Origin of the sequence: Terribacillus sp. AE2B 122, from assembly GCF_902497585.1 — a bacterium.
Classification (GTDB): Bacteria; Bacillota; Bacilli; order Bacillales; family Amphibacillaceae; genus Terribacillus; species Terribacillus saccharophilus_A.
Genome location: NZ_LR700942.1, coordinates 132,181 through 189,851 on the forward strand (window position 1 = coordinate 132,181; position 57,671 = coordinate 189,851).

General features: G+C 40.2%; 55 protein-coding genes, 2 tRNA genes and 1 riboswitch (2 of these 58 only partly in view). Of the genes, 47 read left to right on the forward strand and 10 right to left on the reverse strand.

Features of this window, described 5'->3' with window-relative positions; all coding sequences use genetic code 11:
* Window positions 1-40 carry the 5' portion of a DinB family protein gene (locus AE2B122_RS00660; protein WP_175072817.1) on the reverse strand. Its footprint begins 413 nt before the window's first position, so 40 of the gene's 453 nt are visible here — the first part of the coding sequence; its start codon is at window positions 38-40; its stop codon lies beyond the left edge, outside the window.
* Window positions 41-151: 111 nt separating this feature from the next.
* Complete coding sequence (locus AE2B122_RS00665) at window positions 152-895, reverse strand: thermonuclease family protein (protein ID WP_175072818.1); 744 nt, start codon at window positions 893-895, stop codon at window positions 152-154.
* A 202-nt stretch (window positions 896-1,097) separates the two neighbouring features.
* Here AE2B122_RS00665 and AE2B122_RS00670 point away from each other — a divergent pair, with 202 nt between their 5' ends.
* Complete coding sequence (locus tag AE2B122_RS00670) at window positions 1,098-1,850, forward strand: SDR family oxidoreductase (protein WP_175072819.1); 753 nt, start codon at window positions 1,098-1,100, stop codon at window positions 1,848-1,850.
* A gap of 25 nt (window positions 1,851-1,875) precedes the next feature.
* Here the strand turns inward: AE2B122_RS00670 and AE2B122_RS00675 are convergent, their stop codons facing one another.
* The 5 genes from AE2B122_RS00675 to AE2B122_RS00695 form a co-directional block, all read right to left on the reverse strand.
* Window positions 1,876-2,736 (reverse strand): STAS domain-containing protein, encoded by an 861-nt coding sequence (locus AE2B122_RS00675; RefSeq protein ID WP_095220207.1) that lies wholly within the window; start codon window positions 2,734-2,736, stop codon window positions 1,876-1,878.
* A 246-nt stretch (window positions 2,737-2,982) separates the two neighbouring features.
* Entirely contained in the window at window positions 2,983-3,591 is a 609-nt protein-coding gene (locus AE2B122_RS00680) for an ABC-2 transporter permease (protein ID WP_175072820.1), read from the reverse strand.
* Window positions 3,584-4,450: an ABC transporter ATP-binding protein gene (locus AE2B122_RS00685; RefSeq protein ID WP_175072821.1), complete on the reverse strand. Its 867-nt coding sequence runs from the start codon at window positions 4,448-4,450 to the stop codon at window positions 3,584-3,586. Before AE2B122_RS00685 ends, AE2B122_RS00680 begins: the two co-directional genes overlap by 8 nt.
* 5 nt (window positions 4,451-4,455) lie before the next feature.
* Window positions 4,456-4,827, reverse strand: a complete 372-nt coding sequence (locus tag AE2B122_RS00690; protein WP_175072822.1) for a GntR family transcriptional regulator — start codon at window positions 4,825-4,827, stop codon at window positions 4,456-4,458.
* 15 nt (window positions 4,828-4,842) lie between these two features.
* Window positions 4,843-5,145 carry a YfzA family protein gene (locus tag AE2B122_RS00695; protein WP_175073269.1) on the reverse strand — a complete coding sequence of 101 codons (303 nt, stop codon included), beginning with the start codon at window positions 5,143-5,145 and terminating at the stop codon, window positions 4,843-4,845.
* Between the two features lie 379 nt (window positions 5,146-5,524).
* Between AE2B122_RS00695 and AE2B122_RS00700 the strand changes: the two genes are divergently transcribed.
* From AE2B122_RS00700 to AE2B122_RS00710, 3 genes are all read left to right on the forward strand, one after another.
* The gene (locus AE2B122_RS00700) at window positions 5,525-6,418 is read left to right on the forward strand and encodes a PhzF family phenazine biosynthesis isomerase (RefSeq protein WP_175073270.1); all 894 of its coding nucleotides are present in this window, start codon (window positions 5,525-5,527) and stop codon (window positions 6,416-6,418) included.
* A 918-nt stretch (window positions 6,419-7,336) separates the two neighbouring features.
* Window positions 7,337-7,561: a response regulator transcription factor gene (locus tag AE2B122_RS00705; protein WP_038562019.1), complete on the forward strand. Its 225-nt coding sequence runs from the start codon at window positions 7,337-7,339 to the stop codon at window positions 7,559-7,561.
* A 212-nt stretch (window positions 7,562-7,773) separates the two neighbouring features.
* A complete protein-coding gene (locus AE2B122_RS00710) occupies window positions 7,774-9,174 on the forward strand; it encodes a Xaa-Pro peptidase family protein (RefSeq protein WP_175072823.1) in 1,401 nt (466 codons plus the stop codon).
* A 118-nt stretch (window positions 9,175-9,292) separates the two neighbouring features.
* Here AE2B122_RS00710 and AE2B122_RS00715 read toward each other — a convergent pair whose 3' ends face one another.
* The gene (locus tag AE2B122_RS00715; protein ID WP_175072824.1) at window positions 9,293-9,760 is read right to left on the reverse strand and encodes a GNAT family N-acetyltransferase; all 468 of its coding nucleotides are present in this window, start codon (window positions 9,758-9,760) and stop codon (window positions 9,293-9,295) included.
* 210 nt (window positions 9,761-9,970) lie between these two features.
* Between AE2B122_RS00715 and AE2B122_RS00720 the strand changes: the two genes are divergently transcribed.
* The 12 genes from AE2B122_RS00720 to AE2B122_RS00775 all read left to right on the forward strand — a co-directional run bounded on the left by AE2B122_RS00720 (window position 9,971) and on the right by AE2B122_RS00775 (window position 18,025).
* Window positions 9,971-10,321 (forward strand): hypothetical protein, encoded by a 351-nt coding sequence (locus AE2B122_RS00720; protein WP_175072825.1) that lies wholly within the window; start codon window positions 9,971-9,973, stop codon window positions 10,319-10,321.
* A 174-nt stretch (window positions 10,322-10,495) separates the two neighbouring features.
* A complete protein-coding gene (locus AE2B122_RS00725) occupies window positions 10,496-10,837 on the forward strand; it encodes a hypothetical protein (RefSeq protein WP_175072826.1) in 342 nt (113 codons plus the stop codon).
* A gap of 100 nt (window positions 10,838-10,937) precedes the next feature.
* Window positions 10,938-11,384, forward strand: a complete 447-nt coding sequence (locus AE2B122_RS00730; RefSeq protein WP_175072827.1) for a hypothetical protein — start codon at window positions 10,938-10,940, stop codon at window positions 11,382-11,384.
* A gap of 152 nt (window positions 11,385-11,536) precedes the next feature.
* The gene (locus tag AE2B122_RS00735) at window positions 11,537-13,018 is read left to right on the forward strand and encodes a potassium/proton antiporter (RefSeq protein ID WP_175072828.1); all 1,482 of its coding nucleotides are present in this window, start codon (window positions 11,537-11,539) and stop codon (window positions 13,016-13,018) included.
* Between the two features lie 15 nt (window positions 13,019-13,033).
* Window positions 13,034-13,516: a MarR family winged helix-turn-helix transcriptional regulator gene (locus AE2B122_RS00740; RefSeq protein WP_254593386.1), complete on the forward strand. Its 483-nt coding sequence runs from the start codon at window positions 13,034-13,036 to the stop codon at window positions 13,514-13,516.
* 2 nt (window positions 13,517-13,518) lie between these two features.
* Window positions 13,519-14,334: a glutamate racemase gene (gene racE / locus AE2B122_RS00745; RefSeq protein ID WP_175072829.1), complete on the forward strand. Its 816-nt coding sequence runs from the start codon at window positions 13,519-13,521 to the stop codon at window positions 14,332-14,334.
* Window positions 14,335-14,406: 72 nt separating this feature from the next.
* A complete protein-coding gene (locus AE2B122_RS00750; protein WP_175072830.1) occupies window positions 14,407-15,543 on the forward strand; it encodes a GerMN domain-containing protein in 1,137 nt (378 codons plus the stop codon).
* 446 nt (window positions 15,544-15,989) lie between these two features.
* On the forward strand, window positions 15,990-16,589 hold the full coding sequence (locus AE2B122_RS00755; protein ID WP_175072831.1) for an XTP/dITP diphosphatase: 600 nt from the start codon (window positions 15,990-15,992) through the stop codon (window positions 16,587-16,589).
* Between the two features lie 9 nt (window positions 16,590-16,598).
* Window positions 16,599-17,111: a metallophosphoesterase family protein gene (locus tag AE2B122_RS00760; protein ID WP_175072832.1), complete on the forward strand. Its 513-nt coding sequence runs from the start codon at window positions 16,599-16,601 to the stop codon at window positions 17,109-17,111.
* 88 nt (window positions 17,112-17,199) lie between these two features.
* Complete coding sequence (locus AE2B122_RS00765; RefSeq protein WP_095220273.1) at window positions 17,200-17,754, forward strand: DUF420 domain-containing protein; 555 nt, start codon at window positions 17,200-17,202, stop codon at window positions 17,752-17,754.
* A gap of 122 nt (window positions 17,755-17,876) precedes the next feature.
* Window positions 17,877-17,950: transfer RNA gene (locus AE2B122_RS00770), tRNA-Gly, on the forward strand.
* A gap of 1 nt (window position 17,951) precedes the next feature.
* Window positions 17,952-18,025: transfer RNA gene (locus AE2B122_RS00775), tRNA-Arg, on the forward strand.
* A 404-nt stretch (window positions 18,026-18,429) separates the two neighbouring features.
* Here the strand turns inward: AE2B122_RS00775 and AE2B122_RS00780 are convergent.
* A complete protein-coding gene (locus AE2B122_RS00780; protein ID WP_095220274.1) occupies window positions 18,430-19,443 on the reverse strand; it encodes a LacI family DNA-binding transcriptional regulator in 1,014 nt (337 codons plus the stop codon).
* Window positions 19,444-20,693: 1,250 nt separating this feature from the next.
* Between AE2B122_RS00780 and AE2B122_RS00785 the strand changes: the two genes are divergently transcribed.
* The 29 genes from AE2B122_RS00785 to yihA all read left to right on the forward strand — a co-directional run bounded on the left by AE2B122_RS00785 (window position 20,694) and on the right by yihA (window position 55,316).
* Complete coding sequence (locus AE2B122_RS00785) at window positions 20,694-21,887, forward strand: MFS transporter (protein ID WP_175072833.1); 1,194 nt, start codon at window positions 20,694-20,696, stop codon at window positions 21,885-21,887.
* A 64-nt stretch (window positions 21,888-21,951) separates the two neighbouring features.
* Window positions 21,952-22,704 carry a type I 3-dehydroquinate dehydratase gene (gene aroD, locus AE2B122_RS00790; protein ID WP_175072834.1) on the forward strand — a complete coding sequence of 251 codons (753 nt, stop codon included), beginning with the start codon at window positions 21,952-21,954 and terminating at the stop codon, window positions 22,702-22,704.
* Window positions 22,705-22,802: 98 nt separating this feature from the next.
* Window positions 22,803-23,699: a quinate/shikimate dehydrogenase gene (locus tag AE2B122_RS00795; RefSeq protein WP_095272509.1), complete on the forward strand. Its 897-nt coding sequence runs from the start codon at window positions 22,803-22,805 to the stop codon at window positions 23,697-23,699.
* A gap of 272 nt (window positions 23,700-23,971) precedes the next feature.
* Window positions 23,972-25,180 carry an MFS transporter gene (locus AE2B122_RS00800; RefSeq protein WP_175072835.1) on the forward strand — a complete coding sequence of 403 codons (1,209 nt, stop codon included), beginning with the start codon at window positions 23,972-23,974 and terminating at the stop codon, window positions 25,178-25,180.
* A 246-nt stretch (window positions 25,181-25,426) separates the two neighbouring features.
* A complete protein-coding gene (locus AE2B122_RS00805) occupies window positions 25,427-26,704 on the forward strand; it encodes an ABC transporter substrate-binding protein (RefSeq protein WP_175072836.1) in 1,278 nt (425 codons plus the stop codon).
* A 75-nt stretch (window positions 26,705-26,779) separates the two neighbouring features.
* The gene (locus tag AE2B122_RS00810) at window positions 26,780-27,673 is read left to right on the forward strand and encodes a carbohydrate ABC transporter permease (protein ID WP_175072837.1); all 894 of its coding nucleotides are present in this window, start codon (window positions 26,780-26,782) and stop codon (window positions 27,671-27,673) included.
* Between the two features lies 1 nt (window position 27,674).
* Window positions 27,675-28,514 (forward strand): carbohydrate ABC transporter permease, encoded by an 840-nt coding sequence (locus tag AE2B122_RS00815; RefSeq protein WP_095220281.1) that lies wholly within the window; start codon window positions 27,675-27,677, stop codon window positions 28,512-28,514.
* Between the two features lie 15 nt (window positions 28,515-28,529).
* Entirely contained in the window at window positions 28,530-29,168 is a 639-nt protein-coding gene (locus AE2B122_RS00820; protein WP_175072838.1) for a YesL family protein, read from the forward strand.
* 25 nt (window positions 29,169-29,193) lie between these two features.
* Window positions 29,194-30,474 (forward strand): Gfo/Idh/MocA family protein, encoded by a 1,281-nt coding sequence (locus AE2B122_RS00825; RefSeq protein WP_175072839.1) that lies wholly within the window; start codon window positions 29,194-29,196, stop codon window positions 30,472-30,474.
* A 24-nt stretch (window positions 30,475-30,498) separates the two neighbouring features.
* The gene (fabG, locus tag AE2B122_RS00830; RefSeq protein WP_175072840.1) at window positions 30,499-31,278 is read left to right on the forward strand and encodes a 3-oxoacyl-ACP reductase FabG; all 780 of its coding nucleotides are present in this window, start codon (window positions 30,499-30,501) and stop codon (window positions 31,276-31,278) included.
* A gap of 84 nt (window positions 31,279-31,362) precedes the next feature.
* Window positions 31,363-32,193 (forward strand): amidohydrolase, encoded by an 831-nt coding sequence (locus AE2B122_RS00835; RefSeq protein ID WP_175072841.1) that lies wholly within the window; start codon window positions 31,363-31,365, stop codon window positions 32,191-32,193.
* Between the two features lie 78 nt (window positions 32,194-32,271).
* Window positions 32,272-34,050: a sensor histidine kinase gene (locus AE2B122_RS00840; protein ID WP_175072842.1), complete on the forward strand. Its 1,779-nt coding sequence runs from the start codon at window positions 32,272-32,274 to the stop codon at window positions 34,048-34,050.
* Window positions 34,025-34,777, forward strand: coding sequence for a response regulator (locus AE2B122_RS00845; RefSeq protein ID WP_175072843.1), 753 nt, complete (start codon window positions 34,025-34,027; stop codon window positions 34,775-34,777). Before AE2B122_RS00840 ends, AE2B122_RS00845 begins: the two co-directional genes overlap by 26 nt.
* Window positions 34,778-34,806: 29 nt before the next feature.
* Entirely contained in the window at window positions 34,807-35,406 is a 600-nt protein-coding gene (locus AE2B122_RS00850) for an SGNH/GDSL hydrolase family protein (RefSeq protein ID WP_175072844.1), read from the forward strand.
* A 135-nt stretch (window positions 35,407-35,541) separates the two neighbouring features.
* Window positions 35,542-35,982 carry a cell wall hydrolase gene (locus AE2B122_RS00855; RefSeq protein ID WP_095220290.1) on the forward strand — a complete coding sequence of 147 codons (441 nt, stop codon included), beginning with the start codon at window positions 35,542-35,544 and terminating at the stop codon, window positions 35,980-35,982.
* Between the two features lie 151 nt (window positions 35,983-36,133).
* Window positions 36,134-36,967: a nuclease-related domain-containing protein gene (locus tag AE2B122_RS00860; RefSeq protein ID WP_254593387.1), complete on the forward strand. Its 834-nt coding sequence runs from the start codon at window positions 36,134-36,136 to the stop codon at window positions 36,965-36,967.
* A 170-nt stretch (window positions 36,968-37,137) separates the two neighbouring features.
* Window positions 37,138-40,341, forward strand: a complete 3,204-nt coding sequence (hsdR, locus tag AE2B122_RS00865) for a type I restriction-modification system endonuclease (RefSeq protein WP_175072845.1) — start codon at window positions 37,138-37,140, stop codon at window positions 40,339-40,341.
* 73 nt (window positions 40,342-40,414) lie between these two features.
* Window positions 40,415-41,842, forward strand: a complete 1,428-nt coding sequence (locus AE2B122_RS00870) for an N-6 DNA methylase (RefSeq protein ID WP_175072846.1) — start codon at window positions 40,415-40,417, stop codon at window positions 41,840-41,842.
* Window positions 41,842-43,248: a restriction endonuclease subunit S gene (locus AE2B122_RS00875; protein ID WP_175072847.1), complete on the forward strand. Its 1,407-nt coding sequence runs from the start codon at window positions 41,842-41,844 to the stop codon at window positions 43,246-43,248. The genes AE2B122_RS00870 and AE2B122_RS00875 overlap by 1 nt, the downstream gene beginning before the upstream one ends.
* Before the next feature lie 98 nt (window positions 43,249-43,346).
* Complete coding sequence (locus AE2B122_RS00880; protein WP_175072848.1) at window positions 43,347-45,464, forward strand: hypothetical protein; 2,118 nt, start codon at window positions 43,347-43,349, stop codon at window positions 45,462-45,464.
* 106 nt (window positions 45,465-45,570) lie between these two features.
* A riboswitch (SAM riboswitch) is annotated at window positions 45,571-45,657 on the forward strand.
* An 83-nt stretch (window positions 45,658-45,740) separates the two neighbouring features.
* Window positions 45,741-46,478, forward strand: coding sequence for a cyclase family protein (locus tag AE2B122_RS00885; RefSeq protein WP_175072849.1), 738 nt, complete (start codon window positions 45,741-45,743; stop codon window positions 46,476-46,478).
* Between the two features lie 73 nt (window positions 46,479-46,551).
* Window positions 46,552-46,902 (forward strand): hypothetical protein, encoded by a 351-nt coding sequence (locus tag AE2B122_RS00890; protein ID WP_175072850.1) that lies wholly within the window; start codon window positions 46,552-46,554, stop codon window positions 46,900-46,902.
* A gap of 5 nt (window positions 46,903-46,907) precedes the next feature.
* A complete protein-coding gene (locus tag AE2B122_RS00895) occupies window positions 46,908-47,555 on the forward strand; it encodes a hypothetical protein (protein WP_175072851.1) in 648 nt (215 codons plus the stop codon).
* A gap of 110 nt (window positions 47,556-47,665) precedes the next feature.
* Window positions 47,666-48,016, forward strand: coding sequence for a hypothetical protein (locus AE2B122_RS00900; RefSeq protein WP_175072852.1), 351 nt, complete (start codon window positions 47,666-47,668; stop codon window positions 48,014-48,016).
* A 140-nt stretch (window positions 48,017-48,156) separates the two neighbouring features.
* Window positions 48,157-49,140, forward strand: a complete 984-nt coding sequence (locus tag AE2B122_RS00905; RefSeq protein ID WP_175072853.1) for a tetratricopeptide repeat protein — start codon at window positions 48,157-48,159, stop codon at window positions 49,138-49,140.
* Between the two features lie 144 nt (window positions 49,141-49,284).
* Window positions 49,285-50,574, forward strand: a complete 1,290-nt coding sequence (gene tig, locus AE2B122_RS00910; RefSeq protein ID WP_175072854.1) for a trigger factor — start codon at window positions 49,285-49,287, stop codon at window positions 50,572-50,574.
* A 403-nt stretch (window positions 50,575-50,977) separates the two neighbouring features.
* Window positions 50,978-52,255 carry an ATP-dependent protease ATP-binding subunit ClpX gene (gene clpX, locus AE2B122_RS00915; RefSeq protein WP_095220296.1) on the forward strand — a complete coding sequence of 426 codons (1,278 nt, stop codon included), beginning with the start codon at window positions 50,978-50,980 and terminating at the stop codon, window positions 52,253-52,255.
* Window positions 52,256-52,414: 159 nt separating this feature from the next.
* Window positions 52,415-54,748 carry an endopeptidase La gene (gene lon, locus AE2B122_RS00920; protein WP_175072855.1) on the forward strand — a complete coding sequence of 778 codons (2,334 nt, stop codon included), beginning with the start codon at window positions 52,415-52,417 and terminating at the stop codon, window positions 54,746-54,748.
* A complete protein-coding gene (gene yihA / locus AE2B122_RS00925) occupies window positions 54,735-55,316 on the forward strand; it encodes a ribosome biogenesis GTP-binding protein YihA/YsxC (RefSeq protein WP_095220298.1) in 582 nt (193 codons plus the stop codon). Before lon ends, yihA begins: the two co-directional genes overlap by 14 nt.
* A 31-nt stretch (window positions 55,317-55,347) precedes the next feature.
* On the opposite strand, the gene AE2B122_RS00930 is transcribed toward yihA, so the two are convergent.
* A complete protein-coding gene (locus AE2B122_RS00930) occupies window positions 55,348-55,830 on the reverse strand; it encodes a LiaI-LiaF-like domain-containing protein (protein ID WP_175072856.1) in 483 nt (160 codons plus the stop codon).
* A 232-nt stretch (window positions 55,831-56,062) separates the two neighbouring features.
* Here AE2B122_RS00930 and hemA point away from each other — a divergent pair, with 232 nt between their 5' ends.
* On the forward strand, window positions 56,063-57,418 hold the full coding sequence (gene hemA / locus AE2B122_RS00935) for a glutamyl-tRNA reductase (RefSeq protein WP_175072857.1): 1,356 nt from the start codon (window positions 56,063-56,065) through the stop codon (window positions 57,416-57,418).
* Window positions 57,419-57,434: 16 nt separating this feature from the next.
* Window positions 57,435-57,671 carry the 5' portion of an inner membrane protein YpjD gene (locus tag AE2B122_RS00940; RefSeq protein ID WP_175072858.1) on the forward strand. 588 nt of this gene lie beyond the right edge of the window, so the window shows 237 of its 825 coding nt (coding positions 1-237); it begins with the start codon at window positions 57,435-57,437; its stop codon lies beyond the right edge, outside the window.

The window sequence follows — 57,671 nt, forward strand, 5'->3', positions numbered from 1 at the left end:
GCTGCAGCCAGTTTTCTTTCCAATATGCTGTTTTACTCATGTAGCATTCTCCTTTTGGTAAGCTTCTTCTACACTATAAACAATAAGGCTAGGTATTGTCATTTGTGAAAGACTGAGTGAATTAGTTAAGGTGCTGCTGGATCATCGTGTATTATTCACAAGCATAATCATCCTTATCCCGGTCAAACTTGCGCTGATAGGCAGTATGAGTGCTTGGCACACCATCTGGGTATGTTTTTCTCAGTTCAGTGCAATTGGCAAATTGCGTTGATTCATTTGAAGTGCTGTCAACTGGTGTATCGGAATTATCCTGGCTGGTAGCACAGCCGTTGAATCCACGATCTGTGACATATCCATTTTGCTGCCAAACTGCTTCATCATCGTTTTTAGCAGTTGCTTCCGCTTCCTCGAAAGTATCAAGATATCTTGTGTTTGGCGGGTACACATAAGCTACACGTGCTAATCCTTCTTCCAGCAATGTTTGCTGGACGCTCGCTCCGTCGGCATATACATAAGCAAGCAGTCGGCCGTACTTGTCCGTTCTACCACCTACATCAAATTCCAACTCCAATTTCTCCGCATCCGTTACCAGTTCTTCATTGCGTTTGCTGGCATCCTTTCCATAGGGCTGAACACACTTGTTCGGCGCCTTCGTCTCAGGAGTATCAACAAGCAAATACCGGACCGTTTCTTCCTGGCCGTTGTAGTTCACTTTGATTGTGTCTCCATCAACTATTCGGACTAATGAAACCTCGACTTTATCTCTAGTTCCGGATGTTGTAGTAGCTTTTCTATTCGAATCTGACTGTTGATTAGTCGTGCTGACTGTTCCGCATGCACTGATCAGAAACAAGGCAATAATTAACCAAGTCGTAGAATGTATTATTTTTCTCATGCTGTTATAAGGCTCCTTCTAGCTGTCTCTATTTCCATAATAAAAGGGATGGACACAGCTTACAAGAGCAGAAAGCAGTACATCGTGGGAGACGCACAGCTTGTAACCAGATAAAGAGAAAATACTAATCGTAAAAGTTATGGGATACAAAAGGAAGGGAATGATAAAAATGGGTGTTTTGACTATGTAGGAGGTTATGATAGTGGAGCTGAAAGGGAACACGATTTTAATAACAGGTGGCGCATCTGGAATTGGCTTTGCATTTGCAGAGAAATTTTTGCAGTCGGGCAGTCAAGTCATTATTTGCGGAAGAAGAGAAAGCAAATTAAGAGAGGCGAAAGACAAGCATCCGGAACTTATTACCCGTGTATGTGATGTATCAGTGGAGGCCGAACGGCTCGCCTTGCTTGAATGGGTCAAAGAGGAGCATCCAGAGGTAAATGTGCTTGTTAATAATGCGGGAATACAGCAGCGTTTTGCCGTATTAGAAGCAGATCCTGTCAATGATTGGGCGTATTATAATAAAGAGATATCCGCAAATATCGAAGCACCGTTTCATCTGTCGATGCTGTTTGCGCCTTACTTTGCTTCCAGCGGGAAGAAAGCGGCAATTATAAATGTCACATCAGGACTTGCATTCACACCAATGGCCATAGCACCAATCTATTCGGCAACAAAAGCAGCATTGCATTCCTTCACTATGAGTCTGCGTTTGCAGCTTGCTGAAACCGAAGTGAAAGTGATTGAAGTTGCTCCGCCTGCAGTCAACACAGATTTGGGGGGTGTGGGCATTCACACATTTGGTGAACCAGTGGATGAGTTTGCTGATGGTATATTCAAAGGGCTGGCAGAAGGTAAGGAAGAAATAGGATATGGTTCATCAGCGAAGGCTTTACGAATGTCGCGTGATGAGATTGATGAAGCAGTAAAGAATATATACAGCAGAGTGAAGTAAAGAGGAAAAGAGCTGATCATAGTGATCAGCTCTTTTTGCTAGAGTCCAATTTACCGTATCCTAGTTGATGCAACGCAATCTTTAAATTCGATATGGTAGTAATTGTATTAAATTCTAAGCCGAGTGATACCATCGTCTGTGCAATTTCAGGACGGATACCAGTAATAATCGTCTCGATACCACTTATACGAAGAGATTGAACGATTTGAACAATCTGATTGGCTACCATCGTATCAATCATCAATACACCGGAAACATCCAAGACAAGATGATCTAACGCCAGAGCATTGCCTTGTGTCAATGCAGTCTCCATGATCAGTTTAGCCCGATGGGTATCTATCTCGCCAACAATAGGTATTACCGCCAATCCTTCATAAATCGGGACAACTGGCACGGACAGTTCCTCCAGCGCACTATAAGCTATACTAACCATCTCTTTATTATGCTTTTCAAACTGTCTTCCGATTTCAAAGCTGACTACTTCAAGCATTGGATCGATGATTTTTGATACATCCAGCATCGTAATAGCAGCAAAATGCCGCTCCTCAAGCTCTACCGTGAAGATGTCCCAAATAACACTGCGAAAGCTGGAAACGTATTGCAGTGTAGCAGTCAAGGAAATATTCATCTCCGTCGCAGCCTTTCCAGCCCATGAACCCCAAGCTAAGAAATTCTTTTCCACTTCTGCCTTGTTATCCTCAGCAAAAAGGATTGCCCCGATATTAGATACCAGTCTTGCATTGAATTTGGATAACTGATCTTTCGGGAGAGATAAGATACGAAGCTCTTTATTTAATGTCGAATCGAGGTTTAGAAGTACAGATTCGGCTATAATGTCTTGGTTCTTCTGTATCTTCTCCCCTATGTATCTCAATTCGTCTTTCATATCGATGTCCCCTTTTGTTGTGTATGCTACTTTAAGAATAATCTAAGAGAGAGCGTAATGGAAGTTTAAAGTGGTATATAAAATACTTCATTTTTAAAGGAAGATAAGATTTTTAAATAAATATTATTTAAAATTGACCATATTGTCCAACTTCGTACATCAATATTATTACTAATATGAGCGTATTTGAGTCACGTCTCAAATACGCTCGGATATTGTAATGAATAGACTCTAGATTAATACATACTAAAAAGCTTTCCGTCGATAAATGTAACTAGTAATACTCCAAGAAGCTCCGTAAATAGCTAAGCAAAGAAGTATGGCACTTGTATAGAAAATTGGCACGGACAGATTAAGAAGGAAATCTGTAAAGGATGTCAGCTTTTCACCTAAATAAGATACTATAGGAGGAACTATGCCTGCTAAAACCAAGAAACTGATCATTGCTACCGGGAAGGTATAACCTGGTTTTATGATATAAGACATGGGTAGGTAAAAAGATAACAGGAATAAGGCTAAACTGCTGCTTATTGCAATGTCTGTTATTGAGAAAGGTTTATTGAATACATACAATAAGATACTTGTAACCCCAGTTGCTAAGATTAAAAAGACAATTGCTCCTATATATCGGGATGAAATAATTTCGATGCGTGTATAAGGAAGCGAATTCAATAGTATGTTAGTTTCTGTTTTTTCATCGTAAGCAAGCGTATTAATTGGAAGGATAACGCTGGCAAGTAGGAAGATAAAAGCTGGATGCTGCCTGTCCAATAGGACAAAGAATAATACTAATAGTATAAACACTAACAGCTGCCATTTTTGCAGAATAAAGTCGCGCTTGATTAAATTAAACATGCTGCATACCGCCTTTCAAATGAAACATAATATCTTCAAGTGTGGCCGGCTCAATAACAACGCTGTCTCCAAAAGTATTTTCTACATCATTAACTTCTTTTGTTAATTCTTCAAATCCAGTAGATAAGCGGTTTATATGCATGAAAGCCTTTTCCGTATCTCGATCCAGAAGCTCGGTTCTTCCTTTAACGAGAGCATAATTTTCCGTTATGTCATGAATGGAGTTATTAAAAACTAATTCCCCACGGTTTATGAAGGCTATGTAATCTGCGATGCGATTCAAATCTGTTGTGATGTGGGTGGAGAAGAAAATGGTGCGGTTACCGTCTAACATTAATTCCTGTAAGACCCCAAGCAGTTCCCGTCTGAAGATGGGGTCCAAGCCAGCTGTCGGTTCATCCATAATGATCAGTTCAGCATGATGAGACAAAGCAATCGCCAGGGAAGCCTTCATTTGCATACCTTTTGAGAATTTCTTGATTGATTTATTAAGCGGAAGCTCAAATTGTTCTACATATTGAGAGAATAGTGCATCATCCCAATGTTTGTATGCTGGTGCGACAATACGTTTAATATCTTTTAAATTCAAATTCTCAAAGAAGACATTGCCATCGTAAACAAATCCAATTCGTTCCTTGATCGCTTTCTCATGTGTTTTGTAGTCCATGCCAAAAACACTTACTTCACCAGTATCAGGTCTTAACAGATTCATGATCATCTTTATCATTGTTGACTTACCGGCACCATTTGCACCGATAAAACCATGCACAAAGCCTCGTTTTACTTGTAAATTGATATTTTTAACAGAGAAATCTTTAAATCTCTTTGTCACGTTATTAAATTCGACTACGTTCTCCATTACTTTCACTCCTCGTATAAAATCTTAATTAATTGCTGCAAATCACCAAGGGATAAGCCGATTTCCCTGCTGTTAGTAATGACATCGCTTAGCTGTTCTTCAATCACTTTTAGTTTTTTCTCTTTTATAAACTCTACATCTTGTTCAGCAACAAATGAGCCTTTGCCGACAATGGAGTAAATAAATCCTGCCTTTTCCAGTTCTTCATAAGCACGTTTAGTCGTGATAACGCTGATTTGTAAATCCTGTGCGAGTTTGCGCATGGATGGAATAGCGGCTCCCTCCGGCAGCTCACCCGATAAAATGGACGATTTAATTTGATTTGTAATCTGCTCATAAATCGGCTCCTTTGAATTGTTGGAAATAATAATTTGCATGTGATCCCTCTTATTCTATTTTTTGGAGAAAAGTAACGCGATAATATCTGCCACTGCCACAATAAGTAGTGCAATGATATGGACAACCATGACCATATTGAAGAATGGGTACGAGTATGGCGTAATCCATTCTGTAAAAAGTGATAAATCTAATATAATTCTGAACGTTCTGGGGATGAAGCTGTCACTATCGTTTATATTCGGTTCCAAGGAAGTCCCATCCACCAATATAAAGATTACTTGTACAAATAGGAAAACACCAAGGTAGGTTATCCAGCGCCGTATCGGAGTTAAAGTTGGGGCTTTTTTCCGTGCTATTCAACTTAAGTAACCCTCCTTTTAGTGTATTGATACTGCTATATTGTATATGTTTTATGTATACAATATATACAAAGTTGAAGAAGTGTGCAACCATTTTTGTTAAATTAAGGAGATTAATGGTAGATTATACACTCAATTGGCTTGAGAAGAAGGGCTCAGAATATTTTAGATTATGTGATCCGGGCTTTTATACAATAGAGTTGGAAGCTCTAATGATTCTTTTATTAAGTCAATAGTTGGGATGAAGTTTAAAATATATTCAGATAAATATATTTGTGGTAAAAAGTAAGAGTGAGATGAATTCATAACCTTATCTGAGAATAAGAGAAGCAAATCCTAGTGAGTTATAAATAATCTTAGGGAGGGTGAATAGGCCATTAAATCTGTGACGGTTTATCATTATGATGCATTTAGTAAAGAACCTTATATGGGGAATCCAGCTGGAGTAGTGTTGAATGGAGATGAATTGACAGGTGCTGAAATGCAAGAGGTTGCTTCCAAAGTCGGCTTTAATGAGACTGCTTTTTTGACTGAATCAAATGCAGCTGACTTTAGAATACGATTTTTCACACCGGGTCATGAGATGAATTTATGTGGGCATGGAACAATGGCAACTGTTTATGCTATGAAAAATAAAGGAATATTGGGAGATAAAGCAGTTATAGCAATTGAAACAAATGCTGGTATTCTGCCGATTAAATTAAACCCCTCGAATGAAGGTGGGGTTTCTATAACCATGAAACAGGCTGCTCCGAAATTCAAAGAATTTATGGGCTCAAAGGATGCTTTGGCGAACTCAATAGGGTTAAGAGAAACAGATTTTCATAAGGATTTACCAATCCTTTATGGAAGTACCGGCACTTGGACGTTGCTAATACCGATAAAGGAACTTGGTGCTTTTCAAAAAATGAAACCGCACAATAGACTCTTTCCTGAAATCTTGAAAGAGATACCAAAATCATCCTTACATCCTTTTTGTCTGGAAACCTTTGATCCCAATGCTGATATGCACGCTAGACACTTCTCATCACCCTATTCAGGGACCATTGAGGATGCAGTAACAGGCACTGCTTCAGGGGTCATGGGAGCTTATTATGCAAAATACATTAAGTCTGATGATCCTCTAAACCTTATAGTGGAGCAAGGTCATGAAATTGGCAAAGATGGCCGGGTAGCAGTACAAGTCACAAAGGGTAGTGATTCGCTGGATATTGAGATCACTGGAAACGCGATTTACATTAAAGTAATTCAGGTCTTGTTAGGAATTTAAAGGTTTATTAACTAAAGGGAATCTTATATTCTCTCAAACAAACATATATCTAAGACGGCTGCACATAAATAGAATTGAAGCTCCTACTTTACATTACTTGAAGCTGCTGCATCATCGAGCACATGATTCGTTTTGGAAACTGTATTCTTTTTACAGTGCCGTCCATAATCATTTCAGCACTTGTATGGGGAATGAAAAGAAGCCAGAGTCAATTTGATTTGCTTCTTGATTATTCACTGGATGTCCTAAATGATCACGAAAACTTTAGATGCGTTATCCCATAGCGGAAGTTGAATATATGCTAATGTTAGCTGCAATTCAGCAACTTATTAGAAATTTTGACTTTTAACAAAAAAACAGATCTACCAATGTAGATCTGCATCTCTAGAAAAAGTGAGAAAGTTAGAAAATAAAGTTCAGTTCAACCATGCTACCCGTTAGATCACTTTAGAAATGGAAACAGTTTTTTTAGAATCTACTACTTTTCCAATCGTTATAAAAGTCTATTAGTGTTGAATGTATTGCATGTAAAGCCATTAAAATTAAATACAGCATCATAAAGGTAGCAATTTCTCCAGTAAAATAGGCGATAATCGCAATAATTACTAACCAGAAGTACAACATAATCTTATTCTCATTCATTTTTTAGAAACCCTCCATCATCTCCTTTTATTCTAGCTTAAGGTAGGATTTTTTCATACAAATTCTTAAAACTCCTGGACAATTATAAGGTATACAGGAAAGAATAAAATTCCTAATGGCTGTAATAATTAAAACCACCACTTGGTAACACCTCCGCTAACAATCGTTAACAATTCGCGAATACTGTTCACCCTCCGTCTCTGGTTTACATAAGCTAGATGGACTAAATAAATACCTGACGCAGCAACCCTGAAGATAGCAAGGAGGGGTTAACATTTGAAGGATAATGACTACAGGCCAAAACAATTACTCACCAAGCGAGAAAAAGAAGTCTTTGAACTATTGGTTCAGGATAAGACAACCAAGGAAATCGCCCAAGAACTGTTTATATCAGAAAAAACAGTGCGGAACCACATATCGAATACGATGCAGAAACTGGGAGTAAAGGGACGGTCTCAGGCTGTAGTGGAGCTCCTTCGTATGGGGGAACTGAAGCTCTGACAGGCATGGCTCGCCTGTCGACTGACATAGCTGTTTATAAGCGAATAGAGAGTACTGGCTTGCTGTGACGGCTAACTAAAACCGACTGTGATGGTCGGTTTTTTGTTTCTACATAAATAGTAAGCATAAAACATTTGCTGATCACTAACCCTTAATTGTGTTAATCGCTTACAATGTAACTATTAGATGCTTTAGCGAAGGAGATTGTCATAATGAACTATATAGAGAGAATCAGCTATATTGAAGTGCCTGCACCTGCCGAAACATCGGCGGAAGCACCAGTGGATTTAATTGATGAAACGATGCAGCTTCACAAAGAGAAAATGATTGCTCAAATGAAAAACGCAGATTTAGATGTTCTTCTTGTTTATGGTGACCGTGAACATGGTACCAACTTTGGTTATCTCACAGGTTTTGAGCCAAGATTTGAGGAAGCTCTTTTGGTTTTACATAGTAATGGGAGTGCTTACCTGTTATTAGGTAATGAATCTCTCCGAATGAAACAATACAGTCGTATAGAAGCAGAAGCTATCCTGGTCCCGTACTTTTCTCTGCCTAATCAGCCGATGCAGACTGAAAAAACATTTGCAGAACTTATTGCATCTGCGGGTGTCAGAGAAGGTATGCGTGTTGGTATAGCGGGATGGAAAATGTTTACGAGTCCTTATGAAGACAATCAACAGCTGTTTGATACGCCGTATTTTATCGTTAATGCCGTGAAAGAGCTTGTGAAAGATACTGGTAGTGTTTTAAATGCCACTTCATTATTTATTCATCCTGGTACGGGTGCTCGTACTTTAATGAATGCAAACGAAATCGCTCATTATGAATTTGGAGCATCACTTGCATCGTCCCGAATTTTACGAGTGCTGGATCAATTAGAACCTGGAAAAACAGAGATGGAGCTTGCGGATGGACTAGCTGCCTATGGACAGCCGAATAATGTTCAGACAATTTGTGCCACGGGTGATCGTTTTACGAATGCAGTAGTAGCACCAAGAGCAAAGAAAGTAGAGTTAGGTGATAAATTTTCGGTCACAGTAGGTTACAGGGGAGGTCTTACTAACCGATCGGCATATGTTGTATCATCTGCTGAAGAGCTGCCAGCAGATGTATCTGATTATATTGATATAGTTGCTAAGCCTTATTACGCCGCAAGTGTTGCTTGGTATGAAAATGTGAGGCTTGGTATGACTGGCGGAGAGATGTATGAGTTAATTGAATCTGTTTTGCCTAAATCAAAATATGGGTGGAAACTTAATCCTGGTCATTTGACGGCGGGTGAAGAATGGATGTCTTCCCCAATCTATCCCAATTCAGAAATCCGACTTGCTAGCGGCATGATGCTCCAAGTGGACATTATTCCTAGTATTCCAGGGTACGGTGGAGCGAATGCTGAAGATGGTATTGCGCTAGCGGACGAAGAACTGCGAACAGAATTGGCTACTCACTATCCGGAATTATGGGAAAGAATCCAAATGCGCAGAGAGTATATGATCCAAACTCTTGGTATTCAACTTCATCCGGAAGTGCTTCCGATGTCTACAATCAACGGTTATTACCGCCCTTATTTATTGAATAAGAAGTACGCGTTAACAGTAAATCAACAGTAGTTAATTTGGTCGGATAAATGCATAATCTGCATTTATCCGACGATTGGCCACTCTATATTTACCGCAGTAATTGTGTTTAAAAAAACCGTTCTTAATTTAATAAGAACGGTTTAAAGTTTTATATAGTCTTTCCCATTGAAATAGATGCTGTATTATACCCGAGCTTTTTATATAACTTATATGCCCCGGAATTATTTCCAAAAACACTTAATCCTAACGAAGTAATTCCTTGATTTTTCATATCTGACTCTAACTGCTGAAGAACAGAAGTTGCATATCCTTTCTTTCTGAAGTCCTCATAAACAAGGATATGAAATACAAAAACTTTTTTACTGTCAGGTTGTATGTTATACCAAATGACCCCGATATTTTTCTCCTTTTTGATGGAATAGATATTGTACACTGATTGACCGTCAGATTCCTGTTTGTCAGGCAATATATTGTCCATAAATTGCCTTGATTCTTCCAAAGCTAAATACGATGGTAAAAGAAAGTTATCGGATAGATCCTTCGCATACTCAGATATAAAATCTTCTATGTATCTATCAAATTCGTCCTCAGTCATTTTCCTTAATTCTGTCCGCATAATTTCGCTCCTTCTAAACTAATAGCTCTTTGCTTGATTTTACCATTTATCTGGTTCATTTATAATCTAATTACAATAGCTGTCGAGGTTAGGTACATATCACATTTTAAATGCATGGAATAAAGTGAATAAATTTATGTTATTCTGTAAAAACAGGAAAAGATTATGCTGGAAATTAAGCTTATTTTCGTTTTAAGGAGTGAAGATCTAATGGATAGGATAACGATTGACAGTAGTATAGCGACAAATATCTTTGTAGGCGTAATTATTGTACTTGTAGCCGCTGTAGTAATTGCCTTAATAGCCATCCGAAAGAAAAAGCGGGACGAAGATCAAAATCATACGCAGTCAAAAGATAACTTACAATCAAAGAATAAATCAGATAGCGATGGGAATTCGACCATACATACGCCTGTAATGGGCGCAGCTTCAGAAAGTGATAGCAATAATAAGCGATATCATGATACCGATTTAAGTTCCCAGTCTTACGATTCCGGTCCGAGCAGCCCTTCCTACGATAGTGGAGGTTCAGATGGTGGAGGGGGCGGCGGTGGAGAATAACTGCATACTGTCCTCCAATCTGTAGAAACCGGCTTAAGAGCGGGTTTCTTTTATCGTTGCAGGTATTTTCTATATTTGTCGAATTTGCACAATGCGCTTGATACGTATGGTAAAAATGTAATTGAAGACCAAATCGGTTGGTGGTAGAGTTGCTGGTAATTGAGGAGGAATAACTTGAATAAAAACAAGAAAATATTTCTCGTAAATGCTGTCATAAGTGGTTTTATTGCTTTTTTCATTGCTGATTTTTGTGCTTCGGGTACGATAGCTGAAAATCCTACCGACCAAAAGTACGTAGCCCCAGAGTTTTTTGTGATCTTACTGATGTGGGCTATAGGTTTCTTATTTGGATTGATAACCTCACTTAAATTCCCATCCGAGCAATTTCGCGTTTTCGCTATTGTAATAATGTGGGTGTCGATACCGCTTGGCTTTCAAATTGGAATGGTGTGGGCTATATGGGCTAATGAATCCAGCGTGGCATACGCGATTCAAGAAGTTTTGGTTGAACAATAATATTTAAAACACATAGAAAAAAGCTCTAAGCTGATTTTTTATCGTAAAAGCAGGTATCCCTCCAATTCTGTCGAAACTGTACAGAAAAGGAGGGTTTTCCGTGGAAATTGTGAAAAGTCCGTCGGTCGCTCCAGTCATTGCGTCGCTGCCGAGTTTGCAGCAGCAGATTTACCGGGATGTTCGAGAAGCTTTTGTGCGTGTTACCGAAGCAGGGGTATATTATATGGCTGATGAAGATGATGAGATTGTGATGATGCCGTTCGCTGAGAAGCATCACTTAACGCTCGCGGAAGTAGCATCACACTATTGTGCAGCAGAATGCAGCATCGCGGAATTTCAGGCAGCTTACTTGGGAAGCTCTCCCCCTGCGGATTTTGAGAAGTGGGCAATGAAGAAGGGGAATACGGTTGTCAGCCGATATGATGATGTGCAGAAGTGCATAATGGTCAGCATTAATGGGTGTAAAGCCGTGCCTTATCATGAATTACCGGTTTCCTCCTTTTCGGAGTTGTTTCGATCGTATACATTCAGTTCATTGTTCAAATAATTAGTAGTAAAAACCGACTCCGATTGAGTCGGTTTTTTTATATGTTCAGCTTCGGCGAGGGCGAATTACATGCAGTACAGCGTTTTTAACGGTATCATTAAGGATAGGATAGAAAAGTCAGATATCGATCGACACCTTGTAGGGGGATGTACATGCAAGATTATATGGTAACGAATCAATTCATTTTTCTCTTCGCGCTGCTGCTTATTGTGAGTGTAGTGGTGACGAAGTTTTCGACGAGGCTGGGTGTTCCGGCTCTTGTCTTGTTCATCGCGGTCGGAATGATTGTCGGAAGCGATGGTTTTGGTCTTGTTTATTTTGATAATGCTCATTTGGCGGAGGCAATCGGTATCTTCGCGCTGATTGTCATTTTGTTTGAAGGCGGTCTTCATGCGAATTGGCATTCGATGAAGCCGGCACTTGCCCCGGCAATTACAATGGCAACGATTGGGGTGCTGCTGACAGCGGCAATCGTCGCTGTTGCTGCTCACTATATATTTGATTTAACGTGGCTGGAATCTGTTTTAATCGGATCGATTGTCGGTTCGACGGATGCTGCCGCTGTGTTCTCTGTTTTGAAGGGACAGAATGTCAAAGAGAGGCTTTCTGCGACATTAGAGGCTGAATCTGGTACGAATGATCCGATGGCCATGTTCCTGACGATTACTTGTATCGAATTAATTAGCGGCCACGGCCCCGGCGTTCTTTCCATGATCGGCAGCTTTATATGGGAAATGGGAGCAGGAGCAGCGATGGGGCTGCTGATCGGATTCGTAGCTGTAACAGCGATCAATCGGATCAATCTGGATACGAGCGGTCTTTATCCGTTGTTCGCGCTCTCGTTCGCTTTGGTAAGCTACGGATTGACATCCGTCATCCATGCTTCCGGATTATTGGCTGTATATGTCAGTGCGCTTTATATCGGAAATGCGGAAATTACGTACCGCCGCTCGATCATCCGTTTCAATGAGGGCTTCGGCTGGCTTATGCAGATATGTATGTTCGTCTTGCTCGGCTTGTTCGTTTTTCCGGGGGAATTGTTTACACCAAATCTTATGATTAAAGGATTCTTGCTGTCGATCGTATTGATCTTCCTGGCACGTCCATTAGCAACCTTCCTATCGATGCTCCCTTTCAAGTATACAGCCAAAGAGAAAGTGTTCATTTCCTGGGCAGGTTTGAAAGGTGCCGTACCGATCGTGCTTGCACTTTTCCCGCTCATTGCTGGTATCGATAATGCCCAGCTAATCTTTAATGCTGTTTTCTTCGTCGTCCTCTTATCGACTGTTCTGCAAGGCTCGACGGTCACGGCACTTGCGGCGAAACTTAAATTGGTGGAACCGCCGACAACGAATGAAATTGAGACGCTCGAATTGATCAGTATAGGACGGAACAATCTCGAGATGGTAGAATATAAACCAACGGAACTGAATGAAATATCCGGCAAACGGCTGGAGGATCTCAGCTTCCCTGAGACGACTTTAATCAATGCCATACTCCGAAGCGGCGAGATTATTTCGCCGAACGGACAGACAGTTATCAAAGCAGGCGACACATTGTATATCATGGTTGCTTTACAATATAAGAAACAACTCGCAAAATATCTGCGCAGGAATAAACTAACGAAAGAATAGCAGGAGGAATGAATAGTGCACGACATACTGACAGCTGAAAGGATTGCAGCGATTGAGAAGGAACTGCGACATATTGCCGCAATCATCAAGCAAAAAGGACGGGAAATCCTCCTGCAGTATCCGATTACGGCACCGCAGTTCGTCGCGCTGCAATGGCTGGCGGACAAAGGAGATATGACAACTGGCGACCTTTCCCAAACAATCAGGCTTGCCATCAGTACGACGACCGATATCGTTGACAGGCTGGAGAAGAATGAGCTTGTGAAACGTGTACGTGACGAGAAGGATCGGCGTATTGTACGGGTGCATATCCTGAAAAAGGGAGAGCAGATCATCTCGGAAGTGATCAAAAAGCGTCAAGCATATCTACAAGAGCTGCTGGAAACTTTTTCACTGGAAGAGGCAGACCAGCTGCAGTTGCTCTTACATAAATTACACGGTAAAATGAATGATTACGAACAGCTAGAGGCTAAAACAGAGAAGAAAAAGAGGAGATAAACGTGGATTATCCGATTGGTGTCATTGATTCAGGAGTAGGCGGCTTGACCGTTGCAAGGGAGTTGATGCGTCAGCTGCCAAAGGAAAACCTCATCTATGTCGGGGATACACTGCGCTGTCCATACGGTCCAAGGCCGGAAGAAGAAGTGGTGGAATTTACATGGGACATGGTGAACTTCCTCCTGGAAAAGAACATCAAGATGCTCGTCATCGCCTGTAATACAGCTACAGCTTTTACATTGGAGGAGCTGAAGCAGAAGCTTGATATACCGGTTGTCGGTGTTATCGAACCAGGCGCCCGTGCTGCAATTAAAACGACAAAGACAAATCATATCGGTGTACTCGGTACAGAAGGCACGATCCGCAGCCATGCGTACCGTAAAGCGCTGAAAAATATCAATAGTGAACTCGAAATTGAAGGACTTGCGTGTCCAACATTCGTTCCAATGGTAGAAAAAGGTGTTGTCTCAGGACCATTGGCTCTCCAGGTCGTACAAGATGCACTGACACCATTGAAGGATTGGAAAGAGATGGACACACTCATTCTGGGGTGCACGCATTACCCGATCATCAAACCGGTTATTGAAGAAGTAATTGGTGAATCGGTGGAAGTAATCAGTTCTGGTGACGAGACAGCTCGTGAGGTAAGTGCAATTCTCGGTTTCAAACGAAAGCTCTATGAAGGGAATCGTCCTGTTAATCATCAATTCTATGCATCTGGAGATACGCATCTCTTTATGAAGATCGCGAATATGTGGCTGCAGCGGCCAGTTAATGAAGTTGGAAGGATCCAGCTCGGCAGCAAACAATCTATTTGAATAAAGATGGTCTAAAACCTTTGATGGCTCGTATACATGATAGTACAAACCATCAAGGGGGAAGAAGTGCGTATGAATAAAAAGATTGCAGGTCTTTTCACTAGTGTAATAGGCCTTTCCATTTTATTGGCCGGATGCTCCTTAAAAGGAGAACAGGCTGTCGACGAAGTGGACGTGCCGCAGGATACAACTTATGTGGACGAGCTGGAGAAAAACGCGCTTGATCCTGGCGCAGCAGAAGCACCAGCAGAAGGAGAAACACCGGCTGAAGGAGACGCTCCGGCAGAGGGTGAGGAAGAACAGCCTGAAGAGGGTGCTAAAGAAGGCGAATCCGCTACCGCAAAACGTCAGTTGTTCCTGATGGATGCCAATGGAATGGTCGTACCGATGACATTTGAACTGCCGCAGACGAATGAAGTAGCAAAAGAAACATTGGAATACCTCGTAAAGGACGGTCCAGTAACGGACATGCTTCCTAACGGCTTCCAAGCAGTATTGCCGGCAGGAACAACGATCAATGGTATTGATGCGCAGGAAGATGGCACTTTGATTGTTGATTTCTCGAAGGAATTCAATGAATACGAAGCAGCCAGTGAGAAGAAGATTCTTGAATCCATTACGTACACATTGACACAGTTTGAGAATGTGAAAAATGTGGCCATCCGCGTAGAAGGACAAGAATTGGCGAAAATGCCGGTTGATGGCACGCCTATCGGGAAAAGCTACTCCCGTGCTGACGGTATCAACTTGATGGATAATGGCATCACTACTGTGAACAGTCAGTCTGTCACGCTATACTTCCCAGCAGAAGCAGTAGACGGCACACCTTATGAAGTGCCAGTAACAGAGCGTATGAACAGCAATGCAGAAAACGACTACGAAGAGATCGTTAATGCACTGATTGACGGACCAGCTATGGACAGCAATTTGTCCAATGTCTTCAATACAGGCTCGGCACTCGCTTCTGAGCCAACATTGAAAGAGGGCGTGCTCAACTTGGAATTCAACACGGAGGTATTGAGCAACGTGGATGAAGCCGCAATCACAGATCAGCTTATGGAAACACTTGTTATGAGCTTGACAGAGCTTGAAGAAGTCGAAGCTGTATCCGTTAAAGTAGAAGGCGTGGAAGAAGTGTTCAATGAGCACGGCGAAGCATACGCTGAGCCTGTCTCAAGAGAACAGTACGTTCCAGCTGAAAAGTTGTAAAAGCAGAAAGCCCGGTCATTTGACCGGGCTTTTAGTTTTTATAAGGTCTAATCGTTTACCAAAAAAGTGTTATATTTAATCTTGTATAAGAAGATTGAAAATTGAGTATTAAAGAGCGGGTGTGAAAAATGAAAAGCCTTGATCGTATTTTAGTAACACTTGCAATTGTAATATTGATTATCAATTATCCTATAAATAGGTGGCTCTTCTCAGAACCACCTGACACGACTGGAACTTTTATCACGCTTATATTTATCTGTGTCGTTTTGTTTAGGCTGATTGATAGAGACAAGAAATGACATTCAGTTCAACTTTTTAATCACTGAATTTTTGCAAAGAGTAATTGCAGAGCGCTATACTGGAAAGTAGCTTTTCTTCTTACATAATTTTTAATTTGGTTTCAAAAAGGGTACAGATATGCAGAAACGTTCATTGGAGGGTTAAACATGGATAAAATCATTATCGCAACAAAAAATGCCGGAAAACTGAAGGAATTTAAAGCCTTTTTCGAAGAATACGATATTACAGCTTACGGACTCGATGAATTATCACAGCAATTCGATGATATTGAGGAAACAGGTACAACATTCGAGGAAAACGCAGCACTGAAGGCAGAAACAATGGCAGGTCACCTGCAAGTCCCTGTGCTGGCAGATGATTCAGGATTAGAGATTGATGCACTTGAAGGCCGCCCAGGCGTTTATTCGGCTCGTTATGCTGGAGAAGAAAAAAGTGATCAAGCAAATATGGATAAAGTGCTGGAAGAACTGAAAGCTGTACCAAAAGAGGAGCGTACTGCTCGATTCGTATGTGTATTAGCCGTTTCGCAGCCTGGCAAAGAAACGTTCTATGCGAGAGGCCATGTGGAAGGGAAAATCACAGATGTGCCAAGCGGTGAACATGGATTTGGCTACGATCCTGTCTTTCAGCCAGAAGGCTATGATAAAACGATGGCGGAGCTCAAACCTGAAGAGAAAAATCAAATCAGCCACCGGAAACAAGCGATGGTACATTTGGAAAAATGGTTGAATGACCAAGCGAAGTGAGGTTAGAGGATGAAGATACTGATAACGAGTGACAGTCACGGTTTGACAACTGAAGTAAACATGCTGAAGCAGCGACATGAAGACGAAGTTGCGGCATATATTCACTGTGGTGATTCGGAGCTGACTTTTGATGCACCAGAGATGGAAGGCTATTATCGGGTCGCTGGAAACTGTGATTATGACGGAGCATATCCAGAAGTGGAGGAGCTGACAGCATCTGAACTGCCGATCCTTATCACACATGGTCATCTATATGGAGTGAAATCGAGTCTCCGTCCTTTGGAAAAGCTGGCAGCGGAAAAAGATGCGAAGATTGTTTGCTACGGTCATTCCCATGTAGCGAGAGCGGACGTAATCGACGGCAGGCTGTATATCAACCCAGGCAGTATCCGATTGCCAAAACAGTCGCCATATCCGACCTATTGCATTCTGTCCTACGAAGATAAAATTGCAACGGTTCGTTACTATACGTTGGGTGGCGAAGAAGTACCGGAACTGGAGAAATCCGTCACATTCAAGTAAGCTCGGACAAAAAATTGTAACGTTTCTATTGCCGAATTACCTCACACATACGTTATACTAGTGTTTGAATGAATTGAGGTGATTTTGTATGAATGAAGCCGATTTCGGTTACAAACCAAATCATAAAAAACGCAATTATCGTCCGCTTGTTATTTGGCTGACCATCATCATTGATGGATTAGTTGTCGTATTGAGCGGCTTACCGCCAGTCGAAGGCTTCGATTTATTCGACGTACACATCCTGCCAATGCTGAACGCTATCTTTAACAGCTTTACGTTCGTCTTCCTGCTGTTGGCATTGATCTTCATCATGAAGAAGAATATCATCTGGCATAAGCGCTTCATCTATTCTGCTTTTGTCACAACTACATTGTTCTTGATTTCTTATGTAGCTTATCACTATTTGGCAGGAGATTCATCATTCGGAGGCGAAGGCATCATCCGTCCGATCTATTTCTTTATCCTTATCACGCACATCGTGCTGGCAGCAGTCATCGTACCGCTAGCTCTTGCATCGATAACACGTGCTTGGAATATGGACGTGCCAAGACACCGAAAGATCGCCCGCTGGACAATGCCATTATGGCTTTATGTCAGCCTTACAGGCGTCATCGTTTACTTGATGATCCGTCCGTATTATTAAGGAGTATTGCTCCGGGTAACCGGAGCAATTACTTAATTTCAAAAAAACTGTTGACTATATGTTATATATCATGTAGAATAAATCTTGTCCTTAAGAGAGGACAGCATACATAAAAGAAACACGCGGGTGTAGTTTAGTGGTAAAACCTCAGCCTTCCAAGCTGATGTCGAGGGTTCGATTCCCTTCACCCGCTCCATGTCCCAATAGCTCAGCTGGATAGAGCAACAGCCTTCTAAGCTGTGGGTCGGGGGTTCGAATCCCTCTTGGGACGCTAATGAGAAAAGCGCTAAAAACCTGGAAGACAAAGGTTTTTAGCGCTTTTTCTGTTGTTGAGAGATCCTTGGGGCAGATTAGTTAAACAATCGTGAGTATACAAAACTTATTCGTTTCCTACGTGTATCCTTAATAAAGTGATGATTTTCTGTTTTTAGTACAGGTAACAGAATATAAAAGCGCTAGAATTCCTAATATTAAAGGATTCCAGCGCTTTATTTACGTATTAGTGTTACCAGTATTTTTTTCATTGTTTTGAAGCTAGTACTTTTATTAACATTACTTTATGGCTTAAATGAAAATTGTAGTTCTAACTGGAATCTGTCATTACCCAAAAATAATAAAGGTGCAGGGGGAAGATATGTCCTAAACATACAGCCAGTCATCTTGCAATTAAACCCTTTACGCAGATTCTCGAACAATCAACTCTGGCTCTAGAATTAGTCGCTGCTGCTCATGGCTATCATCGGACAATTGCTGGAGTAAAAGCTTTGCGGCTTCTACCCCTGTTTGTCGAGGAAATGATGAGACAGTTGTTAAGGGTGGGTGATAGACATCTGATTCAGGAATATTATCAAATCCTACAATATCTATGTCCTGACCGGGATTAAAACCTTCCATTCTTAACCCTTGCATCACTCCGAAGGCAACTAAGTCATTAAAACAAAAAATAGCCGTTGGAGGATCAGGATTACGAAGGACTTGTAATACTGCCTCTAACCCACCTTCTCGGGTAGGAGGACTGTCTACTACTAAGTTATTGTCGATGATCAATCCCGCGTTATCATGGGCATACTGATATCCGTCCATACGTTCAATCCATGTCGAGGATGTTCGAACGCCTCCTAAGAACGCGATCCTTTTATGTCCCTTATCTATTAAGTGCTTAGTAGCCATCAGGGACCCTTTCCTATAATTTATGCCAACATAGTCACTTTTCACTTCCGGTAATTCTCTGACAGCAAGAACCATTGGTGTGTTCATCTGGTTTAATCGATTAACTGTTTCTGCATTACTCCCAGAGACCGGGTCGAGAATCAAACCACCGACTCTATGTTCCAACATGGTAGAAAGGAGATGGTCTTGCTTGGCAAGAGAATCAAAAGACGTTCCTAACAACACCGTATATCCGACCTCTTCTAGTGTTTCGTGTACACCTACCAAAAATTCAGAAATGAATTTATTAGAAATATCGGTGATAATCACGCCCACTGTATTAGAACTTTGTGACCTGAGATTTGCAGCAACTCTGTCGTATACATACCCTAATTCTTTCATTGAATTCATCACTGTTTTCCGCGTTTTATCAGATATTCTAGGATTGTTACGAACGACAAGGGAAGCGGTGGCGGTCGATACTCCAGCATGCTTTGCGACCTCTTGTAATGTGACTCGCTTTTTTTTAGGATGTTTCATTGTTGAATCACCATCTTGAATAGAATTTTAATTTCTTAAAAGAAAACTAATTATCGCAAATCATGCATTTCATATTACTTTTCTTTTGATAAGACGCAGGATTTCTCCAATATTGTTTCTCTCTTTATAGTACCTTTTTTTTATATAACCTACAATAACAGGTCATTCCATTGCATCATACATTTGATATCTGTCAAGTGAATTGTGAATAAAATCACATGTGTTATAAAGTGAATTCATGTGTTTGACACAATTTTAGTGTAGCAGTATAATAGCTGAGGCACACTTATTTTAGTTTATTTACTGCGCAGATTAATAAAAAAATAAGTGGAATAGATGGAGTAGAAAAATGTTTTAATATACTTCTCAATATGATGAGGTATACGTAATTACTGCATATTTTAATTTCAATGCCTATATGCATCTTTTCCAAGTAACGACTTTTAAAAGTGTTATAAAAGAAAAGAATTAATTGCACCATATTCCAACATTGAAGATTTTTTTATATGTTACTGTGACAGTAAGAGTTGTCACTTTGCTCCAATATAATGCGAAGGCCCAGTGCGTGAGGTACTCTGCACCATTAGTAGAACGATATACCAAATAAAAGATGTGGTAGATCAAGCTGTAGTCGTCACTAAAACTACAATATAATGCGAAGGCTAGATGTGTGAGACACCTTGAACTATTAGTAGAACGATATACCAAATAAAAGATGTGTTATAGATACAGCTGTAGTCGTCACTGAAACTCCAATATAATGCGAAGGCTAGATGTGTGAGGTACTCTGCACTATTAGTAGAACGATATACCAAATAAAAGATGTGTTGTAGATACAGTAGTAGTTGTCACTATGCTCCGAATACATTGAGAAGACCAAATGTGTGAGGTACCTTGAACTATTAGTAGAACGATATACCAAAATAAAAGATGTGTTATAGATACAGCAAAAGTTGTCACTATGCTCCGAATATATTGGGAAAATCAAATGTGGGTTATCTTACACTATTAGTAGAACGATATACTAATTTAATACATGTAACTGCATGAGTGTACGGAGAACTGATTAAATTAATAACTCAAGGTTAAAGCCATATTAAATATAAGAAGTGGTTACTGATGGAACATAACCAAGGAAATGAGTAATCAGTGCTTATTGAGAGGTGGCGGTTGATGAACAGGATTGAAGGACAAACACTTGTACTAATTTAATGTTTAATACTTTTATAGAGGGAATGGAGAATTTTTTTATGAAAAGTCCATATATAACTGCAGCAGGTGGAATGTATCTTAACTTTTTCATATTAGGAATGGTTAATATAATATTTGCATCAAATATGAGCAGTTTAACAGAACAATTGAATACCACTACTTCAGGAATCAGTCTTCTTTTATCTGCTTTCGGAATTGGGAAGCTTCTTACTTATGCTTTAGATGGATATCTATCAGACAAATTAGGTAGAAAACCATTAGTTGCTTTTTCAAGTATTTTAATGGCCATATTCTTAATCGGATTTCCTATGGCGCCTAATTATCAAATAGCCTTTGTTTTGGCCGTGTTGATGGGAATTGCAAACTCAGCGATGGATTCAGGGACATATCCAGCCCTTACTGAGTCTTTTCCAAAGTCTGCAGGAACAGCCAATGTTCTAGCAAAAGCATCTAATTCTGTTGGGGCAATCCTGCTTCCAATACTTATTACTTTTTTAGCTACTAATAATATGAGCTATAAATTTTCATTTTATATTCCAGCAATCGTAACAGTTATTGCGTTGGTCTTGATCCTTATTGCACGATTTCCGAACCATAAAAATGCAGAATCTGATAACGGAAGTACGAAACAATCTGAGGAAAACGTATTTTTATCTCAGCCGAAATTTTGGGTGGAAGGACTTGCCCTTATCGTTATTGGCTTTACCTCTTTAGGATTAATCATGATCGCGCCATTGTGGCTGCCTACTTTAGGTCAAGAAGTATTAGGTATGACTGATACGGAATCCGTAACAATGCTTAGCTATTATAGTACAGGAGCTTTTGTTTCTGTTATTTTGCTAGCTGTTGCACTGAAAAAGGTTCGCCCTGTGACAATTATGATTGTATACCCGATTATTACAGTTATTTCTTTGATTGTTCTTTTATCAGTAAACTCATTAAGTGTAGCAATCATCAGTGCTTTCTTTGTCGGTTTATCTATTTCTGGAGTACTGCAGTTAGCCATTACGGTAATCACGCAATTATTCTGGCAGAAAAAGGGCACGATGACGGGGATTATTTCAACATCGGGCAGTATAGCAGTTATTTCTTTACCGGCTTTAACCGGTGTGATGGCTGATACGACTAGCATTACTGCAATTATCTGGCTTGAAGTGGCCATTGCTGTGGTAGAAATTTTGGCGGCATTGGTAGTGATGTATCGATTTAATCTTTTGACAAGAAAAGGTTGAGTCATTAAAAAGCAAAAGTTTTTAATTTAATATGATTGAAAGATTTTAGTAGGAGGATCACAAAGTGAATACAGTTACAATTAAAAACACCACAATTGGAGAAGGTACTCCAAAAATTATTGTTCCATTAGTAGCGACTAAAGAGGAACAAATACTTAAAGAAGTTGAAACGGTAAAATTCTCGAAGCCGGATATTGTTGAATGGCGAGTAGATTGCTATGAGCATGTCGAAAGCTTAGAAGCTGTTTCAAATATGATTACAAAACTTAGAAACGTTTTGCCAGATACACTTCTTCTTTTCACTTTTAGAAGTTTTAAAGAAGGTGGTAATAAAGAAATTTCAGATCGTTATTATTTTGAATTGCTGCATACAGCTATTCAAACGAAGCAGATAGATCTTGTTGATGTTGAATTGTTTTTTGCAGAATCCGAAGTCAAAGCAACAGTAAAGCTAGCGAAGGAAAATGGTGTTTATGTCATCATGTGTAATCATGATTTCCATAAGACTCCACCTAAAGAAGAAATAATTTATCGTCTTCGCAAAATGCAAGAGTTTGGTGCTGACATACCGAAAATTGCTGTTATGCCCCAAAGTGCAGAGGATGTTCTAGTATTATTAGAGGCTACAAATACAATGAAAACAATCTATGCGGATCGACCGTTTATTACCATGTCTATGTCTGGTACAGGCCTAGTTAGCCGCTTAGCAGGTTCAGTATTTGGTTCAGCTTGTACATTTGGTGCCGGCATAGAAGCATCTGCACCAGGTCAAATTCCTGTTGACCAATTAAGAAATGTATTAGAAGTAATTAGTTAATGTCAGTTGGTATGGCTATTCTTACTCATTTTAATGCGAAGTAAGGTTATTTATTAGAATGATATTTATATAGAAAATTCAATAAGGGAGATTTTAACATGGAAAACTTTGAAAATAACTTAGAGAAAATTGATGGAAAAACAAAATTAGTTGGATTACTTGCTACACCAATCGGACACAGTTTGTCACCAAGAATGCATAATTTAGGATATACATTAAAGGGTTTAAATTACGCATACCTAGCATTTGAAGTGGGCAATGAAACACTGGAAAAAGCTGTAGAAGGAATGAAAGCTCTCGATGTGGCAGGTTTTAACGTATCGATGCCAAATAAAATGGAAGTCATTCAATATTTAGATGAATTAGATGAGAGTGCTAAATATATTGGAGCTGTCAATACAGTCGTCAATAGAGATGGCAAATTAATTGGTTATAACACGGATGGAAAAGGCTATGTTAACAACCTTAAAGAACATGGAATTGATTTACAAGGGAAAAAGGTAACCCTTGTAGGATCAGGTGGAGCAGCAACACCAATCGCAATCGAATTGGCTCTTGCTGGAATTTCTGAAATTAGTATTTTTGCTCGCAATGACCAATATTTCCACCAAGCTGAATTGAATGTTGAGAAAATCAACAATGACATGAAGGATTATGATGTAAAAGCAAACATTTTTCCATTAGAGGATAAAGAGGCATTTAGTCGTGAAGTAGCAGAAAGTGCAATACTAGCAAATGGGACAAGTCTAGGGATGAAACCTTTAGATCATTTAAGTATACTGGATGATAAATTAGATGTTTTGCGTAAAGGTTTAGTTGTAACAGACGTTGTTTATAATCCAGCAAAATCTAAGTTGTTAACCCAGGCAGAAGAAGCTGGTGCAACAATCATCAATGGTTTGGGTATGATGTTAGGACAAGGTGCATTAGGATTTAAGCTATTTACTGGAGAAGAAATGCCAAAAGAAGAAATTAAAAAAATTATGTTTGAATAAATGTTACTATTAAGTACTAGTAAATAAAATTATAGTGGAGATAATACCATTAAATAAGATTGCTTTTTCGTTTTATAATGTGAATTGTATAGTTCACATCTAAGTAATGAATGAAGGATCGGGCTAAGAAAAACAGGAGATCACTCCATGTTTTTCTTAGTTTTTTTTGAGGATTCTTATCTTGATGATATTGGATACCTTTTTTTTACTGTATTTTTCTATGGGGAGAACAATAGCAGTAGCAGGATGTTTTACATTGCGGGGGGAAACTAATGAAATATCAATACTTTATATCGGCATTTGGGATGTATATTAATTACTTTCTATTAGGTATGGTAAATATTATCCTGGCTTCAAATATGTCTTCATTAACAAATCAATTGGATACGGATGCTACAGGTGTCAGTTATTTGATTGCAGCAATAGGTATAGGAAGATTGATAAGCTACAGCATAGCAGGGGCATTGTCAGATAAGTTCGGCAGGAAACCTTTAATTATTGTTTCCGCAATTGCGATGGTCGTCTTTTTGATAGGAATCCCCTTTTCACCTAGTTATGAGATAGCAATTGTGTTAGCGATATTTGCGGGTATTTCAAATTCAGCTATGGATGCTGGTACATATCCAGCTCTCACTGAGATGTTTCCGAAATCTGCTAGCTCAGCAAGTGTCATGATAAAAGGGTTTGTATCGCTAGGTGCTACAATTCTGCCATTTATCATCTTATTTCTATCCGAAAATAATTTATTTTATGGATTTTCCTTTTTTGTACCAGCAGCTATTTACATTGTAAATATGATTTTTTTATTTTTTGCTATTCCTAAGACTCAAGCTGGACAACCAGGGCTGGAAGACAATTCTCAAGTAAGCCAATTCTTAACTGAACCCGAATTTTGGAAAGAAGGGATTGCTCTTATTATTATAGGTTTTACATCAACCGCATTATTAACGGTTTCACAAATTTGGTTACCAAGCTATGGACAAGAAGTTGCTGGGATGTCTGCATCGAATTCGGTTGAGTTGCTGAGCTATTATAGTATCGGCTCGCTTATTTCCGTTCTCTTATTATCTATTCTGTTGAAAAAGATTCTTAAGCCTGTAACGGTGATTTTACTTTATCCAATCATTACTTTGATCGCTGTCACTGTTATTCTTTGCTTCCATACCCCGCTTGTTTTAAGTATAACGTGCTTTTTCCTGGGATTTTCGACAGCAGGAATCTTACAGCTGGCTATTTCAATGATGACGCAGCTTTTCTGGAAGAAGAAGGGAGCTGTTACAGGGTTTGTTTCCACTGCCTCTAGTATAGCAAGTGTTGTTTTACCTATAGCAACTGGACTAATAGCTAAAAAAGGTGATATGGAACATATATTTATTTTTGATAGTGTAGTGGCAACCATTGGAATTGTCTCTGCAGCTTTTCTATACTATCGTTATCAAAAGCTGACTAAACCGCAGCTGAGAAACCAACATGTTAGATAAGTAAAAATGCTTCGAGGCTTTGAATTAGCTCGAAGTTTTTTTGATTTAAATAATTGTAATGATAAATGGCAATGTCAAGATTGCAAAAGAAGTCTCTACTACATACCGAAGAAGATTACTGAAAAATAGAGACTGTTTTACACGTTTTTTTAAACATTTACCCCTGTTTTCTATATATCCCTAATTCCCATCCTTTTGGTAAAATGATAAATGTAATCGCTTACATTAGAGCTGGGGGGATTGAACATGAAAAGAAAATCGCTTCTGTTAGTTTTTGGAATGATTCTGGTTTTATTGCTTGCTGCTTGTAGCAGTGAGGGAAGCAGTTCTGGTTCAGATGATGGTAAGGTGAAGCTGCGAATTGCTTGGTGGGGCGATCAGCCGCGAAATGATTATACGACGAAAGTTATTGAGATGTATGAGGAACAAAATCCTAATGTACAGATAGATGCAGAGTATGCGAGCTGGGATGATTATTGGCAGAAGCTTTCTCCTCAAGCGGCAGCAAATGAATTGCCGGATATCGTACAAATGGACGTTTCCTATCTGGCTCAATATGCGCAAGGAAATAAATTAGCTGATTTGACTCCATTTTTAGGGGAACAAATCGACACGAGCAATATGACAGAAGATTACGTAAATGGCGGAAAAATAGATGACGGTATCTATGGAATGAACACGGGAGTAAATGCGGTTGGATTCCATTACAATCCGGAGTTATTGGAAGAACTAGGTCTTGGAAGTGAAATTCCGGAAGACTGGACATGGGACGATTATAAGACCATGTCTGATAAAACTGTTGCGCAAGGCGCTTTTTTCGATACACATCTAAGACCTGATGTATTTTTCGATTATTACCTTCGCAGCCAAGGCTCTCGTCTTTATGCGGAGGATGGCAGTGGCTTGGGTTATGATGATGATAAATTATTCGTGGATTACTGGAGTATGATCGCAGAGCAAGTGGAAAAAGGAGCAACTCCAACGCCAGATGCTCTTGCTCAAATAACGGGGATTGAAGATGATCCGGTTGTAAAAGGAGAGGCAATAGGGATTTTTCAATGGTCCAATCAGTTCGTAGGATTGAAGCAAGTAGCTGAGAAGCCGCTTGAGATTGCGCCAATGCCGGGCCCTGGAACGTCTGATGGACTTTATTTGAAGCCAGGTATGTTCTTCTCTGTGTCACAAAACTCCGAACAAAAAGAAGCTGCTGCTGACTTCTTGGATTTCTTTATGAACGATGTAGAAGCGAATAAATTGATTCTCGGCGACCGTGGTGTGCCAGGGTCTTCTGAAGTAAAAGAAGCATTGAAAGATGAAGTTTCTGAAGCACAGAAGCAAGTCTTTGAATATGTGGAATGGGCTGAATTAAACAGTTCTCCAATGGGAGCTCCAGATCCAGCTGGTGCCGGAGAGGTCATTGAATTATTAGAAACATTAGCGGAACAAATCAGTTATGGTCAGCTTGCTCCTGAAGAAGCTGCCGAAAGTTTCAGAACGCAAGCAGAAGGCATGCTTGGACAATAGGAGAAAAGGTGATCAAGACGGCAGCTGAGCAGCTGTCGTTTTGATTACATCTGCAAAAGGAGAGGAGTAACGTCATTGAGCTCACGTCTTAGAAGCAATTTGTGGGGATATCTTTTCATTGGACCATTCATAATCGGCTTTTTAGCCTTTACGATCACACCAATGCTAGCTTCCCTGTATTTCTCATTTACAGAGTACGGTTTATTTGATGCCCCAAAATGGATCGGCTTTGAGAACTATATAAAAATGTTCACAGAAGACCCTCGCTATATTAATTCATTAAAAGTTACCATTATCTACGTATTCGCTGGCGTCCCATTGCGGCTCGCTTTCGCCTTGCTGGTGGCCATGCTGCTGAATGTTGGATCACGAGCTGTCGGCTGGTACCGGACGCTTTATTATTTGCCTTCCCTTATCGGCGGAAGTGTTGCCGTTGCTATTATGTGGCGGAATATCTTTGGTGATGATGGAATCGTGAATATAGCGCTTAAGAGTATGGGGATTGATTCGGTTCGTTGGTTTGGTGAACCAACAGCGGCACTATGGATGCTGATTTTCCTTTCCATCTGGCAGTTTGGTTCATCGATGCTGATCTTCCTGGCTGGTTTAAAATCCATTCCGTCAAGCTTTTATGAAGCAGCCAGTGTGGATGGAGCGAACTTCTTCCAGAAATTCTTCCGCATCACATTGCCTATGCTAAGTCCGGTTTTATTGTTCAACATCATCATGCAGACAATTTCTGCTTTTATGACCTTTGTACCTGCCTTCATCATTTCCAAAGGAACTGGTGGTCCATTGGATGGTACACTTCTTTATTCTCTGTACTTGTTCAAGCAAGGGTTTGAGTACTTCAATATGGGCTACGCGTCAGCTATGGCTTGGGTCATGCTGCTTATTGTAGCCGTTTTGACAGGAATCATCTTCTTGACGTCCAAGTATTGGGTGCATTATGAGTCGGAGGGGAAGTAGAATGACTAAAAAACGACCTCGATATTTTCTCTACCATATTCTAGTCGGAGGCTTTGCCATCCTGTTGCTTTACCCGGTAATATGGCTGTTTGTCAGCTCTTTCAAAGAGAGCGGCGATATTTTCATTACCGCTGGATCGCTTATTCCAAATCCCTTTACGTTACTGAATTACGCGCAAGGGTGGGAAGGGTTTGGCGGATACGGTTTTGGTACGTTCATTAAAAATACGCTTGTTTTTGTTATCTGGATGCTGCTTGGTCACTTGATTTCGTGTTCGCTGATTGCATTTGGCTTTGCCAGACTGAAGTTCGTTGGCCGAGGGTTTTGGTTCATGATCATGCTCGTGACACTGATGCTGCCTTATGAAGTCGTCATGATTCCGCAGTACATCATCTTCTCTGAGCTTGGCTGGCTGAATTCCCTGAAACCGTTAGTTGTACCGGCATTCTTTGGACACCCATTCTTCATCTTCTTGCTCGTTCAATTCATCCGAACCATCCCGAGGGAGCTGGATGAGGCAGCGACAATTGATGGGGCAAATACATTCCAAATCTTCTACAAGGTGATCCTGCCGCTTATTGTTCCTGCTTTGGCAACAACAGCGATTTTCACTTTCTATTGGACGTGGGATAACTTGCTTGGACCGGTGCTCTATTTGAACAGTCCGGAGAAATATACTGTCTCGATGGCATTGAACATGTTCTTGAGTAATGAAACTGTCTCAAACTGGGGAGCGATGTTCGCCATGTCGATTGTGACACTCGTACCAGTGTTCGTTATCTTCTTCATCTTCCAGCGCTATGTGGTGGAAGGTATCAGCACGACTGGTCTAAAAGGATAGAGAGGGGGAGCTTTTATGGCTGCTATTAATAAAGGACTGGAATGGATTACGAGAATGGCATGTTTAAATATTCTCTGGCTCGTTTTCTTACTGCCGGGTCTGGTGGTATTCGGGGTTTTCCCTGCTACCACTGCCCTGCTGCATGTGATGCACCAATGGCTGCAAGGAAAAACAGACATTCCTATTTTTCAGACCTTTTTACAAACGTATAAGAAGGAGTTCGTGAACAGTAACAAGCTGGGATATATCTACGTGCTGTTAGGATATATCCTTTATCTTGACTTCCTCTTCCTAACGTCTGCTGCGAACGCCGCTTTGTACTTCACGATTCCGTACCTCATTGTCACATCTATTGCTTTTTCTGCAAGTTTATATGCATTCCCGATGCTTGTGCATTATGATATGAAGCCGTTTCAAATCGTAAAGCGTTCTTTCTTTATTATGATGCTAAATCCGAGCCAAACCTTTGTTATGCTCGTTGGAACGATCGGAGTAGGTTCGATTTTATGGTATTTTCAAGGGTTGGCGTTGTTTTTCAGCTTCAGCATTGTTGCATTGATCGTTATGATGCCAGCTGCTAAAGCATTCGAAAGAACAGAAAAGAAATCCTCAAAACTCCTAGGTAAGGAAATCAAATCGATCCCAGCGAACTAAGATCAAACTAATGGGAGGTTGCGCTATGAAAAAGTATGTACTTGTGGGAACAGGCGGCCGGGCAGAGTTTTATTACGGAGCAATGGTGAAGGATTTTAAGGATACATGTAACCTAGCCGCTTTTTGTGACATAAACGAAACAAGGATGGCTTATGCCAATCAGCTGCTTGAGGAAAGGTATCAGCATCCTGCTATACCAGCATATCCTGCAGCAGATTTTGAAAGGATGATTCAGCAAGAAAAGCCGGATATTGTCATTGTCACTACCATTGATCGAACGCATCATACGTATATTATCAGGGCTTTGGAGCTTGGATGTGATGTGATCACGGAGAAACCAATGACAACGGATGAAAACAGGTGTCAGGAAATCTTGGATGCTATTGAGCGGACAGGAAGAGAAGTTCGTGTGACATTCAACTACCGATACGCCCCGCATAATACAAAGATCAAAGAATTGATAAGCTCGGGTGTCATCGGAAAAGTAAACTCGGTACATTTTGAATGGGCGCTTGATACGACGCACGGTGCTGACTATTTCCGGCGATGGCATCGGGATAAACGAAATAGCGGCGGCCTGCTAGTTCATAAGTCCACACACCATTTTGATTTGGTGAACTTCTGGCTGGATACGACTCCACAGCGTGTGTATGCAACAGGAAATCTGCTTTTCTACGGGAGGGAAAATGCCGAACAAAGAGGGGAAACGAAGTTCTATCAGCGTGCTTATCAAAGCGAACAGGCAAAAAGTGATCCATTCTCCCTTGATTTGGAAAGCAATGAACACTTGAAACGCATGTACTTAGATGCTGAGATAGAAGATGGCTATCAAAGGGATCAAAGTGTTTTTGGAGATGGAATAAGTATTGAGGATACTTTAGGGGTGCTGGTGAACTATAAAAGTAAAGCAATCCTGACATACAGCTTGAATACCTACTTGCCATGGGAAGGTTTTATCGTCTCCTTTAATGGAACGAAAGGAAGAATCGATGCGCGCATTGTAGAAAAGTCTTATGTGAATTCGGGAGGTAGTAAGGCTGAGGAAGGGCAGCTGGAACAATTATCGATTCTGGTAAGTCCTATGTTCGACGTACCTTATGAGGTACAGGTAGAAAATGGAATAGGAGGACATGGCGGAGGCGATACGCTGCTGCTGCAAGATTTATTCGGTAATCCCAAGCCAGACCCATTCAACCGTGCAGCTACCCACATAGACGGAGCAATGTCCATCATGACTGGCATCGCAGGTAACCACTCCTTGAAGTCAGGAAATGCAGTCAACATAGACGATTTAATAAATCTATAAAAACCGTTTGCTTGAATGGAGGATATGTTGGTGAAGAAAACGGCCATCATTTCTGGCGGAGCATCTGGAATAGGAAAAGCTGCGGCCCTTAAGCTTGCAGATGCTGGATTCCGGGTTTGTCTGCTGGATGTGAATGATACGAAATTGAAAGAAGTCAAAGAGGAGATGGAAGAAAAGAATTACAAGGTAATGACCATCCCTTGTGATATGTCACAATACGACCAAGTTGAGACGTCCGTAAAAAAAATGATGGAACAGTGGGGCGGGGTCGATGTGGTATTCGCCAATGCCGGAATAGTTGGCCAAGTGTCGTCGATCGAGTCGATGAGCGTTGACAATTGGAATCAAGTTCTCAGCATCAATTTGAACGGGACATTCTTCCTCGTGAAAGCAGCTATTCCCCATTTGAAACGACAAGGCGGAAGCATCATTATTACCAGTTCTATCAGCGGAAACAGAGTCTTTTCTCAAGCTGGTTTCACAGCATATTCCAGTTCAAAGGCAGCACAGGCAGCATTCGCCAAAATGGCCGCATTGGAGCTGGCAAAATACCATATCCGTGTAAATGTTATCTGTCCTGGCGGAATAGAAACAAATTTCAAAGAGTCGATAAAACGATCTCCTGATTTGGACGAAATCAAAATACCTGTAGAATTTCCTGAAGGAAGCAAACCTTTGGATAATCGCTCAGGTAAGCCTGAAGAAGTGGGGGATCTTGTTAAATTTTTGGCTTCAGATGAGTCCAGACATATTACGGGTACGGAAATATTTATAGACGGAGCGGAATCCTTATTGATCGGATAAGAGTTTTTTTATGAACAAACACCATGAACTCAGTCATGGTGTTTGTCTGGTATTCAGAGGTCATTATTAAAGGAGAATAGTCGAATGATCATAGATGCTCACCAGCATTTCTGGCGCAAAAAACATGAAAAAGTGGATCATGGTCCTGGAAGCAGAAGTCGTTCTTATTTACCTGATCACTTAAAGCCTATCCTGCATGAACGAAGTATAAACAAAACAATCGCTGTGCAAGCTTCACCCACCTTAGAAGAGAATGAGTTTTTATTGCATATAGCTCAAACGAGAAAAGAAGTAATCGGAGTTGTAGGCTGGGTTGAATTGGACGATCCCCATGCTATACAAACGTTGGCTGCTTATAAAGAAGATTCTCATTTTGTGGGAATCCGGCCAATGATTCAAGATTTGCCTTCGGAGTGGCTATTAAAGCGTACGGTTCTTCATAATATGAACAAATTAGCGGATGAGGGTTTTCCGATTGATTTACAGGCCAACCCAAGACACTTACCTGTAATCCATGAGCTGTTAGAAAAAATGCCTCATATTCACTGTGTAATTGATCATATAGCGAAACCGCCAATAGACACTGGACAAATGGAACCATGGGCCAGTCATATGCGAAAAATTGCGGAATACCCTAATATCATGTGTAAAGTTTCTGGTCTTGTTCCTGAAAAAGTCGGTGCCAGCTGGACAACTAAGAGCATCACTCCTTATGTCGAACTCGTTTTAGATGCCTTTGGTCCAAAACGGATCTTGTTCGGCAGTGATTGGCCAGTATGCTTAAAGTCTAGTTCTTACGCAGATGTCATCCAGCTGTTTGAGGATACAGTGACAAGTCATTTGTCTGAGAGTGAGAGAGAAGATGTTTATCAAAATAACGCAAAGCGTTTTTATCGATTAGAAGATAGGCTATGAAGAAATATAGAGGATATTATTTCGATTGTAGAGAACTAGAATGATGAGGAAGCTAAAAGCAAGAGAGGGAGTGCCAGCATGAGAAAACTCAAAAGCTTATTTTCTAATCTAAAGATGAAATATAAGTTGTTTTGTTTACTCTTCCTCATCTTAGTTTCTTTTAGTATAGGTGGATTAGTCCTCTTACAATATGCCCTCGTCGCGTACAATGATGAAATTCATCGTCAGTCCGCGCAGTCATTGAAGGTATCGTCTGCTTTGATTGAAAACGAGATCGAAAAAATGAAAGGGTTTTCATATAGATTATCAACTGATCCTTATCTTCAATCTTATCTATACAATTTAAAAGAAACGGACGATGATTACGAGGCATATCTAATTGGAGTTACTATTAAAAAGAGGCTTGTGGACTTAGGTGCCTTCGAAGATTCGATAGATTCCATTCAGCTGTATGATACAACAGATCGAGGCTATAGTGCAGGAAATAGAGTCATTTCAATCGCAAACGAGCGACTGCTTCAGTATAAACAAGGGACAAATAAAAAAGATGGAGGAGCTGAATGGTTTGCGCCTGATGAGCAGGATGGATCGTTTGTTGTGGCTCGGGAAGTAAATGCGTATCCGGATCTTTCTTTCGAGAGATTGGGTATGATCGTTGTGCGATTTGATATGCAGGATATTGTCTCATCTTTTGAGAATAGCCTGGATGAAAGAGAGATGCAGCTGCTAATCTCAGATTCTAATGGGGAAATTATCTTCCCGCAGGAAACGACGAAGAAGGACTCCTTCCTAATGGCCAGTGTGCAAGGAAACGATGGATATCAGCTGGTAAATTATGATGCTGACAGATATTTCGTGACCTATTCTTCTGCTGCATATACAAACTGGACTTATATGATAACTTCTCCCTACAGCCAATTATTCCAAGCAGTTAACTTAGTGAAAAGTACCGTATTGACGATTTATCTTCTGTTATTTGTGATGTTACTGTTTCTTGGCATTCGTTTTATTAAAGGAATCACAAATCCGATCGAGGCATTGAATAGGAAGATGAAAAGAGTGCAAAAAGGGGAGGTCGAGGACTTTAAGGTGGAGAGTCACGTAAGGTTCTCCAAGGATGAAGCAGGGCAAATGCATGAAAACTTCAATAAAATGATGAATCAGATCCATTCACTGATTGAAGAAAATTATAAGAAACAGCTGGTCATTAAAGACGCTGAATTCAAAACACTCCAAGCACAAATTAATCCTCATTTTCTATATAACACATTGGAATCAATAAATTGGTCGGCAAGACTTGGTAAACATCAGGAAACGTCACGTATGGCAACGTCACTTGGTTTTATTTTACGGTCGTCGCTGGAAACGAAAGAAGCCTTAATTCCGCTCGCTGACGAACTGGAGATTGTGAACCACTATATCACAATTCAATCTTATCGTTTTCAAGAACGATTAAGCTTTCATACTGATATTCCTGATTACCTTCTTTCTTGTAAGGTTCCTAAGTTCAGTCTTCAGCCTTTGGTGGAAAATGCAATAAGATACGGCCTGCAGGAAATTATCGGTGTATGTACGATAAGAATTGAAGCTGTACAAGAAGGAGTAAATACGTTTATTTCCATAACGGATGACGGACCAGGAATGGAAAAAGAGGTTATTAATAAACTAGTGAGCGGAGATTATCGTCCAAAAGGTACAGGCTTGGGCATCAGAAATATAGATAATCGGTTAAGAATCTTGTTCGGACCGGCATACGGAATTCACGTGATGAGTGAACCAGACGTGGGAACGAAAATCATACTGAAGATTCCTTATGAAGGAGGAAGTGATAGTGTTCAAAGTGCTGCTGGTAGATGATGAGCCGATGCTTCTGGAAGGAATATCTTCTATTGTAGAATGGGAGCAGCAGGGAACTGTTTTACATGGTATCGCCAAAAATGGGCTGGAGGCTTTGGACTTTATTAAAGAACATAATCCAGATATCGTGATTACCGACATCACCATGCCAGGTCTGGATGGGATGGGATTGATTGAACAAGGAAGAAAAGTCTCTCCTCTGATCAGATGGATACTTCTTTCTGGATATAACGAATTTGAATATGCTCAAAAAGCGATGCGGTTTGGAGTGAAGCATTATTTGCTAAAACCTTCGAGTGAAGAAGATATTCATGAAGCTTTAGAGGAAGTCGTCCAAGAACTGGCGGAAGAGAATAAAGAGAAAAGTATAGGCATCCACAAGGAAACATCCACAAATTACTCCGCAGTCGTTAACAAGATAATAGATAGTATAAAAGAGAATATCGAGAATCCGGATTTGTCATTGCAATGGATAGCTAATGAAGTCTTATATATGAACACTGATTACTTAGGGAAGTTATTCAAGAAAGAAGTAGGAGAGAAATTCTCTGCTTATGTATTGAGATGCAAGATTGATAAAGCAGTAGAAATCATGGCGAAGCAGAGGGATATTAAGGTTTTTGAACTAGCAGAGCAATTAGGGTATGGAAATAACCCGCAATACTTCAGTCAAATCTTTAAGAAAAGTAAAGGATGCAGCCCCACTGATTGGATAAAAAACAGGTGAACAGGCTGGTATTTTAAGGAGGTATTTATATGGTTCAAAAATGGATTTTTATCGGAGACAGCATCACCGAATGCGGAAGATTTGAAGATCCTCAAGACATAGGCGTTGGATATGTAAAAATGATTCAGGAGGAGTTAGCGCAGAAAAAAGATGCAGAAATCCTCAACAAGGGAGTGGGAGGCAACCGTATCACCGATCTAGCTGCTAGATGGGAACAAGATGTGCTCTCATTAAAGCCTGACTTAGTATCTATTTCAATTGGAATCAACGATGTTTGGAGGCAGCTCGATCAGCCTCAAATAGAACAGGTGTATCCGGATGAATTCAGAGAAGTCTTAGATAAGCTCCTGGCTGAAACAAAACACACGGGTGCGGATATTTTCCTTATGGAGCCGACTATTATTGAGGAAAATAATGATTCAAAGGGAAATCAAATGTTAGTTCCGTATGTAGACATTGTCAGGGAGTTGGCCGCAAAGTATGATGCGACTCTCGTCCCGACACATACAGTCTTCTTGCAAACAAAGAAAAAGGATTTGACAACAGACGGTGTTCATATGACCGATGCCGGTAATAAACTGATGGCTGATACGTGGCTGGAAGCATATTTTACGGCAGAACGTAAGTGATTTAATCTTTCCGATAGCAAGAAATATTGTGAGCAAGCAGATAAATAGATGTATTTTACACATATGACCAAGTCTTCCACTAATACAATGACATGAAAGCGGGCTATTTTCATACGCTGTATGTGGGGTGATAACATGGCAAGAGTACAATACAATAGTTCAGACATTGACTTGATGGCAAGGATGATGCGAGCAGAAGCCGAAGGGGAAGGGCAGCTAGGGATGCTGTTTGTGGGGAATGTCATTGTGAATCGAGCTGTAGCCGACTGTTTAGATTTTGCAGATGTAAGATCAATTAATGACGTCATCTTCCAGATCCAGGGTGGGAATTATTCATTTGAAGCTGTTCAAAAAGGAAATGTTTTTTATCAGAGAGCACGTGAACAGGAAAGAAGATTGGCAGAAAGGAATTTGAAGTCTTGGAGACAACAACCTTCTTCGTATGCACTTTGGTATTTTAATCCGTATGCACCATGCCCTCCGACGTGGTATGGCCAGCCGTTTGCAGGTCAGTTTAAAGATCATTGCTTTTACGAGCCGCAAGCTGGAACGTGTGATAGTGTTTATATGGGATGAGATGAAAATGAAACAGGGAAGCGCCTTTTATAAGGTGTTTCCCTGTTTTTATTTTGTTTATCTAATTCACTATCATAGTAATACAATAGTTTGTGGTAAGATTATCCTATTAGGTATATAATTCGTGGACTGAAAAGAGGCTGAATAAATTTTGCTGCAGAAGTTGTTTGGTAAAAGAGCTAAATCGCAGAAACCAAATGTAAAACCGGAAAAGTCTAAAACTGAACCAAAAGCAAAGAAACCTATGATAACTTCGACAAGAATTGGAGAACTTGGGGAGTACAAAATCAACATCCAGCTTGATCAATTACCTAAGGATAGCAGGTATCTAAGTGATATTTTACTTCCTAATCCTCGAGCTAAATCAGGATTTTCTCAAATTGATCACCTCATTTTAACATCTCGGGCCATATTCGTAGTTGAAACAAAGAATTACGCAGGTACAATTTATGGTGAGCGAAATAGAGATAAATGGAGTGTGAATGGAAAGTTTCCGATGATGAATCCTTTTCATCAAAATTTTGGACATATTAAAGCATTAAAATCAATTCTGTTAGAAGTGGACGAATCGAATTTCGTTTCCATTGTCTCGTTCACAAGAAGATGTACGTTTAAGGTGAATGAAGAATTGAGAAAAATTCAATCGAATGATCTCATTGTTTATGATACGGAATTATCGGAGTACATAAGCAGAAAGATGAATGTGTTAAGAGTTCAGGACAAATCCCCTATATTCTCTGATGAAGATATTTTACGTATGCATCGTAAAATAAGTGAAATTAACATTACAGATCCAAAGATAAGGGCAGAACATATTGACTCTTTAAAACGGAAACATAATAAGGAAGCTACCGTACAGTCTGAAACCGAGGCCAAATGTTTCACTTGCAATGTCGCAGTATCTAAGAAGGTAGAGGCCTACTGCAAGGCCAATCATAATCGATTTAGCGGGAAGGTTTATTGTTTTGTGCATCAAAGAGAATAAGTAAAAAGAAACATGGAATGAATTTTATTCTAAACTAAATTGTTGTTCTCAAACCCTTTTCGGATAATTCCTGAAAGGGCTTTTTATATCGAAACTAACATAATTATACCAATTTATTAGATTTTTATAGTACAATATTCACATACATAAAACGGGAAACTGGTGATAATATGCAGAGTAATTTTTCTTTCTTAAAAGAGAAGTGGGAAGTTTTAGCTGACTTAGGTGCTTCTGCGGAATTTAATGTGTATCGTGATCCTCATACGACGGTAATGAAGCTTCGTCTTTTTGCAGAAACGCTAGCAAAATTAGTAGTGGCTTCTGAAAATATACAGGAACCATTTAAAACAAATCAGATTGATAGGCTGCAGTTACTTCGAAGAGAAGGCGTCTTAGAATCTGAGCTGTATGACATGTTTGATATGATCCGCCGTAAAGGGAATAAGGCTGTGCATGAAGCGGGATATCAGGATACGGAAGAAAGTAATGTGTTATTAAAGCTATCTTTCAGACTAGCAACATGGTTTATGGAAGTGTATGGTGATTGGGGCTTCGTGGCACCTGAGTATCAGGAACCGCAACAGCAAATGCCTAATGCCGAAAACACAAACGAAGTAACCGATGAACTGTTAGATAAATTAGTCCAGGAAGAACTAAATAAGATTCTCCAGTCAAGTGAAGTTGCCAGCGACTTACGAAACCAACGGAAGAAGCGTTCCAGACAGTTCCTTCGTAACCACTCCCTTTCTGAAGCAGAAACAAGGGTTATAATCGATGAGAAGCTGCGTCATGTTGGCTGGGAAGCTGATACGGAAAAATTGAACTATTATAAGCATGGTACGATGCCAGAGAAAAACAAAAATAAAGCAATTGCGGAATGGAAAGTTGCCGGTGGTCGCGTCGATTATGCCTTGTTTATCGGACTTAAAATGGTAGGCGTAATAGAAGCGAAAGCAAAGCATAAAGCTATATCCAGCGTGTTAGAAAGTCAAACAAAAGTGTACGCCAAAAATATAGTGCAAGTTGCTGATGAAATAATCATCCAACCTGAGAAAGAATACAAAGTTCCCTTCTTGTACGCGACCAATGGGAGAAAGTATTTGCAGCAATTGCAAGATGAGTCGGGAATTTGGTTCTGGGATGCTCGTAAACCGAACGAGTATGCGCGTCCACTTGAGGGCTGGCATTCTCCAGAAGATCTTCAAATGCTGCTTGATCAAAATGATAACCAAGCCGATGAAGAACTTGAAGCAGAAGATATCTCCAAATTCGGGCTGCGTCCATATCAGCAGAAAGCTGTACGCAGTGTAGAAAAAGGTCTTATGGAAAATCAGCGAAGAATGTTAGTAGCCATGGCTACTGGAACTGGTAAGACTAGAACGGCTATCGCATTGATGTATCGGCTGATTAAGACGAAAAAATGCCGACGAATTCTTTTCCTTGTCGATCGAAATTCACTTGGAAAACAAACGGAAGATGCACTGAAGGATACAAAGATTGAGGGATTATCATTCTCTGACATATACGACGTGAAATCATTAGAAGATATGACACCTGAAGTAGCGACAAAGGTTCAAATTGCCACTGTCCAGGGGATGGTTAGACGCCTGTTCTACAAAGATGCAGAAGAAATGCCGAGTGTTGGTCAATATGATTTCATCATTGTGGACGAAGCCCACCGCGGCTATACAAGTGATCGGGAAATGTCTGAAGATGAACTAAAGTTCAAAGATCAAGACGATTATATCAGCCAGTACCGCCGCGTGATTGATTACTTTGATGCAGCATGTCTTGGCTTAACTGCTACACCCGCTCTTCATACTACATCTATTTTCGGAATGCCAATATATAAGTACTCCTATAGCGAGGCAGTATTAGAAGGGTATCTCGTCGACCACGAGCCGCCGTATCTGTTTGAAACAGAATTATCGAAAGCTGGTATTACGTTTGAAAAAGATGAAGAAGTGTCTGTGTATAATGAAGACGAAGAAGAAGTAATCCTGGAAAAAATGGAAGACACCGTCCATTTTGATGTAGAACAGTTTAATAAGCGTGTTATAACAGAACCGTTTAATAAAGCAATATTGGACAAGCTGGTTAATTATATCGATCCAGAAAGTAAAGAAAAGACGCTGATCTTCGCAGCGACTGATCAGCATGCAGATCTTATCGTTAGGTTATTAAAACAGGCGTTTAAGGAACGCGGCGATGAAGTAGAAGATGGATATATTATGAAGATAACAGGTTACATCTACAAGCCGCTGGAAGCAATCAAGCGATTTAAAAACGAACGTACTCCAAGTATCGTCGTAACAGTAGATTTACTTACAACAGGTATTGATGTTCCTGCAATCACTAATCTGGTGTTCTTAAGAAGAGTACAGTCGCGTATTCTGTATGATCAAATGCTTGGCAGGGCGACTCGTCTTTGTACTGAAATTGGCAAGACACATTTCAATATCTTTGATGCTGTAGGTATTTATGAAAAGCTGCAAAGCTATACAGAAATGAAACCAGTCGTAAAACAACAGCATGAAACAATAGGAGATCTATATCATTCCCTTGTACAGGCGCAGTCAGAAGAAGAAGAGCATTTCTTCCGGGAACAATTGGTAGCCAAGCTGCAGCGAAGAAAAATGAAGCTAGATGAAGAAGGTAGGCAGAAGTTTGAAGAATTGTCAAATGGAAAGCCACTAGACGATTGGGTACAAGAAGTACATCAATACACGTCAGATCAAGCCAAAACTCATAATATCCTTTTTGAATACGTCGAACAATATCACACAACCGGTGAAAAACGGTATATTTCCATGACAGAGGATACGGTCACCAATGTGACCCGCGGTTATGGAGAAGGCAATGCTCGGCCGGAGGATTATTTGGATGGATTTGTTCAGTTTATCCGAGAGAATATCAATACTATCCCTGCTTTGCAACTTGTTTGTACACGGCCACGGGATCTCACAAGACAGGATCTTCGCGAGCTTAGTACAATCCTAGAGACAAAAGGGTTCCGGCAATCGCACCTGCAAACAGCATGGAAGCAAACGAAAAACGAAGAGATTGCCGCTGACATTATTAGCTTTATCCGTCAAGCTGCTTTGGGAGAAGCCCTAGTCGACCAAGAAGTACGGATTAAAAATGCGATGCAAAAAGTGTATAGCATGGAAGACTGGACCCCAAGACAAAAGAAATGGCTTGATCGGATTGAGAAGCAATTACTTCAATTCCCTGTACTAGCACCAACACCAGAAGCCGCATTTTCAGAAGATCCGTTCAATTCTTCAGGTGGCTATAATCGATTGAAGAAAGAATTTGGCGAACAAATTGATGCAGTGGTACATGTGATTAATGACAACTTATACATCAGTTGAAGAATTTGGTCTCTTTATAGGGGCTTTTTCTTCGTTTATACTAGAACGATAACTGTTTTGGAGGAATATAAGAATGAACAACCAAGAAATCGTACAAAAGCTTTGGAATTTGTGTAACGTTCTGCGTGATGACGGGATTACATATCAGCAGTATGTTACCGAGTTAACATATATCTTGTTTTTGAAAATGATGAAAGAACAGCAAGCAGAATCTGTACTTCCGGAAGGTTATCGTTGGGATGACTTGACTGCTAAAGAAGGCATAGAGCTAAAGACATTCTATCAGCGTTTACTTGTAGAGCTAGGTAGCAGCGAAAATGATCAGCTTCGTTCTGTGTACACAGATTCCTCTACTAGTATCGAAGAACCGAAAAACCTGGAAAAAATAATTAAATCAATCGATGCATTGGATTGGTATAACGCCAAAGAAGAAGGCCTTGGTAACTTATATGAAGGATTGTTAGAAAAGAACGCAAGTGAAACAAAATCAGGTGCTGGTCAGTACTTCACACCGCGAATTTTGATTGATGTCATGGTTCAACTGATGGACCCCAAAGTCGGCGAACGCTGTATTGACCCAGCTGCAGGTACATTTGGATTTATGATATCAGCAGATCAATATTTGAAGAATAAAACTGACGATTATTTTGATTTGGATCCGCAACAAGCTGAGTTTCAGAAAAAAGAAGCTTTCAACGGTATGGAGCTCGTAAAAGGTACGCATCGCTTGGCGCTTATGAATGCTTTGCTTCACAACATCGAAGGTCGTCTTGAAATTGGAGACTCGCTTTCCAGTAACGGAAAATGGATGAAGAACTTTGATGTCATTCTAACCAACCCGCCGTTCGGAACTAAAAAGGGCGGAGAACGTGTATCGCGCGATGACTTAACGTTTGAAACATCCAATAAACAGCTAAATTTCTTGCAGCTTATATACAATGCATTGAAAGATGACGGAAATGCCCGTGCAGCCGTTGTATTGCCGGATAACGTATTATTTGAAAGTGGAGTGGGAGCCCAAATTCGCCGTGATTTGATGGATAAATGCAATTTGCATACTATCCTACGTTTACCTACAGGTATTTTCTACGCCCAAGGTGTAAAAACTAATGTGTTGTTCTTTACAAGAGAAAAAACGGATAAGGACAGCACAAAAGATGTTTGGGTATATGACATGCGTACTAACATGCCTTCATTTGGTAAACGTAATCAGCTGACAATGGCTCACTTTGAAGATTTTATGAAGGCTTATGTTGCTGAAAATCGTGCAATAATTCAAGATGAGCGCTGGAATAAGTTTTCGCGGGAAGAGATATCGAAGAAGAATAATAGTTTAGATATTGGCCTGATTGCAGATAATTCATTATCTGCTTATGATAACTTGCCAGATCCAGTTGAATCTGCGGAAGAGGCAATTGATAACCTTCAACAAGCAATGGAGTTATTGCGTGAAGTTGTGAATGAGTTAAAGGAAACTGAAAATGTTAAGGTGAATAGTTAATGGCTAAGAAACAGAAATCTATTGATAAATTAATTGAAGAAGCCCTTGTCCCTAGGGCAGAGCAACCTTTTGAAGTTCCTGAAAATTGGAAATGGGTAAGGGTTAAAGCAGTTTTAGAAGATATGATATCGTCTAATCCACTACATATTGATAATAAGTATTTTCAATATATTGACGTAGATGCGGTTGATAATTCCAAACAGGAAATAAAACAGGTTAAAAAACTTAGAATAGAGGATGCGCCAAGTAGAGCAAGGAGAAAAGTTAAGAGCAATGACGTAATAATATCAATGGTAAGACCTTATTTGAAAAATATTGCAAAGATAAAGGGTGATGTGGAAGGAGTGATAGCTTCTACTGCGTTTTATGTTTGTTCTCCTAAGAATGGATTGTTAACAGATTACCTCTATTACTATCTTTGTTCAGCGATAGCAACAAAGTATCTAATTAGTAAAACAAGAGGTGATAACTCGCCATCAGTAAAAAATACTGACTTTGAAAGTATGCCCTTTCCACTTCCGCCTATAGAGGAACAAAAAAGAATTGTAAAAAAAGTTGAACTTCTTTTAAGTAAAATTGACGAAGCAAAGCAGTTGATTGAGAAAGCAAAAGAATCCTTTGAATTGCGCCGAGCTTCTATCTTAAACAAATCTATTAGAGGCTTTTATACTAAAGACTTTAGAGAAGAGTCTGTCAGAAAGAATGAGGTTTTAAAAGCTGATAAGTTCACTGAAAAATTATTAGAACCCCCTTTTCAATTACCTATAGGTTGGGTTTGGGTGAAATTAGAGGATATATTAAAAGAGAAAAAAAGCCTTTCATATGGTATCTTGAAACCTGGAGAAATGGATACCAAGGGAATACCTATGATTAGAGTGATGGACATAGGAAAAGGAAAATATAATGAAACAGAATTATTTAAGGTATCAAAGGAATTAAATAATGAATATAAAAGGACGCAAACCGAGGAAGGAGATATACTATTAGCCATAATGGCTACTATTGGAAGAGCAGTTGTTGTTGATAAAGACCATAAAAATATGAATGTAAATAGAGCGATTGCAGTAATAAAAATTCGAAATGATGTAAATTCAAAGTTTATATGTAATGTTATATTATCTCCATATTTTCAGAAAGTTTTTGTCGAAAATAAGATAGGTTCTGCTCAATCAAGAATTAATTTGAGTGATCTAAGAAAATTTTTAATCCCTTTACCACCTCTTAAAGAACAAGAGAAAATTGTAGAAGCAATTGAGGGACTTAACGAAGGAGAAAATAAGCTAGATAACTTGATTGACAAATTAAGGCAGCTAGACAATTTAAAACAATCTATAATGTACAAAGCATTTAGAGGCGAACTAGGTACAAGCAACTCATCGGATTTTCCTCCCGTTAATTTACTGTAATCTAACGATAATATGGGTAAATCTAAAGGAATACTCTGTAAGCTAACTGTTTTTGATTTATATTTTCATTAAAAGTATTATAAAGGAGGAAATGATAATTGAACATTCAAGGATTTAGAAATGCTATAGACACTTTAAAGTTATACCATAGAATAAATAATAATGATTTTGATTTTCACAGTGCACCAAGTAGAAAAACTAATCATATTGATAATTTATATGTTGATTTGTTACCTAATAATGGCCTTTATAGTCAAATGAGCTCTGATAGAACAACATTTATTGTAGGTAGAAGGGGCACTGGTAAATCTACTATTATTGCTTATTCACAAAGTCAAATCCATCAAGCAAAAGAAGATTTAACAGTTTATATTAATGCTAAGGCGGTACATGAGCTGTCAAAGGTAGAAAATATAGGTGTTGATTTTAGTGATTTGAATGGAGTTCTAGAAACAGCTGACATACGAAGATTGCTTTTAATTAGAAATTTCTTATTAGAATTTAAAGAGAGCATTACAGAAGAGTTAAAGAAGGAAACAAACGGTTTTTTTGAAAAATTTAATAATTATTTTCGTGATAAAAAGTTACAAGCTGCTTTAGAGAAGTTAGATAATGTTGTGGAGAACCCGGAGTTGATTAACATTAGCAAGGCCATAGATCAGAACACAGTGACGAAAGAAACTAATGAATCTATAGCCGAAATTAAAGCTGCTTTACAAAATATTAACGCTAGAATTAATAGTAAGAATAGTGATAGCTTAGAAGTTAGTGCATCAAATATTTTAGCTAGATACTTCAATTTAAAAGACCTAGTAAGTACGATTAAGGAAATCTTAGAAATATGTAAAAGAAGGAGGTTATTTATATTCGTAGATGATTTCTCCGAACTTAACAAGATAGATATGATTTCTTTTGTTGATGCTATAGTTAGTCCCCTTTATCACCTTGGTAAAGAGCATATTAACTTAAAGATAGCTGCTTATCCTAATAGAATTTATTTTGGTGATTTAGATTCCGGGAAATACGACCTTATTTCAATTGATATGTTTGATATTTATCGGAAGGACAATACTGTGAGCACTGAAAAGGGAGCTATAAGTTATACTCAAAGAATAATTGAAAACAGAATTAGATATTTTTGTGAGTCAACGGTTGAAGAATATTTTGATACTAAGTCATTGAAAATGGAAGACTATTACAAGTTACTATTTCAAAGTTCGATGAATGTAGTTAGAACTTTAGGTCATATATTGTATACATGTTGGTTAACACATATTTCTCAAGGAAAGAAAATTAATAGATTTGCAATTGAACAAGCAAGCGAAAAATATTATATTGACCATACAAGTAGCTATTTTAGTAAGCATAAATTCTCTAAAGGTATTTTTGATGATAAGATAGATATCCATGTTCAGGAAAATTTGTTGAAGTCGCTAATACTCACAGCGCAAGAGAATAAATATAAACTAAAGAATCTGGAAAACTCTTATTTTACTGATTTAGTAGCTGTGCCTACAAGTCATTTCATGGCAAATCCAGATTTAGATAACGTGTTAGCTTCTCTAGAGTTTAATGGTTTTCTGCATAAAATAAATGAGATTGCTGCTAAAGGACGAACATCCGGAAGTTCTAAAAATACGACAAATCATTTGTATGCTTTTGATTTTGGTCTCTGTGTATATGAGAAAGTAATATATGGTAAGCCTGATAATAAAGATTCTAAATTTTATCAACAAAGAGCTTTTGATTATACTTCATTTATTTTTAATTGTTTACGTGAAAACAAACAAATTATCTGTACTAATTGTGGAACAAAATATCCTATTGAAGAACTTGAACTTTTTGAAAGATTTAGAATGAAATGTATGGGGTGTGAGGATGGTAAGTGTCAAGTTCAGTACGATGAAGAGCTTGTCAAAATTGCGAAAAGAGAATCTGAAACAGCAATTTGGACCAGAGATGAGATAGAGATATTACAAACAATCCATTTATTAAACAACCAAAATCTCTCAATGAAAATAACAGCTAATATGGTAGCGGAAGAAATTGATAGAACCAGTTCATTTGTAGCTTGGAGATGTAGAGATCTCGCGCAAGCTGGGTATGTAAAAAGAAATGAAGCAAAACCTAAACCATTCACTTATGAATTACATATGCAAACAATCACTAAACTTGAGGAAAAGGGCGTGATTGGAAGGGCACAATTTAATAATTAAATATGTTAATTCAAACCTTTTTTGTGATTACATTATTACACTAGGAATAATTAATAAGGTTACTTGTTTTCAAAAATACTATAGTCATTTGTGATTTTTTGTTTTTCTCTTATCCAGAGAAGCGGAGGGACTGGCCCTATGAAGCTTCAGCAACAGACTGTGTGTACTGTGCTAATTCCAGACTAGATAAGAACCGGACTACATAAAAGTAGCGAACCTCTTCTTATTTAGGAGAGGTTTTTTGTTTTTTACACTATTAATATGAGGTGATTGTGTATGTTAAACGAGTTGAGTAAAGCATTGGAAGTCTTAAGAGAAAAGAAATGGGTGGATCTGACGCACACCTTTGGACCAGAGTCTCCGCGTTTTTCAGCTTTTAATTCTGCAAAGTTCGAAACACTATTCTCACATGATGATGGGTTCTTCGCTCAGAGTTTTACTTTCCCGGGGCAATACGGAACGCATCTGGACGCACCGATTCACTTTGTGCGTGAGACACGATACTTAGAAGAGTTGGAGCTGAAAGAATTGGTATTACCGCTTGTTGTGATTGATAAATCTAAGCAATCTGCTGCCGATCATGACTATTCATTGTCTGTAGAAGATATTCTGGCGTTTGAGTCAGAGCATGGCAAGATCGAACCGGGCACTTTCGTAGCCTTACGGACAGATTGGAGCAAACGCTGGCCAAATCAGGAACAGATGGATAACAAAGATGAACAGGGAAACAGTCATTCTCCTGGCTGGTCACTGGGAAGTTTAAAGTTTCTTTATGAAGAACGGAATATCAAGGCGGTAGGTCATGAAACATTTGATACGGATGCTGCAGTCGATTTTCAGAAAAACGGTGCTTTACTGGGTGAATATTATGTGCTGGAACAAGATTCCTACCAAGTTGAACTGCTGACGAATCTGGATCAGCTGCCAGCAAAAGGGGCGTTCATCTTTAATATCGTACCGAAAGCAGGAAAAGCGTCAGGATTTCCTGTTCGTTCTTTTGCTGTCTTGCCTTAAAAGTAACGCAATATGATTAAAGGCTCTCCAAATCGGATAATGGGTAAAATACTCACTGATAGGAGGCGGCATGATGGAAAAGGAACAGAAGTTGCCAGCTGTATTCAACGAACTAGCAGAAACGCTGCGAGGTATAAGTCGAACTAGCAATCATTTAAATGAAAAGTTAAAGTCAGCATATACAATAGTAGCAACAGATCACCCGCTAATCAGAGCTGATGGAAGACATGATGATGCGAAAGGTATTCAGCAGCTGCTGAACCTAGCTGATCGCAAGAAGGGCTTGCATATTGTCTTTCCGCCAGGACTTTACACACTGCGTCGACCATTGCGTCTCAAGCCAAACACATTCTTTGAGGCGGATAATAATTCTAGATTCCGAAAAAAGCATCATGGACCGATGGCGGACACGCGATTGAACTGAATGCCATGCGTAATATCGAAGTGCGGCATTGCAAGTTTCTTGGTTATGATGATCGTAATGGAGAGCGCGCTTATAGTGAGGCAATTCAGTTAGATTTAGCCAAAGCCCGCCGAGTATTCCCTTGGGGAGGTTCTGTATTCGATCAAACCACTTGTCAGGAAATTTGGATTCATCATAATAACTTCGGTCCATCTGAAACGAAAGGAAGCTGGGGAAGGGCTGTTGGTTCGCACTCCGCTACTGCAGACAGATGGCATGAACGCATATTTGTTTCAGAAAATGTAATGAATGAAACGCTCCAGTGGGCTGTACGGGCTTATTCATGGCGGGATGTTGTTCTATATAATAATCGGATGAAATCGTGCGGTGGTGGGATTGCTATTCATCCAAATAATGTGGACGGCAGAAATGACACAGATAGTAAAAACCGTCCTACAGGGCGCAGCAATCCAATCAGGAATTTCCTCATCATGCAGAATACCATCAGTGGCGGCAATTATGCTTCAGAAATAAGGTTGAAAGGCGATGAGCATTCACCTATAACTGGCGCGTGCTTGCGTGGCAATCATGTGGAATCCTATCCGGGGAGAGGCGTTCTTGTTACAGGTTCAATAAACAGTCTAATCGATAAAGAAACCGCACTTTCTCGATAGTCACTGCGATTTTAGTATGTATGATTAAGTAAATGTAAGTTTTCTGTATATTATGGAGAAAATATGCATATAGTTGTCGATACATGCTACACTTTTCTTGGAGGTGGCCTATGTATTTAGATGAGACGAAACGATATCGGTTTATCGGATCCGTTCCTTTCGGGAAATATTTCATGGTCCGCATCTATGACCTGGAACTGCAGCAGGAGTATACAATATCGGATCGGCTTCTGAGCCAATATACAGATAAGCCCTTAAAGGAGTTTTACCTTCAGATCAAACGTAATATCTATGACTTGGAAGCTAAGGAAAGAAGCATGACCTCGGAACTTGGAGATATGCAGCAGCGATTATTCGATTTTCTTGATGAAGAAGAGGAAGACGATGATGATACACCTATCCCCACGGAGAATGTCATACCTTTCAGAAGACCCCACCCTGGGGAGTCCCGGGAAAAGTAGGGAATAGTATCATAAGGCTGTGAATGCATGGATTCACAGCTTTTTGCCATTTAAAAGTTGCAATCTGCGTTTTCTTTGTTACATTTAAGGGTATAGCTGTTACCAGGTCTCTAACTGAAAATCTAATGAGGATGTTGCCGATGGATAAAGAGAATAATGTTGTCCTGTTCCCGGGTCTGAAGACGCGGCTGGAGCGGGAAGGGATGAAGGAGCTGCAGGAGAAGAATTACACCGATGCAATAGGGAAGTTTGAACAGCTTTTGGATTATGGCTACCGTCAGCCGGAAATTTTGACTGGGCGCCTAATATGTTTAATGGAGCTTGGCAGGCATGAAGAGGCGGAGGAAATGTCCTTGCAGCTGTTGGCTGCCAAGGATAAGGATTATCTGCAATACTTACATATTCATTTAACACTGCTGTTCCAGCTCGGACGCTACGACGAAGTAGTGGAACTGCTGGACGAGGTATATGCAACAGAGAAAATACCGACGCCGCTTAAGACGTCGTTTGATCAGCTGCAGAAGGTAAGTCGTAAAATGGCCGAAGATAAGAGTCAGACAACGGCAGATCAGCTTATACATAATTTCGAAAAAGCACGCAAGAGTAAGGATACCGTCTTGCAATGGCAGCTCATCCAGAAATGCCATTCGCTTGATGTCAGTCCGCATGTACAGAAGATGGAAGCATATTTACTTGATGAGGAAGCTGATCCCGTCGTACAGACAGCTGTACTGGAATGGCTCGTGAAGCAAGAAATCGAATTCCCAGTCACAATACATAAGATGAAAGAAACGATGACAGTTGTCCCGGAGAACCTGACAACAGTTGAAAGATCGGAAGGGATGAAACAGGTACTGCAGCATTTGCATCTTCTTGAGCAGCAGAATCCATCACTTTACGACTTGGTGTACAAACTTTTACATCGTTATATGTATGTTAGATACCCAATGGTGCCTACAGAAGAAGACGGCACTGTTTTGGCTGCTGCACTGCAGAAGCTGGCAAGCAGTTATCTGCAAATCGATCAGCCTGCTGTTACAGAGGAAGAAGCGCAGAGAATCGCTTCTATGATGGAAGAGATCATTACATTGGAAGCGAAATATCTGACTGTCGCCGAGGAATGACAGAGTTCGTATCGTTAGTGTTGAAAGCGACTATGAATATGTTATAATAAGATGGTTGTAAACCAGTACTAGTTAATAGCTTATATTATGCTAGAATTGAGAACGATTAACATGAAACAAACGATAGATGTTGGAGGGAATATTATGTCAGCAAAATTCGAAAGAACAGAAGGCAAGAACGAGGGAATCTTAACAATTACCCTATCTCCTGAGGAATTGGACGGAGCACTTGACCAAGCGTTTCAAAAAGTAGTTAAACAAGTTCAGGTACCAGGTTTCCGTAAAGGAAGAGTACCACGTAAAATCTTCGAACAACGCTTCGGTGTAGAATCTTTGTACCAGGATGCAATTGATATCGTTCTTCCAGGAGCATACATGAACGCTGTTGAAGAGACTGGCATTGAGCCTGTTGCACAGCCGGATGTAGATCTTGAGCAGATCGAACAAGGTAAAGAGCTTATCTTCAAAGCTACTGTAGCTATCAAACCAGAAGTAGAGCTTGGCGACTACAAAGGTCTTGAAGTAGAAGCAGAAGATACTACAGTAACTGACGAAGATGTTGAAAAAGAAATCGATACACTTCGCAACAGACAAGCTGAATTGGTTGTTAAAGAAGAAGGATCTGCAGCAGAAGGCGACACAGTCGTAATCGATTTCGAAGGTTTCGTTGATGGCGAAGCATTCGAAGGCGGCAAAGCAGAAAACCATTCTTTGGAAATCGGTTCTGGCAGCTTCATCCCAGGATTCGAAGAACAGCTAGTAGGTAAAGAATCCGGTAGTGAGTCCGATATCCCTGTGACATTCCCTGAGGAATATCATGCTGCGGAACTTGCTGGTAAAGAAGCAGTCTTCAAAGTGAAAATTCACGAAATCAAAGCAAAAGAACTTCCTGAGCTTGATGATGAATTCGCAAAAGACGTAGACGAAGAAGTTGAATCTTTGGATGCGCTTCGTGAAAAAACAAAAAACCGTTTGCAAGAAGAAAAAACAACTGCAGCGGAAAACAACAAACGTGAGCAGCTGATCAACCTTGCTACAGACAACGCGAAAGTGGAAGTTCCAGAAGCAATGGTAGATACAGAACTAGACCGCATGGTTCGTGAATTCGAACAGCGTCTTCAAATGCAAGGTATGACACTTGAAATGTACGCTCAGTTCTCAGGTCAGGACGAAGCTGCACTTCGCGAGCAAATGAAAGAAGATGCTGGCAAACGTGTGAAAACGAACTTGACTCTTGAAGCTATCGCGCAAGCGGAGAACTTAGAAGTGACTGACGAAGACGTTAACACAGAGCTTGATAAAATGGCTGAAATGTACCAAACAGACAAAGAGCAATTGACTCAAATGCTTGGCGGCAACACAGACGCTATCAAAGATGATCTGAAGTTCCAAAAAGCTATCGATGTATTGGTAGACAACAGCAAAACTGCATAAGACATAATCAGAAAAACAAGGCAGCAATCACTGTGCCTTGTTTTTCTAAAAAATAAACGTAGTTCCAGAAGGTATTGTTAGCCTCTCTGTGGAATTACGTGCATGAACGGCTTTTTCGTTTACATATACTACATACATATGGTTTGACTTTTACAAAAAAAACTCCATAATAAAACGTACCTCTTTTTTCGCGTATGCAGGATTTGCCAGTTTAATAAAAGGGAGAAATCTTCCTTTGCAGGGTTTACCTGCGTTCATTTGGCTAATACTGATGGAAAAAGTGTTTTGCTTTTTAATACTGCTTTTATCTGATATGATTGGAAAAAGGAAGGCTGGGCGCATCCAGAATGTGTTTGATCTTTCGAGATATCATATATAGATATTACATTCGAGGGGTGAAATGATGTTTAAATTTAATGAAGAAAAAGGACAACTTAAATGCTCCTTCTGTGGCAAAAGCCAAGACCAAGTACGTAAATTAGTAGCCGGACCAGGCGTCTATATATGTGATGAGTGCATCGACTTGTGCACAGAAATCGTGGAAGAGGAACTTGGAAACGAAGAAGAAGTTGAATTCAAAGAAATTCCGAAACCACAGGAAATCCGTGAAATTCTAAGCGATTACGTTATCGGACAGGATAAAGCGAAGAAGAATCTTGCTGTAGCGGTTTACAACCACTATAAACGTATCAATTCCGGTAAGAGCTCAGATGATGTGGAATTGTCTAAGAGTAATATCGCAATGATCGGTCCGACTGGTAGCGGTAAGACATTACTAGCTCAGACATTGGCGCGTATCCTAAACGTACCATTCGCAATTGCAGATGCAACTTCTTTAACAGAGGCTGGTTACGTTGGGGAAGATGTAGAAAACATCTTGCTTAAATTGATCCAAGCTGCTGACTACGATGTAGAAAAAGCAGAAAAAGGGATCATTTACATCGATGAAATCGATAAAGTAGCACGTAAATCAGAGAACCCATCCATCACTCGTGATGTTTCCGGTGAAGGTGTGCAACAGGCACTTCTTAAAATTCTTGAAGGTACGGTAGCAAGCGTTCCGCCACAAGGCGGCCGTAAGCATCCTCATCAAGAATTCATCCAGATTGATACAACAAACGTTCTATTCATCTGTGGTGGTGCTTTCGACGGAATCGAGCAAATCATTAAACGCCGTCTTGGTAACAAGGTTATCGGTTTTGGTGCTAATGATGGCAAAGAGACACTAGATAAAGGCGAATATCTTTCCAAGGTATTACCGGAGGATCTATTGAAATTCGGTTTGATTCCAGAGTTCATTGGTCGTCTGCCTGTTATCGGCAGCCTAGAGCCGCTTGATGAGGAAGCTTTGGTTGAGATCCTGACAAAACCTAAAAATGCATTGGTGAAACAATACCAGAAGCTCTTCCAGATGGACCAAGTAGAATTGGTTATTGAAGAAGATGCGCTTCGTGAAATTGCTAAGCTGGCAATTGAACGTAAAACTGGTGCACGGGGCTTGCGCTCCATCATTGAAGGTATCATGCTGGACGTTATGTATGAACTTCCATCCCGTGACGATATCAAGCAATGCATCATAACAAAAGATACAGTACTGCTTGAGAATGGCCGTCCGAAGTTTGTACTGCATGATGGTACCGTAACAGATGAGAACCAGCAATCTCCGAAAGAGAGTGCATAATCTCTATCTGCCAAGCAGATGATCATCTACAGCAAATCCCTTGTTACAGTTGGTGGCAAGGGATTTTTTTCTTGATTTTCACAAAGTATGGGTACAGTACTGTGGTTGTGTATATACTTTAAGAAAGACTGAAGAAGACAGACATTTGGAGGTGTCACGATGGAAAAAGAGAAGACACTGATAACGCCTCTTTTACCCTTAAGGGGTTTGCTTATTTTTCCGACGATGGTTCTACATTTGGATGTAGGCAGGGAAAAATCCGTTCATGCATTGGAACGTGCGATGCTGGAAGGAGAAACAATCTTTCTGGCTGCACAAAAGGAAGTGGATTTAGATGAACCGACAGAAGAAGAAATCCACCATATAGGTACGGTAGCAAAAGTCAATCAGATGATGAAGCTTCCGAACGGTACAATGCGTGTATTGGTTGAAGGACTATATCGCGCTGAAATCATCCGTTTCCTGGAGGATGACAAGCAGTTCATGGTTGAAATAGAAGAAAGACCAGACGAGCATGGTACGAAAAATGAGGAAGAAGCACTGATGCGTGCGCTTTTGGAACAGTTTGAGCAATACATAAAGGTTTCTAAGAAGATTGGCCAAGAGACGTTAGCGACCTTGACGGATATTACGGAACCTGGGCGCATGGCTGATATGATCACCTCTCATCTTTCACTGCGATTGGAAGATAAGCAGGAGATCCTTGAGATGCAAGATGTGAAAGAACGTCTGCGTCATATTATTACGATCATTACGAATGAGCGGGAAGTACTTGATCTTGAAAAGAAAATCGGCCTTCGAGTCAAACAATCTGTCGAGAAGACCCAAAAGGAATATTATTTGCGAGAGCAAATGAAGGCAATCCAGAAGGAGCTTGGGGATCGCGATGGCAAGTCCAGTGAGATTGAGCAGTTTCGGGCAGATATAAAAGCATCTGATATGACGGATCACATGAAAGAAGTTGCTGAAAAGGAATTGAGCCGTTATGAGCGCGTACCGCAGAGCTCAGCGGAAAGCTCTGTCATCCGCAATTACTTAGAGTGGCTGATTGCTTTGCCGTGGAAGAAACAAACAGAAGACAATCTGGATATTCCTCACGCTGAAGTGACCTTGAACGAAGATCATTACGGCCTGGACAAAGTGAAGGAACGAATTCTTGAATACTTGGCTGTTCAGAAACTGACCAATTCCTTGAAAGGTCCAATTCTTTGTCTTGCCGGACCTCCTGGGGTCGGGAAAACATCCTTGGCGACAAGTATCGCCAAAGCAATCAACCGGAAATTTGTCCGTGTATCTTTGGGGGGCGTACGAGATGAAGCGGAAATCCGTGGACATCGCCGTACATACGTTGGAGCGATGCCTGGACGAATCATGCAGGGCATGCGCCGAGCTGGAACAACGAATCCTATTTTTCTGCTCGATGAAATTGATAAGATGTCCAATGACTTCCGAGGTGATCCGTCTTCGGCTATGCTCGAGGTACTTGATCCGGAACAGAACAGTTCATTCAGTGACCATTTCATCGAAGAGACGTATGATCTTTCCAATGTCATGTTCATTGCAACAGCGAATAACTTAGGATCAATTCCAGGGCCACTCCTTGACCGGATGGAAATCATCAGCATTGCAGGTTATACGGAAGTGGAAAAACTTCATATTGCCAAGGAACATTTGCTGCCAAAGCAAATCAAAGAAAATGGTCTGAAGAAAGGCAACATCCTTGTAAAGGATGAAGCGCTCGAACATATCGTGCGCCGCTATACAAGGGAAGCTGGTGTACGTGGTCTGGAACGCCAGCTGGCAGCTGTTTGCCGTAAAGTTGCACGTATCATCGTTTCCGAAGATAAGAAACGGGTTACGGTAAGCGCGAAGAAAGTAGAAGAATTGCTTGGACGCCCACGCTTCCGGTATGGTTTAATGGAAGAGGAGAATCAAGTTGGCGCAGCGACAGGTCTTGCTTATACGACTGCTGGCGGAGATACACTATCAATAGAGGTTTCCTTGTCTCCAGGTAAAGGAAAACTGACATTAACCGGTAAGCTCGGCGATGTCATGAAAGAATCAGCTCAGGCTGCATTCAGCTATATCCGTTCCAATGCCGAAGAAATCGGCGTTGATCCATCGTTCCATGAGCACTATGATATTCATATTCATGTGCCGGAAGGAGCAACACCGAAGGATGGTCCATCTGCCGGTATTACGATTGCCACCGCATTGACGAGTGCACTGACTGGCAGACCGGTACGAAAAGAAGTCGGAATGACAGGTGAGATCACTCTTCGCGGACGGGTCTTGCCAATCGGCGGACTGAAGGAGAAAAGTTTGAGTGCTCACCGAGCAGGTATTACGACAATTCTCTTCCCAGCCGATAATGATCGGGATCTGGAAGAAATACCGGATACAATCAAGCAAGACATGACGTTTATAAAAGTCAGCCATCTTGATGAGGTATTAAAATACGCATTGGTGGAAGATAAACATGAAAGTAACTGAAGCAGAAATAGTAATCAGCGCGGTATCGAAAAAGCAATATCCGGTGACGCATATGCCGGAGATTGCTTTAGCCGGCCGCTCAAACGTAGGGAAATCATCTTTTATCAATAAGATGATCAATCGGAAGAATCTGGTCCGCACATCTCAGAAGCCAGGGAAGACGCAGACTTTGAACTTTTATAAGATCAATGAGCGGTTTCATTTTGTGGATGTACCGGGCTATGGATATGCGAAGGTTTCAAAGAAAGAACGTAATGCTTGGGGCATAATGCTCGAGGAATATTTTACAGAGCGTGAGAATCTGAAGGCGGTTGTGTTGCTTGTCGATATACGGCATGAACCAACGAAGGACGACGTCGCGATGTATGAGTTCTTGAAGCATTATGAATTGCCGGTTGTTGTAGTGGCTACGAAGCTGGATAAGATTCCAAAAGGGAAACGTGTCCAGCATATCAAGCGGGCTGCTAATAAATTACAGCTGTTACAAGAAGATATCATTCTTCCATTTTCCTCCGAAACAGGAGAAGGAAAAGAGGAAGCATGGGGAGTATTGAAAAAATTCCTATAAAAAATAACCGTACAAGCTATAGCTTGTACGGTTATTTTTTTCGGAATAAAAGGTAAGCTCCAGCCAGGATAAGTAGAACAGGCCAATAATTACTAATGATACCTGCTGTCCTATCGAGCCAGCCGAACCAAGCAGGCTGCTGAGGTGCAGCGATAGCAAAAACGCCGAGAGCAAGCAGCAATATTGCCCATACATAACCTTTTTTTGTCTTAAGTGCCGAAATGAACAAAGCGGCGCCGGCTAAGAAGGGATAAGCTCCCCAGCTATCGGTCCAAAAGCCGTAATGCTTCATTCCATGGAAATGGACACCTAAGCCAAGAATAAAATAGCCGGCGAATAAGTTTTTATGATCTTTCGCAAGATAAGCATGCAATAATAGTGCGGCGCCAATGATAATTAATAAAGACGGCCACGAATAGAAGTCGACAAACAGGGGAACACGCAACTGTCGTAACAGGAAATAAGCACCGATCCCCAGTAGCAGGAACCCGATAAAAGCATTTTTCTTCGTCATAACATCTCTCCACATAATAATTATTATTAAATAAGATTAAATCGTTGATTATCATGACTAGCTGTGTTAACTTGTTATATGTACTTATGAAATCATTCACAAACATTCACAAATAAACACACACTCTATCCTAACACAATTGTTTACGATTCTGTTCACAATTTTGAATAGGACAGAAATACCATAGTGTTATACTAGTAAGAGCGACATGTTTTCAAGGGGGAAAAAGGGAATGTACATGTTAGTTGCTGGAATCAATTATCGCACAGCCCCGATTGAAATAAGAGAAAAACTAAGTTTCAAGGAAGAAGAGCTTGGCTTAGCGATGCAAGCACTCTCCAACCAGAAAAGCATGCTCGAAAACGTCATTGTTTCGACATGTAACCGTACGGAGATCTATGCAGTGGTTGACCAGATGCATACTGGCCGCTATTATATAAAGAAATTCTTGTCTGAATGGTTCGGTATCGAAAAAGACGAGATTGCATCTTATCTTACATTTCATGAGGATGAAAGAGCTGTGGAGCATCTGTTCAAGGTAGCAAGCGGACTGGACTCCATGGTAGTAGGGGAAACACAGATCCTTGGACAGCTGAAACGCGCGTTCCAAAAAGCACAAGAGCTGCATACATCTGGAACGATTTATAACGAATTGTTCAAACAGGCTGTTACGGTAGCGAAACGTGCACATACAGAGACAGGAATCGGAGAAAATGCTGTCTCTGTGAGCTACGCAGCTGTAGAATTGTCTAAAAAGATCTTCGGTGATATTTCTTCTAAACGAATCGTCATCCTAGGCGCTGGTAAAATGGGGGAACTGGCAGCGAAAAACCTGCATGGTTCAGGCGTCAAAGATGTTACGGTAGTAAATCGGACTAAAGAAAAAGCAGAACAGCTAGCCGCTTTATTCAATGGCAAAGCAGCTGGATGGGATGAACTGGACAGTGCCTTGCAAGATGCTGATATTGTTATCAGTTCTACTGGTGCACCAGGATATGTACTGGATAAAGAAATGCTACAAGAAGTTCATAAGAAACGCAAAGGACAGCCATTATTCTTAGTCGATATTGCTGTGCCACGTGATATTAATCCAGATGTGGATGAGTTGGAAAGCACTTTCCTATACGATATCGATGATTTACAGGATGTCGTCGATGCGAACTTGGCTGCGCGTCAAGAAGCAGTTGAGAAGATCGAAATTATGATCGAAGGCGGCATCGTCGATTTCAAAGTATGGCTGCAGACATTAGGTGTTGTACCAGTCATTTCTGAGCTACGCCGTAAAGCAGCATCTATCCAGACTGAGACAATGAAGAGTTTGGAGCGGAAGCTGCCTGACCTTAGCGAACGTGATATGCGAGTGTTGAACAAGCACACGAAAAGCATCATTAATCAGCTTCTCAAGCAGCCGATCACACAAGCAAAAGAGCTTGCTGGCCGTGAGAACAGTGAAGAATTAATTCAGCAGTTCGCAGAGATTTTTGGGATCGAAAAAGCGGTGCTGGATAAACAAAATAATCTTATCAAACTGGAGCGTACAGAGTCACAGGGCTTTCAGTCTGTACCAAGTGTTTCCACAACTAGATAAAAAGAAGGGCTTATAGATGCAGGTACCGGCTTATCTTTATGAAATTATTTTACTTCTATATGCAGCCAGCATTTTCAGCTATTTTATCGATTTTATACAAAAGAATCGGAAGGCGAATGTTTTCGCCTTCCGTTTGCTTACTTTAGTATGGTTCTTCCAGAGCCTTTTTTTATTGCAGGAAATGATTGCGCATGCTGGCCTGCCGGTAAAGGATGTATATGAAGGGTTATACTTTTATGCTTGGGTCCTGGTG

Excerpts from the sequence above, each read along its gene's own strand:
- fabG (WP_175072840.1), top strand. The coding sequence starts at position 30,499 with ATGTTGGTGAAGAAAACGGCCATCATTTCTGGCGGAGCATCTGGAATA.
- AE2B122_RS00875 (WP_175072847.1), top strand. The coding sequence starts at position 41,842 with ATGGCTAAGAAACAGAAATCTATTGATAAATTAATTGAAGAAGCCCTT.
- AE2B122_RS00895 (WP_175072851.1), top strand. The coding sequence starts at position 46,908 with ATGCGTAATATCGAAGTGCGGCATTGCAAGTTTCTTGGTTATGATGAT.
- AE2B122_RS00900 (WP_175072852.1), top strand. The coding sequence starts at position 47,666 with ATGTATTTAGATGAGACGAAACGATATCGGTTTATCGGATCCGTTCCT.
- lon (WP_175072855.1), top strand. The coding sequence starts at position 52,415 with ATGGAAAAAGAGAAGACACTGATAACGCCTCTTTTACCCTTAAGGGGT.
- AE2B122_RS00855 (WP_095220290.1), top strand. The coding sequence starts at position 35,542 with ATGGCAAGAGTACAATACAATAGTTCAGACATTGACTTGATGGCAAGG.
- AE2B122_RS00750 (WP_175072830.1), top strand. The coding sequence starts at position 14,407 with ATGAATAAAAAGATTGCAGGTCTTTTCACTAGTGTAATAGGCCTTTCC.
- AE2B122_RS00850 (WP_175072844.1), top strand. The coding sequence starts at position 34,807 with ATGGTTCAAAAATGGATTTTTATCGGAGACAGCATCACCGAATGCGGA.
- AE2B122_RS00710 (WP_175072823.1), top strand. The coding sequence starts at position 7,774 with ATGAACTATATAGAGAGAATCAGCTATATTGAAGTGCCTGCACCTGCC.
- AE2B122_RS00885 (WP_175072849.1), top strand. The coding sequence starts at position 45,741 with ATGTTAAACGAGTTGAGTAAAGCATTGGAAGTCTTAAGAGAAAAGAAA.
- AE2B122_RS00680 (WP_175072820.1), bottom strand. The coding sequence starts at position 3,591 with ATGTTTAATTTAATCAAGCGCGACTTTATTCTGCAAAAATGGCAGCTG.
- AE2B122_RS00835 (WP_175072841.1), top strand. The coding sequence starts at position 31,363 with ATGATCATAGATGCTCACCAGCATTTCTGGCGCAAAAAACATGAAAAA.
- AE2B122_RS00690 (WP_175072822.1), bottom strand. The coding sequence starts at position 4,827 with ATGCAAATTATTATTTCCAACAATTCAAAGGAGCCGATTTATGAGCAG.
- clpX (WP_095220296.1), top strand. The coding sequence starts at position 50,978 with ATGTTTAAATTTAATGAAGAAAAAGGACAACTTAAATGCTCCTTCTGT.
- AE2B122_RS00800 (WP_175072835.1), top strand. The coding sequence starts at position 23,972 with ATGAAATATCAATACTTTATATCGGCATTTGGGATGTATATTAATTAC.
- AE2B122_RS00665 (WP_175072818.1), bottom strand. The coding sequence starts at position 895 with ATGAGAAAAATAATACATTCTACGACTTGGTTAATTATTGCCTTGTTT.
- AE2B122_RS00780 (WP_095220274.1), bottom strand. The coding sequence starts at position 19,443 with ATGAAACATCCTAAAAAAAAGCGAGTCACATTACAAGAGGTCGCAAAG.
- yihA (WP_095220298.1), top strand. The coding sequence starts at position 54,735 with ATGAAAGTAACTGAAGCAGAAATAGTAATCAGCGCGGTATCGAAAAAG.
- AE2B122_RS00840 (WP_175072842.1), top strand. The coding sequence starts at position 32,272 with ATGAGAAAACTCAAAAGCTTATTTTCTAATCTAAAGATGAAATATAAG.
- hemA (WP_175072857.1), top strand. The coding sequence starts at position 56,063 with ATGTACATGTTAGTTGCTGGAATCAATTATCGCACAGCCCCGATTGAA.
- hsdR (WP_175072845.1), top strand. The coding sequence starts at position 37,138 with ATGCAGAGTAATTTTTCTTTCTTAAAAGAGAAGTGGGAAGTTTTAGCT.
- AE2B122_RS00795 (WP_095272509.1), top strand. The coding sequence starts at position 22,803 with ATGGAAAACTTTGAAAATAACTTAGAGAAAATTGATGGAAAAACAAAA.
- tig (WP_175072854.1), top strand. The coding sequence starts at position 49,285 with ATGTCAGCAAAATTCGAAAGAACAGAAGGCAAGAACGAGGGAATCTTA.
- AE2B122_RS00720 (WP_175072825.1), top strand. The coding sequence starts at position 9,971 with ATGGATAGGATAACGATTGACAGTAGTATAGCGACAAATATCTTTGTA.
- AE2B122_RS00825 (WP_175072839.1), top strand. The coding sequence starts at position 29,194 with ATGAAAAAGTATGTACTTGTGGGAACAGGCGGCCGGGCAGAGTTTTAT.
- AE2B122_RS00685 (WP_175072821.1), bottom strand. The coding sequence starts at position 4,450 with ATGGAGAACGTAGTCGAATTTAATAACGTGACAAAGAGATTTAAAGAT.
- AE2B122_RS00930 (WP_175072856.1), bottom strand. The coding sequence starts at position 55,830 with ATGACGAAGAAAAATGCTTTTATCGGGTTCCTGCTACTGGGGATCGGT.
- AE2B122_RS00715 (WP_175072824.1), bottom strand. The coding sequence starts at position 9,760 with ATGCGGACAGAATTAAGGAAAATGACTGAGGACGAATTTGATAGATAC.
- AE2B122_RS00820 (WP_175072838.1), top strand. The coding sequence starts at position 28,530 with ATGGCTGCTATTAATAAAGGACTGGAATGGATTACGAGAATGGCATGT.
- AE2B122_RS00755 (WP_175072831.1), top strand. The coding sequence starts at position 15,990 with ATGGATAAAATCATTATCGCAACAAAAAATGCCGGAAAACTGAAGGAA.
- AE2B122_RS00890 (WP_175072850.1), top strand. The coding sequence starts at position 46,552 with ATGGAAAAGGAACAGAAGTTGCCAGCTGTATTCAACGAACTAGCAGAA.
- AE2B122_RS00815 (WP_095220281.1), top strand. The coding sequence starts at position 27,675 with ATGACTAAAAAACGACCTCGATATTTTCTCTACCATATTCTAGTCGGA.
- AE2B122_RS00675 (WP_095220207.1), bottom strand. The coding sequence starts at position 2,736 with ATGAAAGACGAATTGAGATACATAGGGGAGAAGATACAGAAGAACCAA.
- AE2B122_RS00905 (WP_175072853.1), top strand. The coding sequence starts at position 48,157 with ATGGATAAAGAGAATAATGTTGTCCTGTTCCCGGGTCTGAAGACGCGG.
- AE2B122_RS00785 (WP_175072833.1), top strand. The coding sequence starts at position 20,694 with ATGAAAAGTCCATATATAACTGCAGCAGGTGGAATGTATCTTAACTTT.
- AE2B122_RS00805 (WP_175072836.1), top strand. The coding sequence starts at position 25,427 with ATGAAAAGAAAATCGCTTCTGTTAGTTTTTGGAATGATTCTGGTTTTA.
- AE2B122_RS00765 (WP_095220273.1), top strand. The coding sequence starts at position 17,200 with ATGAATGAAGCCGATTTCGGTTACAAACCAAATCATAAAAAACGCAAT.
- AE2B122_RS00870 (WP_175072846.1), top strand. The coding sequence starts at position 40,415 with ATGAACAACCAAGAAATCGTACAAAAGCTTTGGAATTTGTGTAACGTT.
- AE2B122_RS00760 (WP_175072832.1), top strand. The coding sequence starts at position 16,599 with ATGAAGATACTGATAACGAGTGACAGTCACGGTTTGACAACTGAAGTA.
- AE2B122_RS00735 (WP_175072828.1), top strand. The coding sequence starts at position 11,537 with ATGCAAGATTATATGGTAACGAATCAATTCATTTTTCTCTTCGCGCTG.